We start from the raw sequence: 57,671 nt of genomic DNA on the forward strand, positions 1-57,671 counted from the left end.
CTCGTTCACCCCGGGTACCAACTTCAGCGCGGACTGGCTCAACCCGTTCTCCGTGCGCTTGGACAATTTCCAGGCCGATTTCCACCGCGACACCACGGACCCCGCGCAGTACGGAGCCCCCACGGACTTCGAGGCGGACGTGACCGTGACCGAAGAACCCGGCGCGGAGGAGAAGAGCGAGAAGCTCAAGGTCAACGAGCCCCTCAACGTGGGCGGCACCAAGCTGTACCTTGTGGGCAACGGCTACGCACCGGTGATCCGAGTGACGGACGGCCAAGGAAATCTGGCCTACGAGGGCCCCGTGGTGACCATCCCCACCGACTCCGTCTACACGTCCTCGCTCGTGCTCAAGGTGCCCGACGCCGCCCCGGACCAGCTCGGCTTCGTGGGCCTGTTGCTGCCCACCGCGGTCATGGACGAGGGCTCGATGCCCCGCTCCGTGGACCCGGGACTGAGCAATCCGGTGCTGATCATGTCTTCGTACTTCGGTGACTTGGGCCTGGACAACGGTGAATCCCAGAACGTCTACGTGCTGGACGTGGATTCGCTGACCGAGATGAATTCGATGATGTCCGACAACGGCGCCATCACCTTGGACGGCGCCAACCGCTCGGCGGAATTGCCGGACGGCAAGGGCACCATTGAGTTCGTGGACGTCAAGCGGTATGTGGGATTGGACATCCACAACGACCCCGGACGCATCCCCGCGTTCATCTCGTTCGTGGCCGCTTTCGTGGGACTGATCATGTCCCTGTTCATCGCCCGTCGCAGGGCGTGGGTGCGCGCGTATGTGGGCCAGGACCACAATGGCGTGCAGTGTACTGTTCTGGAATACGGACTGTTGGCTCGCGGTGAGGATCACCGCCTGGGCGCGGAAGCGGAAAAGCTGACAAGTTTGTGGACCTCGCTGTGGGAAGACCGCGGTGTGCGCGACTTCCCCCTCAACTCGTCAGATAAGGCGTGAGTGATTTATGGGTAGCAATATCAACGAAACGTTAGGTGTCTGGAGCGAGTGGTTCATGCTCCTGGCGGCCTTCACCTACTTGGTCGCGTTCGTGGCCTTCGTGTGGGACATGGCCTCGCACTCCAAGGCCATCGGCAAGGCTCAGCGTGAGGCCGAGCGTCACGGCGCGGGCAGTCGCGAGGACTCCCGGGAGCTCGTGGGCGCCGGTTCGCGCGGCGGTTCCGTGAGCGCCTCGGCGACCTCCTCAGGCTCCACCGCGGGTGACGACGGCGCTCGCAACAGTGCCGCTGGCCACGGCACCTCTGGTCGCGGTCCCGTGGCCGGCGAATTCCGCACCACTGCGGACGCGCGCTCCAAGGGTGCCGACGAGTTCGAGGCCCTCAATTACAAGGACTCCATCAGCCGCCCTGCCGCCCGTGCCGCCGTGGTGGTCATGGCCATCGCGTTCCTGCTGCACACCTTTGCCGTGGTCGCTCGTGGCATTGCCGCGGACCGTGTGCCCTGGGCCAACATGTACGAGTTCTGCTCCACGGGTGCACTCGTGGTGGCCGGTGTCTACCTGATCACGCTGATCTTCAAGGATCTGCGTTTCGTGGGTCCCATGGTCACCGGCTTGGTGCTGCTCATGCTGTGCGCGGCCACCATCGCGTTCCCCACCCCGGTGTCGCCGCTGCCCCCGGCGCTGCAGTCCTACTGGCTGATCATCCACGTCTCCATCGCCGTGGCGGCCTCCGGCCTGTTCACCATCACGTTCGCCATGGCCGTGCTGCAGTTGCTGCAGTCCCGCCGGGAGAAGAACCTGGCCGCGGGCGAGGAGACCAAGCTGGGCTTCCTGCGCGTTGTACCCAATTCGACCACCCTGGAGAACTTCGCGTTCCGCCTCAATTCCGTGGGCTTCGTGTTCTGGACTTTCACCCTGGCCGCCGGTGCCATCTGGGCCGACCAGGCCTGGGGCCGCTTCTGGGGCTGGGACACCAAGGAGGTCTGGACCTTCGTGATCTGGACCGTCTACGCCGCTTACATGCACGCCCGCGTAACCCGCGGCTGGAACGGCAACCGTTCCGCGTGGCTGTCGATCGTCGGCTACCTCTGCGTGGTCTTCAACTTCACCGTGGTCAACGTGTACTTCCCGGGTTTGCACTCGTACTCGGGTCTGTAAGCGCGTGATTTAGGGTTCCCTAGTACCGATTCCGTGGTGAAAATCGGGCATAGCTAACCACAAATCGAAGGAAGCCCCGTACCTCTCGAGAGGTACGGGGCTTCCTTATGAGTTCTGGGCCACCGCGGGTTTGCTTGCCTCTGCAGGGGGCTAGGCGCGGGGGCCGGGTGCGGCGTCCGGTTCCGGACCGTTGTCCGGATCTTGCGGATCGTCAGTGCCAGTGCCAGTGCCGGCTGCGGTGCTGCCGCCGTCCTTGGGGGAGTCGGTGCCGGGGTTTTTCTGGCCCGGGGCGTCAGGCTCGGGGGCGCCGTCGGCGTCTTTCAGGACTTCTTCGCTCAGACGGGGATCGTCCGGGTCCAGCGGCTGGGGTTTCTCTCCCGGGGGACGTCCCGTGCGTTTGAGCTCGTTCTCCCATTCCTGGAGCCTGCGCTCGTGCTCTTGTTGACGACGCCGCTCTTCCAAGTTCCGCAGGAACTGCGGGTCATCGTCGGGGCCGCGACCGCGCTGCGGTTGAGTGGTCGGGTCCGCTTTTTTGGGGCGGCCGAAGAATAACCACAGGACCGCGCCAATGATGGGCAGCAACAGGATCAACAGGATCCACGCACCCTTGGGGATGGACCTGACCTTGTACTTCTCTGTTTGGGCGCATTCGATGAGTGAATAAATGATCACACCCACGGCGAGGGCGCCTGCTCCGATAATGAGTATCGCTCTGCCCATGGCCACAATCCTAGGGGAGCATGCTGATCACTTGCGCATCGGTGTCTGAGCGTTAAGTCATGGGCGTATCTGACGGTGACAAGTTGCGATGACGATCGGGTGCCGGAGCGAAGCATGGCCCCACATGCGGTGTGGGACGGGTCAACGGGCCGGATGAATCACGTGAACGGCATGGGGCGGGCATCCAGGGCATGCCAGTAGACTGGGCCGCGTGAATTTCCTCAAGTACTCCCTGCTGCGGTTGGGCATCCTGATCGTAGTGTTCGTGATCTCCATGTACGTGGGTGCGGGACTGATCCTGTCCGGCATCGCGGCCGTGGTGGCTGCGTTCGCGATCTGCTACATCTTCTTCCCCAAGCTGCACTTGGCAGCCAGCCAGGACTTCCACCGCTGGATCGACCGCTCTCCCAGGCCCAAGAACCGGGTGGCCATGGAGGACCAGGAGGTCGAGGATTCCTACACGGATCAGCAGGCCCGCAAGGACATCTGAGTCTCTGAGTCCTAGGCGAGGTCGTAAGCCAGCCCTGAACATACTTGTCGGGCCGTGCTCGTTGGACCTAGCTCGCAGACCCTAGACGTACTGGTAGACCAACACGGCCAGTGCGTACAGCACCGTGAATCCGAGGTTGACCAGCCCACACTGTTTGAGCACCGGGATCAACGCCCGGCGTTCCTTGCTCTTGAGGACCGTGATACTCGCGGCCAATGCCAACGGGGTCATCGCGTAGACGAGCAGCACCCACGGGTTGTAGGGCACCAACAGCAGCGGCAGCAACATACCCACGGCCATCTCCGCGGCGAACGTCAAACGCGCCGTGGAATCACCCAGGCGCACTGCCAGGGTCTTCTTGCCTACCTCCCGGTCACCCGGGATATCGCGCACATTGTTGGCCATCAACAGGGCACACGCGAACAAGCCCGTGGAGATTGCCATGATCCAGGCATCGAGGTTCAACCGACCGGCCTGCGTGAGCGTGGTGCCCAGCGTGGCCACGGGGCCGAAGAAGATGAACACGAAGATGTCACCCAGGCCCAGGTAGCCGTAGGGTTTCTTGCCGCCGGTGTAACCCCACGCGGCGAAGACGGCGGCGACACCCACGATCGCGAACCACCACTGCTGGGAGACCACGACGAGTGCCGCACCAGCCAGCGCCGCGAGCCCGAAGCACAAGAACGCCGCGCGCTTCACATGCGAGGGCTTCGCCGCTCCGGAGCCGGTGAGTCGCAGGGGACCCACTCGCTCGTCGTCGGTGCCGCGCACGCCGTCCGAATAGTCGTTGGCGTAGTTCACGCCGATCTGGAGGAACAGCGCCACGAGCAGCGCCAGCCCGGCGTGACCCAGGTGCACCGCGTGCATCTGCTGGGCAGCGGCGGTACCGGCGATCACGGGAGCAGCGGCCATGGGCAGGGTTCTGAGACGTGCGCCCTCTACCCACTGTGCTGGCGTGGCCACGGACATACCTCCGAAAACTGGTGAATTGAACCGCGTTATTGTCTCATGCGTTGGAAAGTTTATTGAAAGCCCAGCTAGCGGAAGATCCGGGTTGCGGCCTGTCGATCCGGTTTGCCCGTGGCGAGCATGGGGATTTCACTGACTTCGCGCCAGTGCTTGGGAACTGCGGCGGAACCGTGCTGTACACGGATCAGATCACGAAGTTCTGCACGTAGCTCGTCAGAGAGTGCACCCTCGCGGGGTACCACCAGCGCTGCGACGGCCTGGCCCCACTCGGCGTCCGGAACCGGCACCACGAGCGCCTGCCGCACTCCCGGGTGCGAGGCCAGGGTGGCGGTCACGACTCCTGCGGAGACTTTGATGCCGCCCGTGTTGATCACGTCGTCCGTGCGACCCAGCACGCTCAACGATCCGTCCTCGTTGGTTCGCCCCAGGTCATCCGTGCGGTACCAGCGCCGTCCGTCGATCACGCGGAAGTGCTCGCCGGTCTGCCGGGGGTCCTCCAGATAGCCTCCGGCAACGACGTCGCCGCCCAGCCAGATGCGCCCTTCTTTCGGCCCGTGGCTAGGCGGGGAAGTGAAGTGCGAGAGGTCGAGAGCGGCGTCGTCGGGGACGGTGCGAATCTCGACGGCATCCAGGGGCCGGCCGTTGTAGACGCAACCGCCACACGTTTCGGACATGCCGTACGTGCTGACCAAGGCGAGGCCTGCGCTGTCGGCTAGCTGGGCGAGGGTGGGCGAGAGTGCGGAGCCTCCCACGAGAATCGCGTCGAATCGTGCGAGGGCGGCCACGGCTTCCGGGTGGGGAGCGGCGTCGGCGGGATCTAGGATGCGTTGCAGCTGGGTGGGGACCACGGACACGTAGCGCGTCTCATGACTCATGCCCGCCGCGGCCCGCGCGAAACCGTCCGGTGTGAACGGCCCGGGACCCATGACAACGGGCGTGGTGCCCGCGAGTACGGACCGGGCGAGCACCTGAACGCCCGCGACGTAGTGGGAAGGGAGACACAGGAGCCACTGACCGGGGCCGGACGTGGCGCGTTCGGTGGCGCGGCCCGATGCCGTGAGCGCCTCGGTGGTCAAGACCGTTTTCTTGGGGCGGCCCGTGGAGCCGGAGGTGGAAACGACCACCGCCGGTCCGGGGCGGGACAGCGCCTGCTTCAGCGGCCCGAGGAGACCCAGTGGATCGCCCGCCACCGGACCGTCGAAGATGACCGTGTCCGTCGGCAGGTCCGCCGTACTGGGTACGGGCAGTGGCTCTCCGGGAAGCTCAAGCATCAAAAGTAGTAGGGGAACGCGGACCAGTCCGGGTCGCGCTTCTGCAGGAACGCGTCGCGGCCTTCGACGGCCTCGTCGGTCATGTAACCCATGCGCGTGGCTTCGCCGGCGAAGACCTGCTGGCCCACCATGCCGTCGTCCGGGAGGTTGAACGCGTACTTGAGCATGCGCACGGCCTGCGGGGACTGGGCGGTGATCTTGCGAGCCCATTCCAGCGCGGAGGTTTCGAGATCGGAGTGGGGGACCACCTTGTTGACGGCGCCCATGCGGAACATGTCTTCGGCGGAATATTCATCGGCCAGGAAGAAGATCTCGCGAGCGAACTTCTGGCCCACCTGGCGCGAGAGCAGCGCGGAACCGTAACCGGCATCGAAGGAACCGACGGTGGCGTCGGTCTGTTTGAACTTGCCTTGCTCGGCCGAAGCAATGGTCAAGTCGCACACCACGTGCAGCGAGTGACCGCCACCGGCCGCCCAGCCGGACACTGCCGCGATCACCACTTTGGGCATGGTGCGGATCAGGCGCTGCACTTCCAGGATGTGCAGTCGGCCGGCGCGAGCGGGGTCGATGGAGTCCGCGGTCTCACCCTCTGCGTAGTGGTATCCGTCGCGGCCGCGGATGCGCTGATCGCCGCCGGAGCAGAAGGCCCAGCCGCCGTCCTTGGCGGAGGGGCCGTTGCCCGTCAGGATGACCGCGCCTACGTCCGAGGACATACGGGCGTGATCGAGGGTGCGGTAGAGCTCGTCCACGGTGCCCGGGCGGAAGGCATTGCGGACCTCGGGACGATCGAACGCGATACGCACCCACGGCAGATCCTTGACCACTTCACCGTTGTCGTCTCGTTCGACGCCGCGGTGGTACGTGATGTCCTGCAGGTCCTCGAAGCCCTGCACCTGACGCCACTGCTGGGGGTCGAAGATCTCGGATACCTGCTCGGGAAGCTGCGCGTTGGTCATGGGTACCACTTTAGGCGGGAGGGCGAGCTGCCGTGGCACCCGGTGGGTCGTAGCGGACTCCCCGAGGGTTGGACGCGGTCAGCGCATAGATAAGAACGATGACCAGGCCCGCGATCGGGATGATCAGGGTGAAGAGCAAAACGGCGCTGGAATCAGTGTCGTGGAACCTGCGAGCGAGCAACGTGATGCTTGGAATGAGGTTCACCAATTGCCATGCGAACGGGAACATTCCGACGAACATCATCGTTTGCGTGAGAAGTTCCGGGGTGTCATTGGTAACGAAATGCGGCCCACCGATTGACAGCAGACGGCCAGCCAAAGTCCAGGCACCAGCAACGAGTGCCTGAAACAGAACCAGCCACCAAAACTCAGCCCGAGTGGCTCGCCCCCTGGTCCGAAAATAGTTCCGATAAAACAGCCGAACGGCCGTGGTGAACTGCCGCCACGGGGAGAGATCCATCCCACCCGACGGTAGATCATGGAACGACCGCGAATCTCGGTCCACGGAGGCATTTCTAACGGAGCTCGCCATCAGAACTCCTGGACGTCGCGGCCTCCTGGGCGCCTCGTCGATTGGCCATGACAACCGCGCATGCGCCGGTAACCATGGTCGTGAGGCTTAAGAATCCAGTCGCTAGGTTTCCTGCCCCGGTCAGCAGCATCATCAGGATGATTCCGGCCCCAACAATGATCGCCGCAACGCCCAATACACGGCCGAGTCTTGCGGTGGAATCCATCCGTTCCTCCTTTTCGGGGTTTCCACCGTAACAACCGTGTCCGAGGTCTCGGCAATACTTGAAACCATGAGTGCCGCCCCCTTTGACCTGGAACGGATTGGTCACGGCCTACCTTTCGCGGAGTCCGTGTCCGATCTGGAGAGTGCGCTCCAGCAGCGTGTCGCGGTGGTTCAGGCACCTCCGGGGACGGGTAAGACCACCTTGGTTCCGCCGGTGATCGCCAACGCTCTTGCCGACGACGCTCCCGCCTCCCAGCCCATTGGTCGCGTTGTGGTGGTGCAGCCGCGCAGGGTAGCCGCCCGAGCGGCGGCCCGCCGATTGGCTGCGCTGACGAGAACGCAACCGGGCGACGTCGTCGGCTGGAGTGTTCGTGGTGAAAGCACCACGAAACCGAGCACGCGCATCGAGTTCGTGACCCCCGGGATCATGCTGCGGCGCCTGCTGAGAGATCCGGACCTGCCGGGTACAGCGGCGGTGGTTCTGGACGAAGTGCACGAGCGAGGTGTGGAATCCGATCTATTGGTGGGCATGCTCGCGGAACTGCGAGAACTGCGCGATGACCTGACCGTGGTGGCGATGTCCGCGACCGTGGATGCCGCCCGTTTTGCCGAATTACTGGGCGCAGATGAACCCGCGCCGGTCGTCGATTGCCCGTCCGCGTTGTATCCGCTGAACCTTGAATGGGCCCCGGGGCCGCAACGCCTGGACGATCGCGGGGTGACTCCCGCGTTCCTGTCGCACGTGGCTCGCAAGGCTGCGGAGGCCCATTCGAAGGCTCTCAAAGTCCATGACGGCTCGGACGCCCTCGTGTTCGTGCCTGGCGCGCGCGAAGTCTCGCGCGTGGCATCCGAACTCCACAGGCTGTCCGACGCCGAAATTTTGGAACTGCACGGTCAGCTCTCGCCCCGGGAGCAGGACCGAGCGGTCGCTGGGCGCCAACCGGGGGATCCGCCGCGAATCGTGGTCACCACATCGCTTGCGGAATCGTCGCTGACGGTCAACGGGGTACGGCTGGTGGTCGACTCAGGCCTGGCGCGCCAGCCGCGGCGCGACGCGGGGCGCGGGATCTCGGGGTTGGTGACGGTCTCGGCATCGAAGGCCTCGGCCGAGCAGCGGGCCGGTCGTGCCGCTCGCCAGGGGCCCGGCACCGTGGTCCGCTGCTACGACGACGCCACCTGGGGCGCTATGCCGGCGCACACCGTTCCCGAGGTGCGCACCGCCGACCTCACGTTTGCTTGCCTGGCGCTCGCGGTGTGGGGCGCACCGGGCGGTGATGGACTGCGATTGCCGGATCCGTTGCCACCACGTGCTCGCGCGGACGCCGAAGCCGAGCTCATCCGGCTGGGTGCCATCGATGAGCACGGCCGCACTACTGACCTCGGTCGCGTCTTGGTGGACATGCCTGTGGAGCCCCGATGGGGGCGGGCCTTGCTGGACGGTTCGGCTCTGGTCGGGCGGCGTGCCGCTGCGGAGGTTATCGCCGCAATCGCCGACGGCGCTCGCATTCCGGGGGCAGACATTCCCGCGTTCGTGAGGCGGTTGCGTTCCGGCGGGGGAGCGGAGTCCGCACGGTGGAAGCGGGAAGTGTCCCGGTTGGAACGGATCTCTGGGGACCACAGTTCCGTGGCTGAAGCGGGCGCTGTACGCGCTAGTGCTGTGAGTAGTGCTCCTGTGGAGGGCAGCTCGCACGGCGAGGTGGCTCGCGATGTGCGGGAGGGCGCCGTCGTCGGCCTGGGGAAACCCGAGTGGATCGCCAAGCGGATGGACAAGGCAGGAGAGCAGTGGCTGCTGGCATCGGGAACTCGCGCGGGGCTCGAGCCGGGGAGCCCGCTGCGACAGCACGAGTGGCTCGCTGTCGCGGAGCTCAGCCGCGCCGCAGGGAAAGTAGCGGCGGGCACCGGAGCGGTGATTCGTGCGGCCGCGCCACTGGATGAGCCCACGGCGTTGCTCATTGCGGGGTTGTTGGCCACCGAGGAGACCCGCGGAACTTTCGAGAACGGCAAAGTTCGAGCGCGCCGAGTGCGAGCCATCGGAGCAATCGAGCTTTCGTCCACGCCGGTCGCTGCCGATCCCACAACCGCACTGCCCGCCGTGCGGAGCGCACTGCACAGTCAGGGCCTGGAACTACTGCCCTGGGACGACGCCCCTCGCTCACTCCGCGCGCGCCTCGCCTTGTTGCACCGGCAACTGGGTGATCCGTGGCCGGCCATGGATGATTCGGCACTGCTCGACCGGCTCGACGAATGGCTGAGCGTGGAATTACAAGAAATCGCTCGAGGAGCGTCGCTGCGGTCGATCAAAGTGGCTGATGCGCTCCGCAGGCTCTTGCCGTGGCCGGAAGCCAGCCGGCTGGAGGAGTTAGTGCCGCAACGGTTGGCGGTGCCGAGTGGGAACACGGCGCGGATCGACTATCCGAAGGTCTATTCGCTGGACGAACCCGAGCAGCCTCCCGTGGTGGCCGTGAAATTACAAGAATGCTTCGGTTGGGCAGACACGCCGCGATTGGTGGACGGTCGGGTGCCCGTGCAGTTCCATCTGTTGTCTCCAGCGCGGCGGCCGTTGGCGATCACCGACGATTTGAAGTCGTTCTGGTCCGGCCCGTACCAGCAGGTTCGCTCCGAAATGCGCGGCCGCTACCCGAAGCATCCCTGGCCCGAAGACCCCTGGAACGCGGTGGCCACGGCTCGAACCAAGAAGCGAAGTGGTGGGTGAAGGTCGGCCGACAAGGACATGAATTCGCTAGCGGTCGCCCAACGCGAGGATTGCTTGGGAAGAGGCCCGAACGGCGTCGTCCATCCAATCCGGAATGGTTTGGCTGGAAGCGATGTATGGGCGGACCAAACCGTAGGGGCTCTCTTCGCAGGCCGTGAGCATCAGAGTTTGATGGAACTCATCTGACGTGCCATATCTGCGAACGGCGAGCTCTTTCAGGGCAGCTATAACCGGGTGGTTGATCCGAGACACGTCATCTCGGAGTTCCTCGGGTCCGTGGGTGACCAGTTCGTGCTGTCGATAGAGAGTCATGGCAGCTGCGTCATGCGGGTGCTGTCGGCAGAACACAGGAATATGCACGGCACAGTCGATCGCGGCCTGGGCGGGATCCTCGCCGGCTGCTGCTGCCAGGAACCCCTGATGGAAGCGGCGGATGGATCGGATCCACAGATTCACCAGCAGAACGTCACGGGACGGGAAGCGGTGATACAGCGAACCGGTAGGTCCGCCCAGCTCGCTGGCAATCTGCACGAGGGCGACATCCCGGCCACGGTGGGCCACCGCGCGCGCGGCAGCGTCAAGAATGTCCTCCGTTGTGAACTTGGAAGGTCTTGCCACGCGTGCACCTCAGGTCTAGTTTTAAAATATGAATTCTAAAATGGGGATCGAGCCCAGCTCTCCACTCAGTCGAACCCTATCCAATGCCGCATTTCGCGAGTATCACTGCGCGGTCATCGATTCGTCGGTTGACAATGTGTGGGTCGAGCTACATGACCTTCGGTGGCTGGACCTCACTGCCGCCAGGCCACTCCTGTTGGCTCGCGGATTTGGGATTGCCGGACTTATGCACGCCGGCTGCCTGGAGATGTTCATGCTCAACGGCGCGAGTGAGGAATCAGCACCACGCCGGTTCACTGTGGTGATGGTGGGTAAGCCGTGGAGCCCTGTACCTGCATCAGTCCCCGTCTCATCATTGGCCGAGTGCCGACAGTTTTCGGCCCCCGGATGGCTCAAGTACGGGATGGACTGGACACTGACCGAGCTGGGGGATGATCGGACGTTGCTTGAAACCACCACACAGTGTGAACCCACGGACCGCAGTGCCCGATTGAAGTTCTCGCTGTACTGGGCTCTCATCCGAGGATTCAGCGGCCTGGTCCGGCGGGACATGCTGGGCTCCATCGGCAGGCTCGCACGAGGGAAAAGCCGCGTACCTGCCGTCTGATCGACCGTACGACCCGCAACGTCGAGGATTCTGGCTTTACTGTCGATCAGTTTGCAGCGGCCCTGGGGGTGGGTTTTTACGTCGATCAGCGTGCAATGGTCCCGCGAAACCGCCCAAGTTGAGTCTTGATGTGATCTTGGTTACGGTAGCCCTACCGCTTTTGCCCGGCGTGCCATCTCTCACGCGTAGGTCATCAAAGCACTGAACTGGTGCCGCTTGTCCTGGGGCTCTCTACTGGCAGCTGACCCGCTCCGACCGCTTCATCTCTCAGGTTGGTTCAGGCGCTCGGCTGACCCGCGCTTTCACCGCACAGCAGCTGCGGAAGCGTGTCCGTTCTTAGACACAGATCGAGAAGTGAATCATGTCCACCACCCTGTCAGAAACCATCGAAATGACCATTACGACCACTGAGAATCCCAAGGTTGGTCCGGAGCTGGCCCGTTCGTGGCTGCTCGTCAACGGTGCGCAGCCCGCGCGCTTCGACGTGGCGGCGAACAGCGCAGCGGATGTCGTGGTCCTCGATGTCGAGGACTCGGTGGCACCGGCGGACAAAGCCGCAGCCCGTCAGAACGTGATCGAGTGGCTGTCCTCGCGCAACGAACGCCACGAACTCAACCACGGGTGGGTCCGCATCAACGGTTTCGGCACCGCATGGTGGGAGGAAGACCTCCGCGCCCTGCGCGAAGCTCCCGGGCTGGAAGGCGTCATGTTGGCCATGACCGAATCCCCCGAACACGTGACTCGCACCGCGGAGATGCTGCGGGGAACCCGCATCGTTGCACTCGTGGAAACAGCCCGTGGCGTGCAGAACCTGCAGGACATTGCCACGGCGCGCTCCACCTACCGCCTGGCGTTCGGCATCGGCGACTACCGCCGTGACACCGGTTTTGGCGAGAGTCCCATGGTGTTGGCCTATACCCGTTCGCAGTTCACCATTGCCTCGCGTGCGGCCAATCTGCCCGGCCCGATCGACGGACCGGCCGTGGGCGCACTCGGTGCCAAGCTCGCGGAGGCCACCGGTGTGACCTCCGAATTCGGCATGACCGGCAAGCTGTGCCTCATGCCGGAGCAGACCGCCACGGTCAACGAAGGCCTGTCCCCGAGCCTGAACGAGCTGTCCTGGGCCACCGACTTCCTACAGGAGTTCGAGGCCGACGGCGGTCAGATCCGCAACGGCTCCGACCTACCCCGTCTGGCTCGTGCCCGTAAGGTGTTGGGCTTGGCCACCTCGTTCGGCATGAGCATCCCGGAGGGCTATGACGTGCACTTCGAGGCTCCCACCGATACCTATCACTGCTAGTCACCGAGCGCTCGGCCAATAACGCGCCGAGAAACACGAGGTGGTTGACCTCGTCACACGAACTATCCCCGGTGCGGCGGATACGTCACAATGGACTGTGGCAAGACCACATGACCCACTGCAGCTCAGACACCACGTGAGCCTGCGGGACGTATCTGCCGTAACCGGGGAGTTTCCATGACCACCAGCACCGAAGCCACCGTCCGTAGAACCAAGATCGGCATTGTGGGAGCGGGGTCGGTGGGAACCTCGCTGGCGTACGCGGCCATGATCCGCGGCACCGCGACCGATATTGCCCTGTACGACCTCAACACCGCCAAGGTTGAAGCCGAGGCCCTGGACCTCTCCCACGGCCAGATGTTCGCTTCCGACACCCGCGTGGAGGGCTCGGATGACGTGGCCGTGCTCAAGGACTCGGACGTCATCCTGATCACCGCCGGCGCCAAGCAGAAGCCCGGCCAGACTCGCCTGGACCTGGCCGGTGCCAATACCGAGATCCTCAAGACGCTCATGCCGCAGCTCCTGGAGCACGCGCCCAACGCGATCTGCGTGCTCGTGACCAACCCGTGCGACGTGCTCACCGTGGTCGCTCAGAAGATCACGGGGCTGCCGTACCGCCAGGTCCTGAGCTCCGGCACCGTGCTGGACACCTCCCGCCTGCGTTGGATGATCGCCAACGAGGCCCGCGTGAACACCACCAGCGTGCACGCATACATCATCGGAGAGCACGGCGATTCCGAGTTCCCGGTGTGGTCCTCCGCTTCGATCGGTCAGGTGCCGCTGCGGGATTGGGAGATCGACGGCCGCAAACCCTTCACCGAGCAGCGCCTGGCGGAGATGACCGATCAGGTGGTCAACGCGGCCTACAAGGTGATCGAGGGCAAGGGCGCCACCAACTACGCGATTGGTCTGTCCGGCATCCGCATTGCCGAGGCCATCTTGCGTGATCTGCGCTCAGTACTGCCTGTCTCCTCGATCCTGGACGACTTCCACGGCATCAGCGGGCTTGCGCTGTCCGTCCCGTCCATCGTGGGCCGCCGCGGTGTGGAGCAACCGCTCGCGATCCCCATGGGTGAGCACGAGGAACAGCAGCTGCGCGATTCGGCCCAGGCCATGCGCAAGGCCCTCGCCTCGCTCGGCTTCTGAGCCTACTTAGCGGACCACGCCTCGGTGTGTTCCCCGGCCACCCGACCAAGGCGCGTGATGGACGACGACGCCGCGAGCGCCGTCGTTCTCGAAAGGTCACGGGATAGAAGGGGCACGGAAGGACCCGCTCACCCGTCGGTGGGTGGGTCCGTATCGTCACGGGGCACGGTCACGCGTTTCATGAGATCGGCAAGGTATCGCGCATCCGGGTGCCGCATGAGGGACAGGTGCTGCGCGGTGATCGGAACCTCGTCCGCGGGCCGGTTCTGGCCGATCTTCGACTTGAACTCCACGGACCGGGGACGCAGCCGGAAACCCGCGATGACTCTGAGAAGCCGATGCATTGAATCCTCCGCGCTGTCGTTCATCCGCCACGGCCCGGAGGAACTGCCGGGCGCCGCGGTATCGGGCCCCTCCTGGCGCGGGCGCACTCGGTTCTCATGATGGTCGATGAGCCGCCGCAGATGATCCTCCAGCGCGGGCTGGTCCATCATGGTGGCTTGGCCGCGAATATGGACGGGCTCGAAATCGTAGGTGGGTAATCCGGCGTGGGTATACCAGTCCGGGCTGATGTATGCGGAGGGCCCGGGGAAGATCAACAACACCTCCCGGCCCGCGGCCAGAACCGTGTGCAACGGATCTGCCAAGGGGATGTGGCTTTCGACGACCACGGAACCATCGGGCTCCCGAACCGCCAGCATCGGCATATGTGTGGCCACCAGCTCGGAACCCACAATGATCCCCAGAGGGTAGTCGGCAATGAGATCGGCGAAGTCATGACCGGCCACGGGTTGGTAGAGCGGATTGATCAGCATGACTGCATTAACTCTGTGATCGGGGCATAAAGCAAGGGGCCCGCTCACCGTGTGGTGAGCGGACCCCTTGCTTCATCGGCGGGGAAGGAGCCCCGACAACGGGTGGAACTTAGCGGCGACCGGTGGCGACGTCGGACTCGACGCGGGTGGACGTAGCGGCTTCCGTGGGTGCCTGGTGAGGGGAGTTGGCCAGGCGCACGGCCTCGTCGAACTCGGCCTCGATCTCAGGATCACGCTTGTACGTGGCCAAGGAACCGACGATCGCGGCGAACATGCCCAGGAAGAAACCGGGGATGATCTCGTAGAGTTCGCTCCACGGGGTGTACTGCCACACGAACACGGTCACGGCGCCCACGATCATCGCGGTGATCGCGCCGGTGTTGGTGAGCTTGCGCCAGAAGAGGCTCAAGACGACCACGGGGCCGAACGCGGAACCGAAGCCGGCCCACGCGAAGCTCACGAGCTCCAGGATGGTGGCGTTCTGTTCCCACGCGAGAGCGGCAGCGACGATGGCCACCAACAGCACGCCGGCGCGGCCCATCCACACCTGTGCCTTGGGAGAAGGGGTCTTCTTGGAGGCCAGGTTGTACAGGTCCTCGACCAACGCGGAGGAGGAAACAATCAGCTGCGAAGACACGGTGGACATGATGGCGGCCAGCACGGCGGCCAGCACCAGGCCGGCCAGGGCGGGGTGGAACAGGATCTGGGACAGATCCAGGAACACGGCCTCGGGGTCGGTGGGCTCCTGATCCGGGCGGTTACCGAAGTAGGCGATACCCACCAGGGCGGTGGAGATTGCGCCGATCACGGTGAGGATCATCCAGCCCACACCGATGCGGCGGCCGGACTTGGCGTCGGCCGGGCTGCGCAGGGCCATGAAACGCACAATGATGTGCGGCTGACCGAAGTAACCCAGGCCCCAAGCCAGTGCGGAGATGATGCCCACGGCGGTGCCGCCGGCCAGCAGGGACAGGGCATCCGGCTGGGCGCTCTGGATACGGTCCACCATTTCGGCGGGACCGCCCACCATGAACAGGCCCACAATCGGAACCATGAGCAGGGCCAACAGCATGAGCAGACCCTGGAAGAGGTCTGTGTAAGAAGCGCCCAGGAAGCCACCGAAGAAGGTGTAGAGCACGGTCACGCCCGCGATCAGCAGCATGCCGACCAGGTAGGAAGAACCGAACGAGGACATGAAGAACACGCCGCCAGCGACCATGCCGGAGGAGACGTAGAACGTGAAGAAGACCAGGATGATCACACCGGACACCACGCGCAGCACGCGGGTGTTGCCCTTGAGTCGGTTGTCCAGGAAGGACGGGATGGTGATCGAGTTGTTGGAGACCTCGGTGTACCCGCGCAAACGCGGCGCCACGAACTTCCAGTTCAGCCAGGCACCAATGGTCAAACCAATGGCGATCCAGGCTTCAACCATGCCCGCCAGGTACACAGCACCGGGCAGACCCATGAGCAACCAGCCGGACATATCCGAAGCGCCCGCAGACAGTGCGGCCACGCCGGGCTTGAGGTTTCTACCGCCCAACATGTAATCGTCGAGGTTCTTTGTCTTACTGTTGGCCCACAGGCCAATCGCGATCATGCCTAAGAAATAGATCACAATCGCGATGAGTTGATACGCCTGGTCGGACATAGGTGTACCTTCCGGTGCGAGAAATTTGGACGGCGTCCACTGTATGGGACGTTATTTAGCTACCCAAAGCTGTTAAGTGTCATCGCTCACCCTTAGGGGTGGTTTCAGGCCTGTTTCTGAGGCCATTCGGTGAAGGTGGCGGGGTTCGTGTTCCAGACCCCGGGGTTCCAGTCCTTCAGCAAGTCAGCCGTGGTATTGAGGGGGTCGTTGACCCCCAGCGAAGCACCGAGCCACAGCAACACGTCGCGCGCGCTGTAACCCAGTGCGTGTAATTCCTCAAGTGTTACAGCTCCGTCCCGTTTAGCCAACCGCGCACCCGTTGGCCCCAGCACGAGGGGCACGTGAACGTACTCGGGCGCGGGGTATCCCAACAGCCCTGCCAGGTACGCCTGCCGCGGCGCGGAGGACAAGAGGTCGTCGCCGCGCACCACCTGATCGATGCCCTGGTGGGCGTCGTCCACGACCACCGCCAGGTTGTAGGCGGGGGTGCCGTCGTTGCGCACCAACACCATGTCGTCCACCGCGCCCGTGTACGCACCCGCAAAGTAGTCGTGCACGGTGAATTCGCTCACGTCCGCGCGCAGTCGGATGGCCGGCGGGCGCTCTTGCCGACGCCGCTCGCGAGCCTCCTCGTTCAGCTCCCGGCACGTACCGGGATAGGCCCCGGGGATCCCGTGCGGTGCCGACGCCGCGGCGTGAATCTCCTTGCGCGTGCAAAAGCATTCGTAGGTCAGTCCGGCAGCCGTGAGACGTTGCACCTCTCGCGAGAACTGCGGAATACGGGGGGCCTGGTAATCAACGGGCCCATCCCAATCCAGACCGATGGCCGCCAGATCCGCGATATTGCGCTCCGCGGCGCCCTTCTTCACACGGTCCAAGTCTTCAACCCGCAGGATGAACTTTCGCCCCGTGGCGCGAGCGAATCCCCACGCGGCCAACGCGGTGCGCAGATTGCCCAGGTGAAGGTCTCCCGACGGTGACGGCGCGAACCGGCCGGCGGGCGGCAGAGCGGCGTCGTTGGGAGAGGGTTTCGGGGAGGGCGAGGCAGGGTGGGAGGCGAACACGCGGGTCAGGCTAGCATTGCGTAACCTCAATCGTTGGGTGGATGTGGAGGGGTTCGGGTCCGGTTAGGCTGTTCGGCATGGCACGCATCCACGAGCTGCGCGACGGCGTTCACGTGATTGGCACGGAGAACTGGAGGTTGAACTCCGGACTCATCGTGGGATCTCAGCGTGCCCTGGTGATCGACACGGGTGCGGGACCGCGCCAGGGTCGCGAGATCCTCGCGGCCGTTCGTGAGGTGACCAACCTTCCCCTCACCGTGGTCAACACCCACGCGCATTACGACCACTACATGGGTAATGCCGTGTTCCAGCGTGCCGGTGTCGAGGAATTCTGGGCGCACAAGGCATGTGCGGTGGCCATGCGGGAGCACGGCGACTACCAGCGCAGTTTTGTGGGGACTCAAGAACCCGAAATGGGAGATGCCGAGGGTCTGGATACCCAGCTCGTGTTGCCGACCAACACCTTGCCCGGCAACGGTCGCCGCCCCTCGCTCACGCGTATCGAATTGGGCGACAAGCCCGTGACGCTGTTCTTCTTGGGCCTCGGTCACACCGACAACGACGTGTGCGTGGGCGTGGAGGACATTGTCTTCTGCGGTGACCTGGTCGAAGAAGGTGCGGATCCCAGCTTCGAGGATTCCTACCCGCAACGCTGGGTGGAAACGTTGCGCTCACTGGCGACGCTCGAGCGCTACAAGGTTTTCGTGCCCGGCCACGGCAGCCCGGTGTCCAACACGTTCGTGCTGCAACAGGCGGACACCATGGCGCTCGCGGTCAAGCGCGCGGAACAGGCCGATCCCACCTCGGCGGGCACTGTGACCGCTTCCATGTTCCGGCTCCCGTATCAGGCGGGGGTGGCCCGGGTCTTCCTGGACCGGTTGGCCACCGTCAGGATAGAGACCGCAGCCAGCGCGCCACAGATCGCCAGCTCAGAGCAGCCGCAGCCGCAATCCCAAGGTATCCCGCAATAACGGTCGCCCGCCCCGCCCACGTGCCTGCCACTGCGGGCGATGGCATCAGCGCCACGGTCACGGCCAGACCGATTGCCAGCACCAGCAGCGTGATCACCGTGCCCCGGCGGGGATGCACCGGCGCACGATGGCCATGACCCGGTCCGTTGTACTGCGCGTACGGGTTCTGTTGGAATCCCGCGGGCGGGTATGGCTGCTGGGCCTGCGGGTACGGGGCGTTCACATATGGTGCGTTTGAGTACGACGCCGCCGCGGGGCCTTGGGTGCCGAAGCGCGGGTTTCCGTCTCCCCGGGGTCCTGGTTGTCCGATGCCTGGTTGGTGGGGGTTGTGCTGTTGCTGGTGAGATCCGGCGGGCGGGATGAATGCGCTGTCGCCGCGGTCCTCCCGTTGCTGAAGGTTCTCGCGACGGGCGTCCATCTTCTGTCTGACCCGGCGGTATACGTCGCTGGGGTGAGCTCCGGGACGGGACAGGGCGGCGTCGGCGAACCTGATGGCAAGGACCGCGAGCACACCCCAGGCGCCCACGATGAGAAGGGCGGCGGCGGCGTCGGACGGGCGGTGCCAGCCGTTCAGGACGGTGAGCATGCCGGTGATCGCGGCCAGGAACCATCCCCACGTGGCGGTCTTGGCGCGCAGATGCGGGGGCGCTACCAGCAGGAGCGCCACGAGGATCGTGGCCGTGGCCGTCGTATGCCCGGACGGAAATGAATTGTGGACGATCTGCTGAATGCCGTAATCGGGCTTTTCCAGGAGCACACGCTTGAGGAACTGTGTGGTGAAATTGGCGCCCAGGATCATGCCCAGTCCCGCGAGGGCGGGGATCCAACGACGCGTCCGGAAGGTCCACACGAGAGCCAGAACGGCGGCGGCGATCGATACCAATTCCGGTAGATGCTGGGCCGCGGCCAGGAAGATCCACGGGAAGAAGTCGTTGCGATCGGCCTTGGCCTGCGCGAGAGCCTCGTCATCCAGGGACTGACCCGTCATGGTCATGAGGCTGATGTAGGACGCGATGCCAACGCACACGCCCAACATGGCCACGGTCATGAGCGGACGGATCACGGAGCGGCGGGGCATGGAACGCGCGGGCGCGGGAAGGAATGACAACGGGCAGCCTTATCGGGGGAAATCGACGAGCGCGGCCGGATCCGGATGATCGGCCATCGCAATATCTTGCCACGGGAGGCTTTGGTGGGGCTGAGAGAGGGCGCTCCGGCATGAAGGGGCCCCGGCACGGGGTGCGTGCCGGGGCTCAAGCGGTCGTGTCTATCGGTTACTTGCGCTTGCGAGTGAATGCCGAGATACCGGTGATCTCGCGACCCACGATGAGTGCCTGCATCGAGTCGGTGCCCTCGTAGGTGGAGACGACTTCCATGTCGGTGAGGTGGCGGCCGATGTGGTTTTCCAGGAGGATGCCGTTGCCTGCGAGCATGTCGCGGGCGGTGCGGCACATGTCCAGGGCCTTGCGGGACGTGAACATCTTGACCATGGAGGCCATGGCGTCCGTGAGCTGGTCGTTCTCCGCCAGGTGGGCCATGCGGGTGCACATGAGCTGCATCGCAGTGAGGTCCGCGAGCATGGTGGCGAGTTTCTCCTGGACGAGCTGATAGTTGGCGATGGGTGCGCCGAACTGTTCGCGGTCCAAAGCATATTGCGCAGCGATTTCGAAGGCGGCCATGCCGTGGCCCAGGGCTTCCCATGAGGCGCCGCCTCGAGTGGCCTTGAGGACGCGGTTGACGTCTTTGAAGCTGTTGCAGTTCGGCAGGCGGTTCTCGTCCGGAACCTTGAGGTTCTCGATCACGATGTCCGCTTGGTTGATGGCGCGCTTGGCGATCTTGCCCTTGATGACTTCGGGACGGTAACCCTCGGGGTACTCGCCGTTGTCCTGCTTCTCGACCACGAAGGCCTTGACCTGCCCATCGGCCTCGTCACGTGCGTAGAGAACGATGACGTCGGCCGCGTGGCCGTTACCGATCCAGCGCTTGTGGCCGTTGATGACCCACTGGTTACCTTCCTTGCGGGCGGAGGTCTCCAGCGAGACGGAGTCGGAACCGTGGTCCGGTTCAGTCAGAGCGAAGGCGCCCGTCTTCTCTAGTGTGGCCATCACCGGAAGCCAGCGGTTGCGCTGCTCCTCGTTGCCGAGCATGTAGATGCTGCCCATGCACAGGTTGGAGTGCACGCCCAGGAACGTATTGAACGAGCCGTCAATGCGACCGAACTCGCGAGCCACGATGCCCGCGGTCTGACGCGAGAATCCGGGGCAGCCGTAGCCGGGAATGAAGGAGCCGATGATGCCCAGCTCGGGCAGCTTGGCGAACACCGGTTCCGGGTGTTCGGCGCGCTCCCAATACTCGTTGATGGTGGGCAGGATTTCTTTCTGACCGAAGGCCCTCACCTTGTCCCGCAGCTCAATGTCCTCAGGGGAGAGGTCCTGATCCAGGAGGAAGAAGTCGGGGTGATCGATGATGGCGGTCATGGTGGGCCTTTCGTTAGCAAGAGATGGATGAGGGTGACCGCTCCGTCGCGGTCTCGAATGTCAGGGTTGTTCAGTGATCAGCGCGGCAGCCAGGGCGTGACGCATGTGGTCGTCCAAGGGTTCGGGCTTCTGGGTGTCCGGATTGAGCTGGACGATCGCGGTTTCAGCCACCACGCAAGGTTTGCCGTTCTGGTGGAGTTCGTGGTGCACGGTGTAGGACGTGGACCCGATTCGCGAAATCCACACGTGCGCCCACAGTTCAGGCCCGTAATTGATGGGGCGAAAGAAGTCCACGTTGAGGGAGCGAACCACGCGAGGCCGCTCACCGTTGGGGAAAGTTCCCGTCCAATGCAGCGCGGCGCGCACACGGGCTTCTTCGACCAGGGTGATCGCGCGGGCATTGTTGACGTGCCCGTTGGCGTCCTGGTCTGACCAGCGCAGGTCGATCTCACGCAAAAACTTGGTGCCTTGCGCCTGGTTGATTTCAGCCATGACGACGGCGCTCCTCGAGCCAAGCGAGTACGCTCGCCTGATCCGCGCCCAAGGCCGGGGGTGCTTTGTCATACCCCACTGGTGTGCGGCTGAAGGACATGGGGTTCTTGATGGTCGGCACAGCCTCTTCGCCGGAGCCGGTCTCTACCACTGGGTTCAGCCCCAGGCGCTCCGCGTACTGCACGCCTTCATCGATATTGAGGATGGGCGCGCACGGAATGCCCTGGGCCTGCAATTTCGTGAACCATTCGTCCGCCGTCCCGGTGGACAGAGCTTCCACCAGCATGGGCCGAAGAATGTCACGGTGGTTGTTCCGGCCCTTCATGGTGGCAAAGCGTTCGTCCTCGGCCAGGTGGGCCACACCCAAGGTCTTCACCAAACGTGCGAACTGGTTGTCATTGCCCACGGTGATGATCAAGTCCTTGTCACTCGTGGGGAACGGACCGTAGGGGTAGAGGCTGGGGTGGTCATTGCCCAAGCGCTGGGGCACGTTGCCGCAGGCCGCATAGCCGGTGGTCTGGTTGACCAACCCGGACAAGGCGGAGGACAGAAGGTCCAGCTGCAGGTGCTGGCCCTGGCCGGACTGTGCACGTTCATGTAATGCGCCCAGGATTCCGATGGCGGTGTGCAAACCAGTGATCACATCGAACATGGCTACGCCTGCACGTTGAGGCGGCCCGTCCGGGTTACCGGTGACAGACATGAATCCTGACATGCCCTGCACCAAAAGGTCGTAGCCCGGCATGGTGCGACCGCCCTCGGTCCCGAACCCTGTGATGCTCGCGTGGATCACGTGCGGCCAGCGCTCCGCGACTGAAGCGGCGTCGAGCCCGAAGCGTTCCAGACCGCCCGGTTTGAAGTTCTCAACGAAAACGTCCGCGGAATCCACGATCTGATGAGCGGTCTCCAGGTCTGCCGGGTCCTTGAGATCCAGCACCACCGAGTGTTTGTTCCGGTTCACGGACAGGAAATAGGTGCTGACACCGTCACGGTGCGGCGGGATCCACTGGCGGGAATCGTCGCCACCGGGACCTTCGACCTTGATGACTGTGGCGCCCATATCGGCCAGGAGCATGGTGCAGTACGGTCCCGCGAGAATGCGGGTGAAATCAGCAATGACTACTCCGCTGAGAGGGCCCCGGGGAGCCTCGGTGGTTGGCAGCGTCATGAAGGTGACCTCTAAGGGTGGAATCGAATGTGTCTTGAACCACATAACCACCGCTATTAGGCTCTGTCTAATATAAATTACGTCCCCCGGTGATGCTCGAAACGCAATAAAGGCGGCAATTGATGGAAGTGCACCAGGCCAAGGCGTTCCTCGCGGTTGCCGAAGAGCTACATTTCGGACGAGCGGCTACCCGATTGCGGGTCGCCCAGCCCCCTCTGAGCAGACTCATCAAACAGGTCGAGAAAAGCTTGGGTGCGGAACTCTTCGAGCGCAGTACTCGTCACGTGGCACTCACCCCCGCGGGAAAAGCACTGGTCGAACCGGCCACGAGGCTGATGGCAACTTCTGAAGAAGCTAGGCAGGCCGTGAGAGACGCTGTGAGCGGCGAGACCGGGCGCGTGCGCTTGGGCTTTGCTGGGGCGTCTATCAATCACAAGGTCGGTGAGCTTGCTCGGCAGGTGAAGGCCAAACGGCCCGGCCTCATGCTGGATCTGCACAGTTCGCAGTTCTCGCACCTGGGCCTGGAACGGCTTCTGGACGATTCGCTCGATTTGGTCATCGGGCGCTGGGATTTCATCCCCGCCGAACTCAACTCCTGCATTCTCGCGTTAGAAGAGGTCATGGTGGTGCTGCCCAAGAATCACCGGTTGGCTCATCAGCCGCGCGTGAGTATGGCCAGCCTGTCCGAGGAATCGTGGGTCACCCTGCCGGGCGGAGCGGTATCGGCGCTCTCGAACCGTTTGAACTCATTGGCAATGAGCGCGGGATTCGTGCCACGTGTGGTGCAGACCGCCCCGGATTCCTGGACCCTGGTCGTGCTGGTGGGCGCGGAAATCGGGTGTGCAGTGAGTCTGGATTCTGTGCGCGACAACGTGTCATCTGACGGCGTGGTGTTCCTGCCGCTCGCTGAGGAGCAGCGCCCGCTGGAAGTCAGATTGGTGTGGCGGGCCTCGGACCGCAACCCTGCATTGCGATCAGTGATCCAGATCGCGCGCACGATGTTCGCCGAGGCCCGCCACACCGGTGAGCAGAACGCTCAGTCGTAGCTGTACCAGCCCTGCCCGGACTTTCGTCCGAAGCGGCCGGCCTCATAGAGCTCCTTGATGGCGGGCCGCGGGAGGCTCTCCGGATTTCCGGTTTGCTCGTACTCGGCCATACGGATCAAGTAAACGACGTCCACACCCACCAGGTCCATCAATTCAAACGGGCCCATGGGATGGCGCAGCGCGGTCTTCGCGGCGACATCGATGTCCTCGAAGTCGGCAATGCCCTCTTCGTAAAGCTTGAGCGCCTCGGTGCGGAGCGCACCCAGCAGACGGTTGGCCACGAAACCGGGGGTCTCCTGCTTGAGCTTCACGGGCTTCTTGCCGAAAGACTTGGCCAAGGCCACCGCCGTTTCGACCGTCTCAGCGGAGGTGTGCTCATTGGGAACCACTTCCACGCACTCCATGACCAGGGCAGGGTTGAAGAAGTGAAAATTGCAGACCTTGTCCGGGCGTTCGGTCGCATCGGCCACGCGGGAGGACACGATATTGGACGAGTTCGTGGCCAGGATCGCGTGCGGTGGGCAGATCTGGTCCAGCTCCGTGAACAGTTCACGTTTGATACCCAGATCCTCCACTGCCGCCTCGATGACGAAGTCCGTCTGGGCGGCGCTCCCATCGCGGTCGGTGGTGAATGTGAGCCGATCGAACGCGGCTGCCACGTCCTCCTGAGAACGGCGGCCCTTTTCGACATCGCGATTCATGCGGGATTCAAGTTGAGATTTGGCGCGCTCCACGTACTCCTCGGCGATGTCCACGAGGGCGGTGGTGTATCCGGCCAGCGCGGACACCATGGCGATCTGGGAGCCCATGGCACCGGCACCGATCACGGTGACGTGCTTGACGCCCTCCAGGGGATTGCTGTTGTCGCTCACGCTTCATCGTCCTTTCGCTGGGCAGCTCGGTAGTCGGGCGTGCGCTTTTCCAGGAACGCGTTGGTTCCCTCGACCTTCTCGGCGCTGCTGTACAGCACCGACTGCGCCAGGCGTTCCAAGAGGATTCCCGTGCTGTGATCGGCGTCGAATCCGTGGCGCACCACGGTCTTGGCCAGCTGAGTGGCCAACGGTCCCTTGGAGAGGATCGTCTGCGCGGTTTCCTTGGCCTTTGACATGAGTTCTTCGGGTTCGACGACGTCCGTCACCAGTCCCATGGTCAGGGCCTCTTGGGCTTTGACGCGCCTACTGGTCAGAATCATCTCGGTGGCTCTACCCACTCCCACCAATCGCGCCAGGCGCTGAGTGCCCCCTGCGGCCGGCATGATGCCCAGGCTGGTCTCTGGTAGGGCGAACTGGGCGTTGGTGGACGCGATCCTGATGTCACACGACAAGGCCAGCTCGTGGCCCCCGCCGAAGGCATAACCGTTGACCGCGGCGATGGTCGGCTTGTGGAACTGTTCGACCTTTTCGTAGACACCCTGCATTGCGGCGCGCAGGCCGTCCTTCGGCTTGCGGACGGCCAGCTCATTGATGTCAGCACCGGCCACAAAGGCCTTTTCGCCGGCGCCCGTGAAGATCACGATCTGAGCGTCGTCGTTGGCGGCCAGCTCATCCAAGGCCTGGGAAATTTGGCCGAGAACGGTCGCGTTGATGGCGTTGCGTACCTCGGGGCGGTCGATGGTGATCACGGCGATGCCATCCTGGATGTCCACCGTCACGGTGTTGTCAGCAGAAGTCACTGAGCGGGCTCCTTTTCTTCGGCTTGGGGAATGCGGGCTATTTGGCCGGTGTCCGGGTCAATCACCGGTGCAGGTTTCATGATGCGAACCACCACCGCAGAGACGACCACGATGGCCAGACCGATTAAGGTCACTACGAGACCGGGCAGGAACATCATGAATCCGCCCACTGCCAGTAGGACACGGAAGGGAATCGGGACCTGGCGGTCCACGAAGGACATCCAGCCGCCGATGGCCGCTGCCAGTGCATAGACGGCGATCAAGCTGAACACGAAGGCCAGGGCAACTTCTCCCGGGGGCGCCTGGGCAACCAGGGCGGGGTTGAGGGCGAAGCCGAACGGCACCACGTATTTGACCGCTCCGAGTTTCATGGCAGAGAAACAGGTAGCCATTGGCGAGGCCTTGGAGATACCGGCGGCAGCAAAGGCTGCCAATCCCACGGGCGGGGTGATGTAGGAGACCGAGGCCCAGTAGATGACGAACAGGTGTGCGGCGATCGGATCGACGCCCAGGGCGGTCACCGCTGGGACCATCACGATGGCCAGGAACACGTACGCGGCGGAGATGGTCAACCCCATACCGAGCACGAAACACACTGCTGCGCCGGCCACGAGGAGCAGTATGACGTTGTCGCCCACCAAGGCCACCAGGTCACGCGACAGTGACAGGGCCACACCGGTGGCGCTCAAGCCACCCAGGATCAGACCCACACCGGCAATGATGGCCACGATCTGACCGAGGGTCTTGCCCACGTCCACGCCCAGGTCGATCCACTGCGAGGGACCGAACTTCAGGCCGGGCTTGATCAATGCGATGACCAGCAGCAGACCGACTACCCAGAAGGGGACCTGGGATTCGGAATCTCCCACGAAGAGCATGACGGTCAGTAGACCGAGTGCGGCCAGGTACGGCCAGCCGGCGATCAGCGAGGCACCCGCACGGGGCAATAGGTGCTTGGCGGTGCCGCGCAGACCGCGCTGCGCGGCATAGCCGTCGATCTGGAAGAAGATGCCCAGGTAGTAGAGCAGGGCTGGGATCGCCGCGGCGATGAGGATGTTGGTGTAAGGCACACCCACGAAGGACACCATCAGGAATGCCGCGGTGCCCATGATGGGCGGGGTGATGGAACCACCGGAGGAGGCTGTTGCCTCCACCGCGCCGGCCACCTTGGAGCTAAACCCGGACTTCTTCATGGCTGGGATGGTCATGGGGCCGGTGGTCAGAACGTTGGAGACGGCCGAACCGCTCATCATGCCCATGGCTGCGGAGCTTGCCACGGAGACCTTGGCGGAACCACCGCGGTAGCGGCCGAAGATTGCCATGGACAGGTTGTGGAAGAAGTCCGCGCCGCCGGTGTGCTGGAGCACGGTACCGAACAGCAAGAAACCCACCAGGATGGTGCCAGCGGTCTGAAGCGGCAGCCCCAGGACACTGTCCGCGCCCATGGTGTGAACCTGGGCCAGTGTGGGCAGGTCGTAAGAGATGCCCTGCAGGAAGGAGAGCGGAATGGCACCGGCGAATAATGGGTACACCGAGAACGCGAAAGCAATCACGGTCACGATCCAGCCGGACCCGCGACGCAGAGCCTCCAGCACGATGATCCAGAACACGAAACTGAGCACGGTGGCCAGAGTGGGCGCAATGAACTGCCAGCCGTATTCCTGGATCTTCACACCGTTCACAGCGAAGTACCCGCACGTGCCAATGGTGACCAGAATCAGAAGGATGTCGTACCACGGAACTCCGCGAGCGGCGTCGGCGGTCTTGCCAGGGCGCGCTGCCGAGGAACCATCGCCGTCAGATCGTTCAGTAGTCTCTGCGCCCTTGGCCGGCTCCTTCTTCTTGACCAGCGGGGTGGCGATGAAAACGATCGGCACGAAGCACGCGATGAGCAGGTACAGGAACGTATTCGTCAGGACTGCCAGACCACCGATGTTCCAGAAGAACACCTGGTTCATGGTCAGGAGGATGCCGGCGACGGACAGCGCGATAATGACCCCGCGCCAGAAGGGGGTCAGGCGAGGGTTGTGGTCATGGAGCACGGCGTCGCCGGCGTGCGCGTGGGTATCGGCGAACGGATCCACATCCTGCGCCACGGACTGAGCGGATGGCTGACCGGCGGATTTGGCGGGTTGCTGGACGGTGCTCATGCCGCACCTCCGTTATCTGAAGAGTTGGGAAGGTCATCGATGGTGGGGAGCTTGGGTAGGTTCTCGCGCTTCCAATCGACCCACTTGGCGGGCACCTCGGGGTCGTTCTTATGCTGCTCCCAGAAGTCCGGCCAGGCCTCCGCCATCCGTTGTTCCCTGTCCAGCAGGGCGTCGTTGCGGGTTTGAAGGTCTTTGGTCCAGCGACCTTTCTCCTTGAGGAAATCGACCATGGCCTCGTGGAACGGGACCACCATCGGGTCCAGCAGGATTTGGTCGAAGGCGAAGTTCTTGGCGTCCGGGGTGGAGTTCTTGTAGTCCTCGAAGTACTTGTCCATCGCTGTGACCAAGCGAGTGACCTCGTCGTGGGGGCGCTCCGCCAGCGTGGTCAAGGGAATGGAGTACTGCATGTTGACGGCGGACTCGCCGTCGGCCATGCCCGCGCCGTCCGTGAAGCGACCGGGGATGACCATGGGGGCGAGCTCTTCCCAGGTTTCGTAGCGGGACTGGTCGTTGCCGCCCAGGTCCAGCCAGCGGATCGGGTACTGAGAAGCGAGTTCCTCCACGTTGGCGCCCACCACGTTTTGATACATGGCGTCCAGCTGTCCGGTCTTGACCGCCTCGATCTGGCCGCCGTAGGAGATGTCCACCATTTCGACGTCCGACCCGGTGAGACCGCCGTAATTGAGGATGGCCTCCAACTTGCGGTTCATGGACGTGCTGGCGACCAGGCGAGGGTACTTTTTGCCCTTGAGGTCGGCCACAGTCTCGATGCCGCTGTCCTTGCGAACCAGCACGCCGTAGTTGCCCGGGGGTGTCCACACCTGGCGCAGGGGTTGGGGTCCCCACTGTTCGGAGGCGAACTCGTCGTTACCTTCAAAGGCGTAGTAGTACTCGTCGCCTGCTCGGGAGTACTGAGCGGTGCCGTTGATCAGTGGAGCTAAGCGGCCAATGCCGGTGTCAGAGGTCATGAGTCGGATCTGGCGACCCGTTTTACCGGTCAGCGTATTGGCTACGGCGGCGAGGTCGTTGTAGGTGCCCGTGCCCACGTTGTAGGTGGACCACACGAGCTGTTCGGAGCGATCGGTGGCGCGGGGCCCCGAGGCGCAGCCGGAAAGTACGGCCAGTGCGGACAGTGACGTCATGCCCGTGAGCAATGAGCGTCGACTGATGGAACTAGGCATATTGCCTCCGTAGATCACTGTTGGAGAAGAACCGCTCGGCATGGGCGCGAGGATCAAAAGGCGCCGCGCGGTCGCGAAAACCGGCGTTGTCCATTCTTACCGTCATTGTGTGATGCGCAACACTACAGAGGGTGATTCATGTCTAACCGGTCATAATCTGATTCATGTGAGGCAATGGGCTTCGAATTGACCACGTTCGCTACGCCGGCGGAAACACCAACGTCCCACCCAGCGACACTGCCATGATCACCAACGTGGAGAGCAGCCCCAGGATCACCGGGCGTCCACCCACCTTCAGTAGAGATTTGAAATGCACGCCCAGCCCCAACGCGAACATGGCGGCAGCCAGTAGAAGGGTCTGCACAACTTGTAAGACCTCGAGAACTCCTTTTGGGAGAACCCCGGCTGAGCGGACCAGCATGGCGATCACGAAACCCACCACGAACAGCGGGACCAAGGGTGGGCGCTTGCCGGTGCGCTGCTCGCCTCTCCTGTTCATGTACACGGTGATGCCAGCGATGACCGGGGCCAGCATGAGCACACGGGCCAACTTCACAGTCACGGCAACAGCCAACGCACCTCCGCCGACGGCGCCACCCGCCGCCACGACCTGGGCCACCTCGTGCGTGGAGCCGCCGATCCACATGCCCAAGGACTCATCCGGCAAGCCCAGCAGATGCCCCATGAAAGGAACCAGCGGGATCATCAAGGTTCCGAAGAAGACCACCAAGGCCAGTGCTGTGGCCGTTTCCTCTTTACTAGCGCGGGCAGCGTCCTCCGTGGCCGCCACGGCAGCTGCACCGCAGATCGAGAATCCGGACGCGATCAGCAACCGCTGAGCCAAGCCGATGCCCATCAAGTGGCCGATCCACAGGGTTGCCCCGAAGGTCACGGCCACGGACATCAGCACTACGAGCAGCACGCCCGGCCCCAGATCGAGAATGGTCGACAGTGACAATTGGAAGCCCAGAAGGATGATCCCCGTGCGCAGCAGCTTCACGGAGGAGAAGTCCACGCCGGAGTTCAAGGTCTCCGGGAGCGGCAGCAGATTGCGCCACAGGGCACCTAACAAAATGGCGATCAAGAGGGCACTGAGTCCTGGAATGGCTCCCGAAACGAGCCAAGAAACGCCGGCAACCAGAAGGCAGACAGCTACCCCCGGAATGAGATGTGTTGTCTCCCTGACACTGCCGACCATGCCTCCGAACCTACCGCCAATAGCGCGGCGGCCTCCGGAGCTGGAGGCGTGGTTACTCGGCGGTCGCTTACGATGCACTGAACGCGCATGTCAGACCCTAATCGGTGAATGACCGGACTTTCTCACTCAGCCCCAGCCGCACGGTGGGCCACTCGCGGTCGATGATCGAAAAGACGACGACGTCGCCCACGTTTCCCTCCCGCCGTACACCGTGATTGCGCAGTACCCCGTCCTGCTTGGCGCCGGGTGAACCCGACCTTGTAGAGATCGTCTTCCGCAATGGCCTCCGCCAGCTCGAGAGCGTGCTCAATTGTCAACGGTCCGAGATTGACCAAATCTCCGCTGAGGTGCGCCCTCGTGACCGGCTGCGAACGAAGGTGCTTTCTGAGCTAGTTCATTGGCGAACAGTGGCAGTCCCGCCTGGGATAGTCCGTGAAGATATTCACCCCAAGTTATCTTCGGATTACGCATATCTGTGACCACTTCATGAGCGATCGCGCACACCGTTGGAGTGTCTAAGTCCAATTGATCGAGGAGGAAGTCATCGGGAGATCTAACCCCAATGTCGTAAGGCCTGAGCGAGGTGGCGGGGAAGTCTTTCCCATTGAAAGTAACAATGAGCTCAGCACCTGCTCGCACCGCAGCTGCCAGCACGTGCCGGTCCTTGAGATCGTTGGTCATGCCTGGCACTAAGCTCTCGTAGTTCTCTACAAGAGCGTCGGGGAAGAAGTTCCGCATGGCGTCTACTCGCCTGCGGGCGCTTGATGGCTCCTTGCTGAGCTTCCCTACCAAGTTACGCTCTACCTCGTCCAAAATTTCATCCGACCAAAGCGGCCTGAACTGTTTGGCTGTTGCTAAGCGAAGGAGTAGATCTGTGATTGGCATCGGGATCAGCACACAGGCATCGAGTACCACTGGAAACGACATAATCGGTCACCGAGTGGACGAGTCTGTTGGAGTGTCGAAGTAGGTGCCGTCGTTCGCTGCTTCTTGGGTCGCCAGTCGGAGACCTTCGCGACGTCGTTCCTCTAGATCTTTTTCGTAACCAACGAGGTCAGTCAGAAGCACTCTGCGATGCCTGCCAACTTTCGTGAAAGGGATGTCACCTTGCTCCAACAGCTTTACCAACGTTGGGCGGGAGATCCCAAGGTGATCGGCGGCTTGTTGGGTGGTCAGCCTTGTGTTGGTAGGCACCACAGACACGCCTCGATCGTTGGCGAGCGCGTCCACCACGTGAGTAAGCAAGAAGTAGACCTCTGCGGGGATCTCCTGCTTGTCGCCAGCGGGGGACACAAGGTAGGGGATCTGCCTGTCTTTCGCGGCGGGAGTGCCATCGAGGAATCGAGAAAGAGCCTTGAGCTCTTCCTTATGCGCAGGGCTGGGCGCCACGGTTGATCGTTCCTGGGCGTTGGTTGTCATGACTCCAGTGTAGTAAATAATCGAAATATTCGAAACGGTACCCGTGGCCCTAACTAGCCTCCCCACGCAACCGCTCATACAACCCGTTAGCCAGCAGCAGCGACACCAACTCCCGCTGTCCCAGCTCCTGCAACCGCTTAGAGAACTCGGCCGACCCCATCTGCTGGGACCACACGCCGTCCCCGGACCGCTCCACCAGGTGCGGTGAGAACGCGAAGTCCGCCTTGGTGTTGTTCCGCGCCTGCATCTTGAGCTTCTCGTCTTCGGCCACGATGGATGTGTACTGCTCCATACCAGCCACCAGGAACTGTTCCCCGAGTTCCAAATCCCCGAACAGTTCATTGACCCTCTCGATCAACTCCGCCTTGGCAGCCCGCTTCCGCTCCTGCTCGCGCTTCATCCCGGCTTCGGTCATGCCCTGCAGTCCAGAGGCCTCGCCCTCTTGGAGCTTCAAGTCAGCCTCGCGCTGCTTCTCCAGCCGGTAATGGGTGAGCACCACATCGTCGGCGTCCACGATTTCCCGCGCGCCCGAATCCAGCTCCGAATTGAGTCGACGCGCTAGCAGATCCGCGAATACCGACAACTTCAAGTAGTACTCGTCGCCGAAATTCAGGATCTGCGAGAAGAACGCGTAGGCCTTCACATAGTTGCTCAGCAGCGAACGGAACTCCTCGAGCTGCTGGCGAGCCTCGGCGTCGTCCTCATAAATCGCGCGCTCCCACTTGTGCATGAATCGCTCGACCGCGGGGTCCATGCCCGCCGAGAGGCCACTGTGCTTACCCCGCACCTTGGTCCACGCGCTCCACACTTGGTTGACCTCGCCACGCGTGTAAATGCCCGAAGCATCCAGCTTGGTCATCTGCTTGGCCACCAGGTCCGGATCGGACGCGGTCTCGATCTCGGCTTTCTCGTAGTACTCCTGGAACGCCTCGAGAATCTTCTCCGGGTCGTTGGCGAAGTCCAGCACGTACGTGTTGTCCTTGCCGTCCGCCCGGCGATTCAGACGGGAGAGCGTCTGCACCGCAGCGATTCCGGACAGCTGCTTGTCCACATACATGGCAACCAGCAGCGGTTGATCGAATCCGGTCTGGTACTTGTTGGCGACCACCAGGATGTTCTGGTCGTCCTGCTTGAACAGCTCGGCCAGGTCCCGCCCGTGGCGCTCGGGGTTCATGGACGATTCCGTCACCTCGGGCACCTCCACACCCGGGAGAGCGGAGACATCTGGGTCCGGCAGTGACCCCGAGAACGCGACCAGGGTTTTCAGCGGCAGGTTTTCCTGCTCAATGTGCTTCTGGAACGCACGCTGATACCGCACCGCCGCCGCGCGGGAGCTAGTGACCACCATGGCCTTGGCACGCCCGCCCAGTTCATGACGCACCGTGTTCTGGTAGTGGTCGATGATCACCCGCACCTTGGAATCCACGTTGGTGGGGTGCAGCTCCACGAACCCGATGTACGCGCGCGTTCCCTTGCGCACGTCCACTTCGGTTTCTGTTGACGACGCCGCTGCCTCCCGCTTTCTACCCTCCGGCACGTTTTCAAGGTCGGCGCCTCGCAGGGCGATGCGAGCGGCCAATTCGTACGAGGTGTAGTTCTTGAGCACATCCAGGATGAAGCCCTCCTGGATGGCCTGCTTCATCGAGTACAGGTCGAACGGTTGGGGTTTGCCGTCCCCATCCTTGATGCCAAAGAGATCCAAGGTCTTGGCTTTGGGCGTGGCGGTGAAGGCGAAGTAGCTGATGCGCTTGCCGTCATCGGCCTGGGCGGCCATCTGTACTAGCGCATCCTGGTCAGCGCCGGGTTCCAGCTCGGTGTCCTCGCTCACCTGCGCTGCCGAGGGGTCGTTCAGATACAACAGGTCCTTCACCGACGACGCCGCCGCGCCCGTTTGCGACGAATGCGCCTCATCCGCGATCACAGCAAAGCGTTTACCCGCGAAGGTGCCGCCTTCTTCGCGGATCTTGGACAACGCGTAGGGGAAGGTCTGCAGGGTCACGCCGATGATCGGCACGCTGGCCGTCAGTGCTTCAAGGAGCTTCTTGGTTTTGGAGCCCTCGTTGCCCGACGTAATCGGTTGGAACTGGCCTGTTGTGTTCACAAGCTGGTCAACCGCGTCCTGCAGCTGCCGATCCAGGACCTGACGATCCGCAATCACGAAGACTGTGTCGAAGACCTTCTCGCCCTCCGCCGTATGGAGGCTGGCCATGCGGTGAGCAGTCCACGCAATAGAGTCGGTCTTGCCTGAGCCGGCTGAGTGCTGAATCAGATACTTGTTGCCAGGTCCGTCCTCGCGAGCTGCCTGGGTCAAACGCGTGACCGCACGCCACTGGTGGTAACGAGGGAAGCGGATCTGGGCCTGAGCGGTTTCCCGCCCCGTCTTGGGGTCTTTCTTCTTCTCGTGGTTCGCATAAACGAACTTGGTCAGGATGTTGATCCAGGTGTCCCTGTCCAAGACCTCTCGCCAGAAGTAGGAGGACTTTGCGCTGTCAGGACATGGAGGGTTTCCTGCTCCGTTGTTGTGCCCCTTATTGAAGGGGAGGAAGAACGTCTCCCCACCCTTGAGATCAGTGGTCATGTAGACGTCGTTGTCGGTCAGCGCGAAATGAACCAAAGCGCCGCGGAACGAAGTGAGCAGCGGCTCGCCTGCCGGGACGCGATCAACCTTGTACTGCTGGATAGCGTCCTGAAGCGACTGCGTGTAGTTGGTCTTGATCTCGATGGTTGCCATGGGCAGACCATTCAGAAACAGCACTAGGTCGATGCGGTCTGCTTTCTTCATGGAATAGCGGACTTCTTGAACTATGCGTAGGCGGTTCTTGGCGTACTTGTCCACGATGTTGGGATTGCGATCATCTGCCGGAGGCATCTGGAGCATTTTGAACTGGCGGGCACCGGGAACCGAGAATCCCTTGCGGAGGACATTGAGGACGCCGCCGCCGTCCTTCTCTGGCTGCTCTAGTTGACTTGCAATGCGGTCCAGGATGCGGCGTTCCCCTTTGGCCCGGATCGAATCGTTGTCGGTATTCGGAACGATGCGGGCGAAGTTGTCCGGATCGGTGTCCTTTAGCCAGTCCAGGACATCCTCGGGGAACAGCGCCCGCTCCCTGTCATAGCCCGAGGAATTGGGGGAGTGAAGCCACCCATGATCTTCGAGGTACTCAGCGATCTCCCGCTGCAGCTCTATCTCCTGGTGCAGTGCGTTCACTAGGACTCCTTGTATAGACCCTGAGCGATGTCGTCTTCGAGCTGTTCTGCTGCAGGTTTGTTCTTTGCTGTGACGTCGATCTGACCCGTGACCGCAGCTGTGATGAGTGCGGCGCGGCGTTCGCGGGCGAGGGCGATCGCCTGCGCAGCTTCGGATGACAGGACTTCATGTGACTGCCAAAGATCGTCAAGAGAGTCGGCGGTGCCTCGTTGTTCGTCCAAGGTTGCTATGGGTATGGGGGTGCGGGCGACCTTTTCTGCGGTGAAATGAGGCATGGAGGCCACCGACGATACTGTCGTTATATATCCACGGTGACGCAATAAAATCAACGCGTAGGTGAGATAACGCCCGTCATTATCGAGTGTTGGGCGTACTCGAATGATGGAGTTCTGAAAGCCAGTTTCAGGTAGGTCTTTGGGGACGAACGCCGCGCGCCCATATCCACCGACACCGCCCTCAACGACAACGACATCTCCCTCTCTGAGGTCCAATGCGCGCTTTTCGTTCGTAGTAAAACGCATCTTCTTCATGTCGTCCAATTTGAGCCATCCCATTGGTTGGACATTGGCTGCTCTCAGGTAGTCCAGATGTAAATCATCGCCTGACGCAGCCTTTGTGTCGAGCATCTTTCCTAGAGATACGTGTCCAAACCGCTTAAGTGGGGCCAATTCATGTTTCAAGAGCGAGCTATCATGAAATATGCTTGGGTATCGAATTTTAGTTCCCACGCTAGCCATTCGGTGCTCAACGAGCAGTTCAATAAACTTTTGTTGGTCATTGATGAAGGCATCGATTTCGGCGGTCTCCTGGTCGAGGTAGTCCGCGATCCTGCGCTGGACTGAAGGGGCTGGTAGAGGGATATTGATAGATGAAAGATCGGCTTGGTTCAATTTATCCCGAGTCGACCCTTTGATATAGAGACGATAGTCTACTGCATTAAGTGCGAAGCTGATAAACCGGTGATCATTGCCGCCTGTCGCACGTAAAACGTGTACATGGTTATTGGGCCAGATGGGTTCATTTAATGAAAAAGCGACGGGTCGGTCTTTGTCTAAGAATGGGGCCCCATCTTCCCCGATAAGAATTATTTTTCCGTCCACAATCGGCGTATCTACATGATCTACGACGCTATTAGCGCCCCAGTAAGGAATCGAACCCGGGCGCTCGGCTCGTTCTAACGCATTCAAGGGAACCCGCAGATGATCCAGATTGGAGGTAACTCGCCGAATAGGTGCCAACGGAAATTTAGGCGTGGTTGGGCTGTTCATCGCTTCACCTCTTCCAGCCGCGCACGGATACGTCCAAGAACCTCATCGAGATCACGGTCAATCTCTTCCAGCGGTCGCGGGGGTACGTACTCGTAGAAGTGCCGAGTGAACGGAATTTCTGCACCTTCTCGAGTTTTGGATTCGTCGATCCATACATCAGGAACGAAAGGCTTTACCTCACGTTCCAGGTACTCGTGGATGTCCTGATCCCAGGGAACGTTCTCGGTATCCCGCAGTGTGGAGTCCGGCTCTGGCTTGCGAACCCGGTTGAGCACGACCTCGCCATCCCCATCCCGTTCGCTGAGCTCGTTGACGACTACTTTGAGAACCGCTGGTTTCAGGGCGAGGCCCGCTTCATTCAGCACATCCGTCAGGTGCTTGCTGAAGCTATCTCGGTTGGTGAAGGCCTCACCGGACGAACGCTGGGACTGGAGGTCGAGGGCGGAACGGAGCGAAGCGGCGTCGTCGGCGGGGAGCTTCGCGATCTGTTTGGCGGCCATAACGCGCTCGATGCGGTCGGCGGTGTAGGCGAAGTTCAACTTGAGGGGACGCTCGACCGTGATGGTGCGGTAGAAGAAGTCCTCGGTGCGGAAGATCTTGGATCGTTTGGATTCGGCGAACGCGTCGTAAAGGGTGGCGATGTCCTCAATGTTTTGTGGCGATAGTTCCTTGCGCTTGGAACCAACGGATTTGCGCATCTTAACGAACACGTCGGTGGCGTCGATGAGCTGGACCTTGCCGCGGCGTTCCGGGGCCTTGTCTTTGGACAGCACCCAGATGTAGGTGGAGATGCCGGTGTTGTAGAACATGTCCGTGGGGAGGCCGATGATGGCTTCCAAATAGTCGTTGTCGAGGACCCATTTGCGGATGTTCGACTCGCCTGAGCCTGCGCCGCCGGTGAATAGTGGGGAGCCGTTGAGGACAATGGCCGCGCGGCCAGCAGCAGTTTCCGGTTGGCTGGCGTTGGGCTCGCGCATCTTGGAGATCAGGTGCATAAGGAAAAGGAGCGAGCCGTCCGAGACGCGGGGGAGGCCCGGGCCGAAGCGGCCGCTGAACCCGGCGAGTGTGTGTTCGGACTCGACTTCTTTGCGGTTCTGCTTCCAGTCCACGCCGAATGGCGGATTGGAGAGGCAGTAGTGGAAGGTGCGGTTCTCGAACGCAGGGTTGGTGAGGGTGTTGCCCAGGACGATGTTGTCGATGGGTTGGCCCTTGACCACCATGTCCGCCTTGCAGATGGCGTAGGACGCGGGGTTGATCTCCTGGCCGAGGAGGTTGACCTGAGCCTGGCTGTTGAGTTTCTTGATCTTGTCGTCGGCGACGGAGAGCATGCCGCCGGTGCCGGCGGTGGGGTCGTAGACCTCACGGATCACTCCGGGCGTTGAGAGGTCTTCCTCGCCGTTGAGGAGGAGCGTGACCATGAGGTCGATGACTTCGCGCGGGGTGAAGTGCTCACCGGCGGTTTCGTTGGAGGCCTCGGCGAATTTGCGTATCAGTTCTTCGAAGATGTGGCCCATCTTCTCGTTGCTGACCGCATCCGGGTGGAGGTTGGCCTTGGAGAAGTGCTGGAGGATCTGCAGAAGGAGGTCGTGGGAGGCGAGGTCCACGATGGTGTCCTCGAACTTGTACCGCAGGAAGATGTCCCGCACGTTGCTCGAGAAGGCGTTGACGTAGTCGCGGAGGTTCTCTTCAAGGTTGTCTGGATCGCCTTGCAATGACTTGAGGTCATGCTGGGATCGGTTGAAGAAGCTGTAGGGGTGCTGTGCTCGGTTGCGGAGCATGGCGATGGGCGGCTCGGTGTCCACATAGGTGGGGCCGATGGCCTCAAGGACAGCTTCCTTGGTGGGCGCCAATACGGCATCCAATCGGAACAGGACCGTGAACGGCAGGATGATGTCGCCGTACTCGTGCTGCTTGTAGGTGCCGCGGAGGATATCTGCGGCACCCCAGATGAAGGATGCGTGGTTGAACACTGTGGATCGCTGCCTTACTTGGTGGTTCGGGGGTCAGAAGGCAGTCTATGAGCCTTTTGCTGCAGGGTTCAGGCACACGCTTACGTGTCAGGTTCGCTCGCCTTGGAATGGCGGCTTAGCCAAGGCCGTAGTTTCCTTTCGCTGTAGGCAGATTCAAGCGGCTTTGCAAGAAGGGCGGAACGCAAAATGCACCTGGTCAGATATTCGGGTTCTCCAGGGTCGACCGGACAATTTTCGCAATGTCATCGGCGCTGTAATCGGGTCCGAGTTCGATCTTTATGTCACGCCGAGTTGGGTCGTTCGGACCGCCTAAGGTGATGGCTATGTGATTCCTCGCGTCAGGGGCCAGGGATTCGCCGGATTTGAACCAGTGCGTCATCCGACTCACGATGTAGTGCACAGAGTGAACTGCTTCGGAGGCTATAGCACCAGCAAGGCCTGGGGACATAGCTTCGAGGTAAAACCAGGCGGATACGATCTCCTGCAACGGCTCCGTGCCGCTAGTTGCGCTGCCGACCCCAGTCGTGGGTGGTCTGAGGCCGTCATCCTCGAACTCTTCTCGAAATTTTTGTGTGACTGGGCCTGTGCCCATGATAAAAAACTGTCCTTGAAGTTCCATTCAGATTCTCCCTTCAGGTCAATTTAGCCCTTGCAGTTATAAGAGCAATGGAGTTTTTGCCTAGATATTCATTATTATTCTAGCCCCTTGAAGTGACACAGAGTTGCAACTGGAACTCCATTTACTGATCAGAAATTGATTCGGTGGTACGGGGGGTGCTTATGCAGTTGGTGTTGCGGCACTGGGCGTGACTCGCAATGTGGCGGTATCAGACTCCGCAGGGCCGTTGGAGGACATGAGCGACAACCCGTCGCTCTCAATTACTTACCAGTCTGACGATGAAGTACTGATCGTTCCTCAGCTTGCAGAAGTATCGATGGGAGCCGTGAACTATGCGCACCACCTCGTGGATGCGATCAAAGTGGCTCGCAGAAGCTGGTATCAGCGCCTTAGTAGACGGTGGAGTTCAAACGCGTGGAAACTTCTCGATATTCTAGCTCGCCGACTGGGACTCAACAGTGCCATCGCAGCAGAAGAGCTTGGGGTGAAACGGCCGCATGTTTACCCGCCACTGAACGCGCTTGTAAAGACAGTCTTCGCGAATTCAGAGGTAGTGCACGCTTTGTGGACGCCTCGAGGACGTCATCTGCGCCGTCGCTGGTCCCTCGTCGGACGAGACCGGCCCCGTGGACAACGGTTGGGAGGATGACGGCGCCCTGGTGCGCGAGTCGCAAGCCCTCCGCGCGGACGACGATGACTTTGTGCAGGCAGGCATTCTGGTCCGCGAGGTCTTCTCGGATGCTGAGCGCGACGGGTTCGTCGAGACCGTTGCCGGCGCCCTGGATGGAATACAGGAGCCCGTGCCGTCCACCAAAACTCGGGCGGCGTCGTACCAGGGCGGCCCTACTGAAGGTCAGTGACCGGCACGAACTCGTACCCCAGCCCCCGGATGCCCTCCACCGTCTCCTTGAGGTAGTTGATGTCCAGGTAGGGGTGGAAGAAGAAGCTCGCCGTGGATTCTCGAACGGCCAGGTGCGCTTCGGCCCGGGAGATCAGGAACTTCGGGTCGCGGGTGGCGTGGTTGTTCTGTTCGGCCTCGGTGATGTTGCCCAGGTTCTCCGGGTACACCTTGCTGCCGTAAATGTCATGCACCGCGTACGGGAAGTGCTGGCTGTAGGCGCGCCCGGCCTCACTGGGTTCCCCGGAAAGAATGCCCGCGAAGTAGTCGCTCTGCTCGTACCGGGCGTTGTAGACCTCGGTCATTGCGGCGTAGGCGTTCGGTGAGGCGGCGTAGTGCGGGGTTTCGAAAATCTCCGGCTCACCCAGCCCCGCATCGATCATGACCTGACGGCCTTTCTCGATGCGTGCCTTGTGCTGCTCCACGGCATCCTCGGACACTCTGCCGATCTGGCGAATGTACGAGGTGTTCTCACACTCCCCGAACTCGAACGGCTGCTGCGCCGTCGCGCTGCACCCGAAGCGGTAGAACTCGTAATCCTCGCCCGTGCGGCCGCTGTACGGATTGTCACCCGTGCCGAACTGATGTGTAGTGCCGTGCTGAATCAGCGTGCCGCCGCGATCCTGCATGTACTTGAGCGCGTCCACGATCTCGGGACGGTCCAGCAGACTCAGCCCGTACCAGTCGTTTTCGTCGGGCGTCTTAGCAATGTGAATGGGCATCACGGCCACCTGGAACGGAACACCGGCACCCTGAAGATAATCGGCCATGGCACGCAGGTCGGCCGGATCGGACTCGGGTCCCACATCTTCCAGACGCACCGCGGCCTGCTTGACCGGGGCGGTATCGGGGGCCAGAAGACCATAGAACAAGTCCGAATAGATCAGGTAGACATCATTCTCGTCGATGTAATCCAGTGGAATTTCGCTCACGAACGTCAGATTCTTGGAACGCACCGCCCACGGGACGTCCTGAGCGCCGTCGGCGTCGTCAGCCACGCACGAAACCGGGGCGTCGTCCTTCCGGCACTGCGCGCTGGCCAGCACTTCCACGGAATCGCCGGATCCCACGACGGGCGATTCCACGGTCTCCACGGAATCGGTGTATCGCGCCACGTCCCGGTCGTTGTAGCGCACCGAATACAGCAGGTCGCTGCTCACGGTCTGGGTCTCGCCCGAGTCCCAGCCAAATTTTTCACGGAACGACGCCGCTCGGTCGCCTTGGCCGCCCGACATGGCGTTGAGATTCTCGCCCACCCACATCACCGGAGTGTCCAAGGTCAGAACATCATCCAGGAAACCCTCCGGGGGAGTGACCGCTGAATCCGTCCCGATGTACACCACCGCGTCGTAAGCGCTCATGGCATTGTCCGCGTAATCAGCCACCGGTTTGATCTCCGCGGTGCCGAAATGCGTCACCAGGTTCCCCGTCGCTACGGCGTAGAGCTCGCCGTCCGAGGCGGACTTGCCCGTTTTGTCATAGAGCACCAGCGTGGACGCCTTGCCCTCCTGACCGAACTTCTCGGCATAAGCCGCTTCCGAGCCGCCCGGATCCCCGTCGGAGACGGTGGTGTACTCCCTGGCCAGAGGTGAACCCTGACCCTCCCGCAACGAGTCGTTGGTCAGCCCGAAAACTACGGCGGCGGACACGAGTACCAGCACCAGCAGCCCCGCCACCCAGGCCGCACGTTGGCCCCGCGTCAATTCAAAAGTTTTGCTCATGGCTCCCCCGCCTGAACGTGATGTGGATCGAGAAATGGGTGTCCGTCCAAGCCCGAACACCTTGCGAAAGGCTTAGCCGACAGCGGTGCGCACCAACGACGGTTCGCCAAAGCTGAACTCTTCAACGGCATCCCCCATGCCGAAGTGCCGGGCGAGCGCGTGCACCGTGCGTTCGGCGGCGCGGCCGTCGCCGTACGGATTGAGCGCGCGTGACATCCGCTCGTACGCGAGGGGATTGCTGATGAGTGTGGACACCTCACGGGCAATGGTGTTCTTGTCGGTCCCCACCAACTTCACCGTTCCCGCGTCAACGGCTTCCGGGCGCTCCGTGGTCTCGCGCATCACCAGAACGGGCTTGCCCAATGAAGGGCCTTCTTCCTGGACGCCCCCGCTGTCCGTGAGAATGATCTTCGACCGTTCCATCAGCGCGCAGAACTGCGCATAGGGCAGCGGTTCGATCATCATCACGTTCTCGCACCCCTCAATGGCGGGCCCGATGGACTCTCGCACCAGAGGATTGCGGTGCGCCGGGAAAATGAAATCGTGGTCGGGATGCCTCCGTGCCAAGGCTGCGATGGCGCGGCCCACTGACTTCAGCGGTTCGCCCCACGATTCCCTGCGGTGCGCCGTGACCAGGACGACCGGGTGACCCCGGTCGAGCCGCTGGACCAGAGCGGCGTCGTCAATCCGAGGCTGTGCCGCCACGGTGACCAACAGGGCATCGATCACAGAATTTCCCGTGACCACGATGTCCGCGGCCGCCACGTTTTCCCGGAGCAAATTCTCGCGACTCTCGGCGGTCGGGGCCAGATGCAAACTCGCGATCTGGCCCGTGAGTCGGCGGTTGATCTCCTCCGGAAACGGCGATGACTTGTTCCCCGTGCGTAGCCCGGCCTCGGTGTGAACCACCGGGATTTCGGAGTAGAAGGCGGCCAGAGCGCCAATGAACGACGTGGTCGTGTCGCCCTGCACCAGCACGGCATCTGGACGTTCCGTCTGGAGGATCCGCGTCAGCCCCTCGAGCGTGCGGGCGCTGATCTGCGTGAGGGTTTGACCGGGGGAGTGGATGTTCAGGTCGTGATCCGGCACGATGCCGAAATTCTGGTTGACCTGGTCCAGCATCTCCCGGTGCTGGCCCGTCACGACCACCCGCACTCGGAAACGTGGATCGTTCTGCAGCGCCAACACGATGGGCGCCATCTTGATGCCCTCGGGGCGCGTGCCGTAGACGGCCATGACGGTGATGGGTTGAAGGGGGGTTACTCGTACCATGATCTCTCTCCTGAGGGGCGCCGGCCCAGGGCGCCCCGATAGCCAGCGTCAGTCGCCTGGTGCGGCGGCCACGCTGAGGTCCATGAAGCGGACCCGGGCGTCTTCCGTGTACAAACCGATGGAGCCGCCGCGATACGGCCGCTCCCTGTCAACGACCTTGGCCAGTACATGGCCATTGACGCTGACGGTCATTTGCGGCCAGTCCTGCTTGACCTCAACTCGATATTCCTCACCGATGGGAAACGTCATGTCATCACCTGTGGCCAAGAATCGCTGACTTCCCGGGTACTTGGGATCCTGCTTGGAAATCTCCCAGCCGTTGGGCTTGAGAGCCACGGCGTAGAAATGATCGTTGTCCCGGAAATTCCACAGCACCCAGCCCACCTCCCACACGTTGGGAGAACCTTCGCGCACCTGTTCCTCGGTTTTCACCGTGATCTGAAAATCGGCGTCCTGGTAGGTCTCGCTCGTGTGCACGAGCGATCCGTGGGTGACATCCGCGGACGTCGCCGCCTTGGGTTCCAGCACAACTTGCTGGTCCGTGCCCACGGTGCGGCCGTAGCCGTTGTACAGCGCCGTCCACCGGCCATGGGTTTCCCCGTCCGCCCAGGGCTGGAATCGCCACATGTTATTGACTCCCGCCGTGACCAACAGTGCCAGCAGCACGACTCCCAACAGCACTGCCAGGAACTTCCTCAGGTAAGGCCTCACCGGTCAGCTCCTCCGCGGACGCATCCACTTGGTTCGTGCTTTCGACATTGCGTTCCGTCTTGGACCACGAGTTCTGACCGACGACGGCGCGGTAGGCGGCCTTCCAGCCCGCCACGTACCAGAGCAGGGCATAGAGAACGTACCCGTGGATCAGTGCAATGGCCGCCAGCGGATTCAATCCGTGATGTTTCTCCTGCGACCAGTAGACGAGACCGAACAGAACAGCCGGGCCGAATGCCACCAGGTAGGCCGAAAGCCACCATGGCGAGACCACCGCTTCACCCAGGACGATCCCGATCAGGATGTCGAGGACCCAGAACGCGAAGGCCGCACTCAGGAACGACGTGACCAAGAGAAGGAAGGGGCTGGTCAAGTGGTACAGAATGTCCGCCCGGCGCGTTCCCGCGAGATCACGCAGGACCCAGGGCACGAGGTTCCAGGACTGAAGGTGGCCCTGGAACCAGCGGGTGCGCTGCTTGATCCACCGCTTGACGTCCACCAGACCCTGCTGGTGGACGGAGGACGTGGAGCAAAACTCGATGTCCCACTCGTCGATGTGCAAGCGCACACCCAGATCCAGATCCTCGGTGAGACTGCGTGACCAAGGGGACGGACCCAATCCCGTGAGCGCGGACAGTCGCACGAACTGACCGTTGCCGCCCAGCCCCACGCTGCCCAGGTGTCGGCGCCCACGCTGGAAAACATGGGTGAACAGCACGAACTCGATATCCTGCATCCGTGCCAGCAAGTTCTGCTGCCGGTTGTTGATGCGAACCCCGATCTGCACGGCACCCAGTTGCTCGTCGGAGAACAGGGGCATGACATCGCCCAGAGTGTGGGGGTCCAATCGGCCGTCCGCGTCCATGACGCATACGATCACTTCGGATTGCGGCAACCCGGCGATCAACTCACCCGCCACGAGGTGACGGATGGCCGCGTTCAAAGCCTCACCCTTGCCTTGACGAGCTTCCGGTAGGACACGTTGGAACAGGTGAACGCGTGGGTCCGGATGTGAACGAACGATGTCCGCGGTGCCGTCATCGGACCCGTCATCAATCACGAGAATATGGGTCCGCGGGTAAGTGAGACTGGTTAGACGGTCCAAGCTGGCTTCCAGGACGCGATCCTCGTTCAAACACGGAACTACGAAGACCACGGTCTTTCCTGAATCGGAATTTATAGCGTGACCTGGGCGAACTCTGTGTTCACGAGGTTCAAAACGAGAAAGCACCAACAACGTCAATCCGTACAGGACGCTAACCAGTACCAGGGCAATTGCGAGCCATAGGACCAAATCGATCCTGTTCCCAAAAAATATGATCATGACGGATTCTTTACCGTTGACGTGCAGCTTTATTCACGGTGGTGGCCGTGTGTCTGCCCCGAACATGACGACCCGCGTGCAATGCATGTGACCCGCCGGCGATCGCCGTCGCAACGCCGCCCCTGGAGTGCTGCCGCAGCGTCTGCCAGGTGGTGAACGCGCTGGAGATGGTCACGGCGCACAGCATGAAAAGCATGTAGGCGAGGAAGAGCACCATGGCGATCATCAGTAGTAGTCGGCCGCCACTTTGTAGGATCGATTGCGCGGATTCCGAGATGCTGGCCACGCTATTTAAAGGCGTGCTTAAAGCTATGAACATGTGTTTCCCCCAATGGATCAGTCCCGTTCCCCAACAGGACCCACGGCGCCATTCATCGTTGATGTGCCGATTGACCTCAGTGTGGCACCAGAGTCTAGTTACCGCAAGGTTTTTCAACGAGTTCGAATTCGTTGCCCGCACAATAGGGGACTAATCCGAAAGTCCCGGTCACCGGTGATTCCAGGGTGAAATCCCTTTTCACTTCGGGAAACGCGGCTCCCGCGATGGACGCCCGCTCTGCGGCCGTCGCTCACCCGGCGGGTCGGAAAGTGGGATGTCACCGAGGCCCTGTCCTCACCGCCCGGCAGGCGGGCGGTAGTTCTGCCGGCAAGAACAGCCACGCTTCGTTAACCCCCGCGAAACCTTTTGATGAGTAACTCAAAATATGACATATTGAACCTATGACCTCGACCACACTTTCCTCGCAGCCGCAGGACCAGGAGAACGGCGGCCACGGCGCCGTCGAACCCCTGTCGTGGGCTGCGCGGATCCGTGAGGCCGGACTGCGGGTCACCAAGCCCCGGTTGGCGGTGTTGGACGCATTGGAGCGATCCCCACACGCGACCGCGGACGAGGTGCTTGCGGCCGTCCGCACGGTGATGCCCAGCATTACCGTGCAGTCCATCTACGTGGTGTTGCACTCGCTCACCAAGGCCGGATTGCTGCGCCAGCTTGACCTGGCAAACTCTCCTGCCCGGTACGAGACTCGGGTGGCCGACAATCATCACCATGCGGTGTGCACGGTGTGTGGGCGCATCGAGGACGTCGCCTGCGCTGTTGGGCACGCTCCTTGTCTGGTCCCCACCGAAACCCATGGGATGAACATCCACGTGGCTGACGTGGTCTACCAAGGCGTGTGTTCAGATTGCTCGGCTCACCAGGTCGACAAGACGATGACCCTGACGTAGACCCTCCCAACTCCGGAAAACCCACCTGGGTCGACCGGTTCTCTCACCCGTCCCCAACCCAACCTAGGAGTAAGTGATGACGGATTCCATGCCGCACGGCACTGGTTCAACCACTCAGGCGGGCATCCCCGCAGTCAGCGACCGCAACTCGCTGACCACCGGTCCCGATGGAGCGATCGTTCTGCACGACCACCACCTGGTGGAGACCCTGCAGCACTTCAACCGCATGAACGTTCCCGAGCGTCGTCCGCACGCCAAGGGCTCCGGCGCTTTCGGTACTTTCGAGGTCACCGAGGACGTCTCCAAGTGGACCAAGGCAGACTTCCTGCAGCCCGGTAAGAAGACCGACATGCTGGCTCGATTCTCCACCGTGGCCGGCGAGCTGGGCTCCCCGGACACCTGGCGCGACGTCCGCGGTTTCGCGCTGAAGTTCTACACCGAAGAGGGCAACTTCGACCTGGTCGGTAACAACACCCCCATCTTCTTCGTGCGCGACCCAATGAAGTTCCCGCACTTCATCCGCTCGCAGAAGCGCCTGCCGGACTCCGGCCTGCGTGACGGCACCATGCAGTGGGACTTCTGGACCCAGAACCCCGAGTCCGCTCACCAGGTGACCTACCTGATGGGCCCGCGTGGCCTGCCCAAGACCTGGCGCAACATGAACGGCTACGGCTCCCACACCTTCATGTGGGTCAACGAAGCCGGCGAGAAGTTCTGGGTCAAGTGGCACTTCATCAGCAACCAGGGCGTGGAGTTCCTCTCCAACGAAGAGGCCGAAGCACTGGCCGGCTCTGACGCTGAGGCTCACCGCCGCGACCTGTTCGACGCCATCGAGCGCGGCGAGCACCCCTCGTGGGATCTGTACGTGCAGGTCATCCCCTACGAAGAGGGCAAGACCTACCGCTTCAACCCCTTCGACGTCACCAAGACGATCTCCAAGAAGGACTACCCGCGTCACAAGGTCGGCACCATGACCTTGAACCGCAACCCGAAGAACTTCTTCGCGGAGATCGAGCAGGCCGGCTTCTCCCCGGCCAACGTGGTTCCCGGTATCGGCATGAGCCCGGACCGCATGCTGCTGGGCCGTAACTTCGCCTACGCGGATGCTCAGCGCTACCGCATCGGCACCAACTTCCAGCAGCTGCCGGTCAACCGCCCGAAGAACGAGGTGCACACCTACAACTTCGAGGGCAACATGTGGTACCACGACAGCGGTGACCGCCGCACGTACGTACCCAACTCCTTCGGTGACTCCTGGTCGGACGAGACCGGCCCCGTGGACAACGGTTGGGAGGACGACGGCGCCCTGGTGCGCGAGTCGCAAGCCCTCCGCGCGGACGACGGTGACTTTGTGCAGGCAGGCATTCTGGTCCGCGAGGTCTTCTCGGATGCCGAGCGCGACGGGTTCGTCGAGACCGTTGCCGGCGCCCTGGACGGCGTGCAGGAGCCGGTGCTGTCCAACGCCTTCCAATACTGGAAGAACGTGGACGCCACCATTGGTGAGCGCATCGAAAAGGCCGTCAAGGACGCAGCCCAGGACAACTCCGTCCCGGGCATGGGCGTTGACGAGGACAAGTAGGGTCTAAATTCCTCATCCCCCGCCGCCGCGCGGTGGGATTGACGGACCCGCGTGAACGGCCCGGCTGGATGTTCCAGTCGGGCCGTTCGCATGTCCCGGGTGCTTCGCGACCCGTTCACGAGCGTTCCCATTGGGCGGACCTACCCTTGAAGCATGACCTCCCCACACACCCTGGATCTCCCGCCCGTTGATGCTCTCCTCGATACCGTTCGCGTGGTCGCACTCCCGATGCGCGTGAAGTTCCGTGGGGTCACGGTCCGCGAGACCGCGATCTTCCGGGGTCCCGCAGGGTGGGGCGAGTTCGGTCCGTTCCCCGAATACCAGGACGCCGAAGCATCGCAGTGGCTCCGCGCTGGCATCGAAGCCGCCTGGCAGGGGTTCCCCGCTCCCGTTCGCGAGAGCATCCCGGTCAACGCAACCGTCCCCGCCGTCCCCGCGGATCGGGTGGGTGACGTACTCGCCGGGTACGGCGGCGCGGTCCCCGCCGTGAAGATCAAGGTCGCCGAGCGCGGCCAGTCCTTGGCTGACGACGTCGCTCGTGTGGCCGCCGTCCGCGACCTCCTTCCTGACGCGGAGCTTCGCGTGGACGCGAACATGGGCTGGGACCAGGATCAGGCCGTCGTGGCGCTGACCGAGTTGGCGGTGTACGACCTTGAATACGCCGAACAGCCCGTGGCCACCATCGAAGGCCTGGCTGCCGTGCGGCAACGGCTGCGGGACAAGAGCATCGATCTGAAGATTGCCGCGGACGAGTCCGTGCGCAAAGTCGAAGATCCCCTCGCCGTGGCCCGAGCGTGGGCCGCGGATCTCATCATCGTGAAGGTGGCCCCGCTCGGGGGAGTGCGTCGAGCACTTGAGATCGTGCAGGACGCGGGGCTGCCCGCCGTCGTCAGCTCTGCGATCGACAGCTCGGTGGGAATCCGCGCGGGCGTTGCCTTGGCCGCAGCGTTACCTGAGCTGCCGTACGCGTGCGGGCTGGGAACTTTGTCGCTCATGGAAGGGGACGTCACCCGCGAACCGCTCAAACCGCAGGACGGCTTCATCGCCGTGCGAGACGTTGCCGTGGACGAAGGCCTGCTGGATGAATTCGCGGTCACGGGGGAGCGACGGGACTGGTGGCTCGACCGGATCCGCCGGGCCCACGCACACCTGGTGAGTTAGCGCACCGCGCTCGCCTCGGCGGCGTGCGACTCAGCCCCGGGCTCGATAGGCACCTCGTACAGCCGCAGCTTGAGCAGCGCGAGCGCGGCGAGCACCACGATCACGGACACACCGATGTAGAGCTGCGTGGGGGTCCACCCGGCGTCCAGCAGCACGCCCACCAGAACGGGCGCCAGGATCGCGCCGATGCGTCCCACGCCAATGCCCCAGCCAACGCCGGTGGTTCGCACGGCGGGAGCATAGGTCTGCGGTGCCACGGTGTAGAGGCCGGCCACGCAACCGTTGATGAGCATGCCCACGATCACGCCGCTGAAGAACGCGAGGGTCGGCATGGACGTGGTCGTAATGAATACCACCAGCGTCACGGCGGAGAGTAGCGAGAACACGAGCAGGGTGAGGCGGGCATCGCGGCGGGTGGTGATCGCGCCGTAGAGCAGCGCACCGAACGTTCCGCCCATCGTCAGCATGATGCCGCCCACGATGCCTTGTTGCTCTGTCATACCGGACTCGACCAGCAGTTTGGGGGTCCACGAATTGGCGAAGTAGAAGCCGAACATGATCACGATGAACGCGATCCACAGCATCAGGGTGGGCACGCGGTAGCGGCCGTTCAGGAGTTGTGTCACGCTGCCCTGGTTGCTGGCTGCGGCGTCGGGCGGGCCCAGAACCACGTCACTCGGCAGGCCAATGCGGCGAGCAATGCGAGCGATCTTTTCGGCGGCGTCCCGGGGACGGCGGGCGCGGTAGTAGTCCACGGATTCCGGCAGGATCAGGGCGGTGAGCACGATTCCGATCACGGTCAGGATCGCGCCGGTGAGGAACACCGAACGCCAGCCGAAGCCGGGGATCAACTGGGTTGCGCCCATGCCGCCGAGCGTGGCACCCACTCCGTAACCGGCCGCGTAAATGCTCACGGCCATGCCACGGTTGCGATTGTTGGAGTACTCGCTGGTGAGAACCGTGATGGTTGCCAGGATGCCGCCCACGCCAACCCCGGTGAGCACGCGCCACAGCCCCAGCTCGACGGCGCTCCCGGCCGTTGCGGACAAGAACAAGCCCAGGCCGTTCAGCACCAAGGCGACCAGCAGAATGTTGCGCCTTCCATATCGGTCCGCGAAGGGACCCAGGAGCAGCGCGCCCGCGCCCATGCCGATCAGGCCAGCGCTCAAGAGCCAGCCCAGCTGGGAACCGGACAGCCCGAACTCCGCAGTCACGGAGGTTGCGGTGAACGCCATCGCCAGGACGTCGTAGCCGTCCAGGGCATTCAAGAAGGTGGCCATGGCCACGATGACCCACTGGTAAACGGACATTCTGGACTGATCAATGGCGCGACGAATGTCCAAAGAGATGCCTTTCGAGGATTGTCACCGGTGTTGGGTGACGGCTGGCGCGAATCGGGAAGTCTCCGCATGAGCAGCCTAGTCAGGACCGAAGGATTCGATGAGACTGATGACACACGAGGTCACGTGGACCGGGTCGAGACGGCATCGGCACATCCGCCGATGGGTAGCCAAGCAATTAACCTCCCGTTTCATCTGCGGTCGCACCCGGATCACCCACGGGTGATGAGCTATGCATCGAAAGAACTCGCTGACATGCCTATCCGCATGTCGTCACCCAGGGGGACTCCATGACCCAAACGCCCGAACGCCGCAAGCTCCTGCCCATGCTGGGCCACGTCAACGGCAAGCGCAGCCCGCTGACGTGTGAGCTCAAGTGCGGCAGCCAGTGCACCAACCCGGACTGCAACCAGTCCAACAACGAGTACGCGCACGACATCATTTCTGCGGCGGTCAGCCGCCGTTCCGCTCTGGGCCTCGGCCTGGCAGGTGCCGTCACGGTGGGGGTCGTGGCCGGTACCTCTGAGCCCGCCAATGCAACCTACGCGTACTGGGGTAAGGGCCGCGGTCGTTTGGACTTCAACCCGATCAAGCCCGTGGACATGACCGTGGACGATTTCAACGTCCCGGAGGGCTACGACTGGTCCCCGATCATCCGCTGGGGTGACCCCTTGTTCTACGATGCTCCGGACTTCGATCCGGAGAACCAGACCCCGGAGGCCCAGTCCAAGCAGTTCGGCTTCAACGCCGATTACCTGGACATCCTGCCGGATCCGAACGGTCTGACCGGCGTGCTCGTGAACAACCACGAGTACACCAACGAGAACACGATGTTCCCCACCGGGGAGCAGGAGAAGAACCTGGCCAACGTGGTGCGCACCGCCATGGCTGCGCACGGCATGTCGGTCGTGGAGATCACCCGCACCAAGGTCGGCGAGCCGTGGTCCTACGTGCGCGGTGGCGCTCGTAACCGCCGCATCACCCTGAGCACCCCGTTCGTGGTGGACGGTCCCGCCGCAGGTTCGGACCTGCTCAAGACGCAGGACGATCCCACGGGTAAGCGCGTGGCTGGCACTCAGAACAACTGCGCCGGTGGCGTGACCCCGTGGGGCACCATCCTCTCCGGTGAGGAGAACGTGCACCAGTACTTCATCACCTCCGGCACCGCTGAGGAGAAGCGCTACGGCTTCCCCACGGCCATGCCGTCCCGCCGCTGGCCCGAGGTCGAGAAGCGTTTCGACGCTCGCATCGAGGGCTACAAGAACGAGCCCAACCGCTTCGGCTGGATCGTGGAGATCGACCCGCAGAACCCGAACTCCGCGCCGGTCAAGCACACCGCGCTGGGCCGGTTCAAGCACGAGGGTGCCAACGTCCACGTGGGCGACGACGGCACGGTGGTTGCCTACTCCGGTGACGACGAGAAGTTCGAGTACATCTACAAGTTCGTCTCCTCCCGTAAGTACAAGGAGGGCGACAAGCGCCACAACATGAAGCTGCTCTCCGAGGGCGACCTCTACGTGGCCAAGCTCAAGGGCAACTCCAACCCGGCAGAGATCACCGGTAACGGCACCCTGCCCGCAGACGGCGAGTTCGACGGTTCCGGCGAATGGCTGCCCCTGATCAAGGGCGGCAAGTCCATGATCAAGGACATGGCCGTGGACGAGGTTCTCGTGTACACCCGACTGGCCGCGGACAAGGTGGGTGCCACCAAGATGGACCGCCCGGAGGACGTGGAGCCCAACCCGCACACCGGCAAGGTGTACGTGGCTCTGACCAACAACTCCGACCGCGGCAAGCCCGGCTTCGCGCAGGTGGACGAGGCCAATCCGCGTACCGGCAACCGCGACGGCTACGTTCTGGAATTCACCGAGCGCCACGGTCGCGTGAACTCCACCCGCTTCAACTGGAACTTGTTGCTGGTCTGCGGTGACCCCACCAAGGACTCGGGCACGTACTTCGGCGGTTACCCCAAGGACAAAGTCTCGCCGATCTCCTGCCCGGACAACGTGGCCTTCGACCGCGCCGGCAACCTGTGGGTCTCCACGGACGGCGCGCCGTCCAAGATCGGCTACAACGACGCCCTGTTCAAGGTGGGCCTGATCGGCTCCGAGCGCGGCCGCGTGCAGCAGTTCCTCTCGGTCCCGCAGGACGCCGAAACCTGCGGTCCGGTCATCCACGACAACGAGGACATGGTCTACGTGGCCGTGCAGCACCCGGGTGAGGACGGCTCGTACGAAGAGCCCCGCTCCTACTTCCCGGACTATGCACTGCCCACCCGCCTCGAGGAGGGCGAGTTCTCCATGCCTCGCCCCGCCGTGGTGCAGGTCTTCAAGCTCGAGCGCGACAAGGATCCGGAGTTCCCCGGTGGCGTGAGCGACAAGCCGGGCAAGGGACACGGCCGCGGCAAGCGCCGCAAGAACGGCCCCAAGGGTCCCAAGTACCGCGGCTACCGGGGCAAGTCCAACGCGGATACCCGCAACCGCGCTCGCCGGGCCCGCCGTTCCTACGAGGACTGGAGCTTCCAGGACAGCGGCGGCGAGGGCAACATCACCCGCCCGCTGCCCAAGCGCTGAGCCAGCACCAGCCACGCTTGAGTGCGTGATCAGACCCGTGCGGGGTCGCGATTATCCGCGGCCCCGCACGGGTCTTTAGCGCGTCCAAGTCGACGACGCCGCTCGCGCACCCGTGTGCCCTACCTCGCCCGACATTCCGGCACGGTTTTGCTCGGGACACGCGGTGCCCGCTGCGAAGTCGAGCCTGAAATGTCACCGGGCCGAGCGGCGTCGTCCTGGGGTACCCGCGACCTATGTGACGCGGTGTGACGTGATGTGACTCCCCGTGACAACGGGCTGTGAGGCCCGCCCCGACGTCGGTAGCTTTTATGCAACGGGTCACGCAGAACTGCGCCGCTCGGGGACTTCACCCGTTCCTCGAAAACTCGTGGCGCACCTCCGATCACTAATTTCCGTTCAAGGAGCTGCCATGGCCGCGCACACCACGTCGACCGAAACGCCTTCCAAGTCAGCCGCACCGCGTGTGCGCGGACCCCGCCCGGGTACCAACTTGGGCCAGTGGAAGATCAGCGGCAAGGAACCCCTCAACCACAACGAGGAGTTCAAGTCGGAAGGCAACCCGCTGGACGTCCGCGAACGCATCATCGACACGTACTCCAAGCAGGGCTTCGACTCCATCCCCACGGATGACGTGCACGGTCGCTTCCGCTGGATGGGCCTGTACACCCAGCGCAAGCAGGGCGTGGACGGCGCGTCGACCTCCAAATTGGATGCGGAGTCGCTCTCGGACAAGTACTTCATGATGCGCATCCGCACGGACGGTGGCCGCCTCAACGTGGCCCAGGCTCGCGTGATCGGTGAGATCTCCCGTGACTTCGCCCGGGATACCGCCGATGTCAGCGACCGTCAGAACATCCAGCTGCACTGGGTGCGTATCGAGGACGTGCCCGAGATCTGGGAGCGCCTGGACTCCGTGGGGCTGTTGAGCGTCGAGGCCTGCGGTGACACCCCGCGCGTGTTCCTGGGCAGCCCGGTCGCAGGCGTGGACGCCCACGAAATCATCGACTGCACCCCGCAGCTGGACGCCCTGAGCGAAGCCTTCGTGGGCAATCCTGACTTCGTGAACCTGCCCCGCAAATTCAAGACCGCGATCACCGGCAGCAAGAGCCTGGACGTGGTGCACGAGATCAACGACGTCAGCTTCGTGGGTGTCGAGCACCCCGAACTCGGCGTCGGCTACGACCTGTGGGTGGGCGGCGCGCTGTCCATCACCCCGCGTCTGGCCGAACGGCTGGGCGTGTTCGTGGCGCCGGAAGACGTGGTGCCGGTGTGGGCCGCCGTGGCCGGGATCTTCCGCGATTACGGGTACCGCAAGCAGCGCACCAAGGCTCGCCTGAAGTTCCTGCTGGCCGAGTGGGGCACCGAGAAGTTCCGCCAGGTGCTCGAGGACGAATACCTGGGCCGAAAGCTCCCGGACGGCCCCGCACCCGCCCGCGCGGTGGGCCGCCCCGATCACGTGGGCGTTCACGACCAGCACGACGGCAACAAGTACGTGGGATTCGCCCTCACCGTGGGTCGCCTCAACTCGGATGCGTTGCTGGCACTCGCGGACGCCGCTGAGGCCGCCGGTTCTGATCGCATCCGCCTGACGCCCTACCAGAAGGTTCTGGTGCTGGACGTTCCCGAGGATCGCGTGGCCGAGCTGACCACCGCGCTCAAGCCCCACGGCATGGACGCGCACCCCAGCCCGTTCCGCCGCGCGACTATTGCATGCACTGGCATCGAGTTCTGCAAGCTCGCGTTCGTGGAGACCAAGGGCCTGGCCGCCCAGGTCATCGACCAGCTCGAAGAGCGACTCACGGACCTTGAGATCACCAATCCCATTTCCCTGCACATCAACGGCTGCCCCAACTCGTGTGCCCGCATCCAGACCGCGAACATCGGGCTCAAGGGCCAGTTCATCGGCGAGGAGTTCGTGTTCCAGGTCCACCTGGGCGGCGGCCTGGCCTCCGCCGACCGCGAGGAGGGCGGCCTGGGTCGCACCGTGCGCGGCCTGAAGGTCACCTCCGACGACCTCACCGACTACGTGGAGCGCGTGACCCGCCGCTACATGGCAGAAACCAACGGCGACCTCACCTTCGCCGAGTGGGCACAGAACGCCGAGGAGGATTCTCTGCGATGACCACACCTACTACTTCATCCACTTCGTCACCCACGACGACGCCGCCAGCGGCACCTACCGTGGCCACGTCACCCAACGCGAGCACCTCGCAGGCCGCAACCGGCGAGACCAAGGCGCCCGGAGCGGCGTCGTCGCCCCAGCGAACCCGTTCCGAGGCCGAGCTCAAGGCTCTGGTCGAGGAAGCCAATGAGCTGTTCGGCGGGCGTGACGCGGACACCCAGGAACTACTGGCGTGGGCCGGGAAGACCTTCGGTAAGTCGCTCGCGGTGGCCTGCTCGATGGCCTCGGACACCGTGGTGCCCGCCCTGGTCAGCCAGCACATCAAGGACGTGGACGTGCTGTTCCTGGACACCGGCTACCACTTCCAGGAGACCATCGAGACCCGGGACGCGTTCGCCTCGGACTGGCCCGTGAACGTGCGCACCCTGCTGCCGCGGCTGACCGTGCCGGAGCAGGACGCCGAGTTCGGTCCGAAACTTCACGACCGCGAGCCGGCCACGTGCTGCGGGATCCGCAAGGTCGAGCCGCTCGACAACGCTCTGGAGGGCTACGAAGCCTGGGTGACCGGGCTGCGTCGCGAGGAAACGCCCCACCGCGCGAACGCCGCGCCGGTCGAATGGGACGAACGCCATCACATGGTCAAGATCAACGCCATCGTGGACTGGACCTTTGACGACGTCGTGAGCTGGGCCGAAACCAACCTGGTGGTGGTCAACCCACTGCTGACGCAGGGATACCCGTCCATCGGTTGCGCTCCGTGCACACGAAAAGTTGCCCCCGGTGAGGATCCGCGCGCTGGTCGCTGGTCCGGGCTGGGCAAGACAGAATGCGGGATTCACGTATGACCACCACAACCACTTCTACTGTTGCTTCGACCGCGAACTCGAGCGCACTGACCCAGCTGCAGCGGCTGGAAGCCGAGTCGATGCACATCTTCCGCGAAACCGCCTCCGAGGGCGAGCGCCCCGTGCTGTTGTTCAGCGGCGGTAAGGACTCCGTGGTCATGCTGCACCTGGCCGCCAAAGCCTTCTGGCCGTGCCCCATTCCGTTCCCCGTGCTGCACGTGGACACCGGGCACAACTTCCCGGAAGTCCTGGAGTTCCGTGACCGCACCGCCGAGCGACTCAAGGTGCGCCTGGAAGTTGCCAGCGTGCAGGACTACATCGACGACGGTCGGCTCAGCGAACGCTCGGACGGCACCCGCAACCCGTTGCAGACGGTGCCCCTGCTGGACGCAATTACGGACGGCCGCCACGACGTCGTCTACGGTGGCGCTCGCCGTGACGAGGAGAAGGCGCGCGCCAAGGAACGCATTATCAGCCTGCGCGACGAGTTCGGCCAGTGGAATCCGCGCGATCAGCGACCCGAGCTGTGGAGCCTGTACAACACGCGCCACCGCCCGGGAGAGCATGTGCGCGTGTTCCCGCTGTCCAACTGGACCGAGCTGGACATCTGGCGCTACATCGCGGCAGAAAACATCGAACTGCCGCGGCTGTACTACGCGCACGAGCGGGACGTGATCCTGCGCGACGGCATGCTGCTGGCCGTGGGGGAGTACGTGACCCCGCGCGACGGCGAGGACATCGAACGCCGCACCGTCCGCTACCGGACCGTGGGAGATATGAGCTGCACCGGTGCCGTGGAATCACCGGCCGCCAACGCCCAGGACGTCCTGGCCGAGGTTGCCACCAGCACACTCACCGAACGCGGAGCCACGCGAGCGGATGACCGTATGTCGGAAGCCGCCATGGAAGACCGCAAGCGAGAGGGCTATTTCTAAAATGAGCGTTGACACCCAAGGAAGCCTGCTGCGCATTGCCACGGCGGGCAGCGTGGACGACGGCAAGTCCACCCTGGTGGGGCGCTTGCTCCACGACACCAAGAACATCCTGGTCGACCAGCTCGAAGCCATCGAGCGGGTCAGCCAGGCGCGCGGTCTGGACTCCGCGGACCTGGCGTTGCTGACCGACGGCCTGCGCGCCGAACGCGAGCAGGGCATCACGATCGACGTGGCCTACCGCTACTTCGCCACGCCCGCCCGGAATTTCATCCTGGCCGACTGCCCGGGACACGTGCAGTACACCCGCAACACCGTGACGGGTGCCTCTACCGCGGATGCACTGATCATCCTGGTGGACGTGGAACACGGAATTGTGGAGCAGACCCGCCGTCACCTGGCAGTGGCCGCGCTCTTGGGCGTGCCGCACCTGATCGTGGCGCTCAACAAGATCGACCTGGTCCCGGACGCCGAGCAACGCTTCGCGCAGTTGAATTCGGACCTGCACGAACTGGCCGATCAATTCGGCGTGCTCGCATTGCAGACCATTCCGATCTCCGCGCTGCGCGGGGACAACGTGGCGGAGAAGTCGCCGAACACCCCGTGGTACGAGGGTCCCAGCCTGCTGGAATGGCTCGAGACCCTGCCGGATTCCGCGGAACTGACGCAGTCGGAGCGGTTCGCGTTCCCCGTGCAGACGGTGCTGCGCCCGCAGTCCGCTGCGGTGGATCCGGAACTGGTGGATTACCGCGGCTACGCGGGACAGATTGCCGCCGGAACCGTGCGCGTGGGTGGCACGGTCACGGTGCAACCGGCCGGTCGCCAGACCACGGTCGAGGGCATCGACCTGGCCGGTCAGCCCTTGGAGGTAGCGGTGGCCGGGCAGTCCGTGACCCTGCGACTGAGCGATCAGATCGACATCACCCGTGGTGATCTCATCTCGGGCGTGGACACGGGTGCCGAGCCCAGCCAGTCCGTGGAGGCCGTGGTCTGCTGGCTCGACGAGAAACCGTTGCACGAGGGCCAGCGCGTGCTGCTCAAGCACACCACGCGGGTGGTGCGGGGGATCGTGGGTTCGATCGACGGTCGGCTTAACCTGGACTCCCTCAGTGCGGAATCCGTGGATTCCTTCGGGCTCAACGACATCGGACGGATCACGGTGCGTGTGGCCGAACCGATCTTCGGCACCGGGTACACGCAGTCCCACGCGTTGGGATCGTTCCTGCTGATCGACCCGCAGACCGGGCGCACGCAGGCCGCGGGCATGATCCAGGACGACAGCGTCGAGACTCCCGGGGTGCTGGGAAGTCTCAAGGCCGAGCACGGGGACTGGCGCATCTGAGGTGCGGCGGCGGCGTCGTTGATCGGACGACGCCGCCCCACGGCACTTTGGCGCGTGACCTCGCCATAAGGCGCTGCATTACGTGGTCGACTGTGAGTGTCCACGCCGATTACTAGAGTGGGCTCCATGATCACTCCAAGCCTGCTGACCGCTACCATCGCACTGAGTGCCCTCGCACGGGCGGGTATGGAGCAGATGGTCGTCGCACCGGGTTCACGGTCCGCACCCGTTGCGTACGCCGCAGCGGCTGCCGAGGCCAGCGGGGCATTGCGAGTGCACGTGCGGATCGACGAGCGCTCGGCGGCCTTCACGGCCCTGGGAATTTCCCGCTCCACCGGGCGTCCCACGGCAATTCTCACCACCAGCGGCACCGCGGTGGGCAATCTATTGCCCGCGGTCATGGAGGCCTCCCACTCGGGAATCCCGCTCGTAGCGTTGACCGCTGACCGGCCCCCGGAGCTGCGCGGAACCGGAGCCAACCAGACCACGTACCAGCCGGGAGTCTTTGAGTCTTTCGTGCGTGCCCAGGTGGATCTGGTGCCGGACGATCAGAAGGCCGCTGAGGAGACGCTTGACCGCGCGCTCGCCGCGGCCGGGGGGGATGAC

At 63.0% G+C, this 57,671-nt stretch carries 49 protein-coding genes and 1 pseudogene (2 of these 50 cut by a window edge); 19 read left to right on the top strand and 31 right to left on the bottom strand.

All coding sequences use genetic code 11. The features are described 5' to 3' along the window. Both RF638_RS07025 and ccsB read left to right on the top strand, forming a co-directional pair. Nucleotides 1–964, top strand: the 3' portion of a protein-coding gene (locus RF638_RS07025; protein ID WP_095796471.1) for a cytochrome c biogenesis protein ResB. The gene continues 719 nt to the left of window position 1, outside the view; only the last 964 of its 1,683 coding nucleotides appear in the window; the start codon falls outside the window, past its left edge; its stop codon occupies nucleotides 962–964. Between the two features lie 7 nt (nucleotides 965–971). Beyond that, nucleotides 972–2,123 (top strand): c-type cytochrome biogenesis protein CcsB, encoded by a 1,152-nt coding sequence (gene ccsB / locus RF638_RS07030; RefSeq protein WP_173674263.1) that lies wholly within the window; start codon nucleotides 972–974, stop codon nucleotides 2,121–2,123. A gap of 150 nt (nucleotides 2,124–2,273) precedes the next feature. Here the strand turns inward: ccsB and RF638_RS07035 are convergent, their stop codons facing one another. Continuing rightward, entirely contained in the window at nucleotides 2,274–2,843 is a 570-nt protein-coding gene (locus tag RF638_RS07035) for a PLDc N-terminal domain-containing protein (RefSeq protein WP_368629461.1), read from the bottom strand. A gap of 211 nt (nucleotides 2,844–3,054) precedes the next feature. Between RF638_RS07035 and RF638_RS07040 the strand changes: the two genes are divergently transcribed. Next, nucleotides 3,055–3,333, top strand: coding sequence for a DUF4229 domain-containing protein (locus tag RF638_RS07040; protein WP_368629460.1), 279 nt, complete (start codon nucleotides 3,055–3,057; stop codon nucleotides 3,331–3,333). An 81-nt stretch (nucleotides 3,334–3,414) separates the two neighbouring features. On the opposite strand, the gene RF638_RS07045 is transcribed toward RF638_RS07040, so the two are convergent. The 5 genes from RF638_RS07045 to RF638_RS07065 all read right to left on the bottom strand — a co-directional run bounded on the left by RF638_RS07045 (nucleotide 3,415) and on the right by RF638_RS07065 (nucleotide 7,266). Next, on the bottom strand, nucleotides 3,415–4,296 hold the full coding sequence (locus RF638_RS07045) for a 1,4-dihydroxy-2-naphthoate polyprenyltransferase (RefSeq protein WP_095796650.1): 882 nt from the start codon (nucleotides 4,294–4,296) through the stop codon (nucleotides 3,415–3,417). Between the two features lie 74 nt (nucleotides 4,297–4,370). After that, entirely contained in the window at nucleotides 4,371–5,573 is a 1,203-nt protein-coding gene (locus RF638_RS07050; RefSeq protein WP_368841649.1) for an AMP-binding protein, read from the bottom strand. After that, a complete protein-coding gene (locus RF638_RS07055) occupies nucleotides 5,573–6,529 on the bottom strand; it encodes a 1,4-dihydroxy-2-naphthoyl-CoA synthase (RefSeq protein ID WP_095796475.1) in 957 nt (318 codons plus the stop codon). The genes RF638_RS07050 and RF638_RS07055 overlap by 1 nt, the downstream gene beginning before the upstream one ends. A gap of 10 nt (nucleotides 6,530–6,539) precedes the next feature. After that, nucleotides 6,540–7,061 carry a DUF805 domain-containing protein gene (locus RF638_RS07060; protein WP_368841651.1) on the bottom strand — a complete coding sequence of 174 codons (522 nt, stop codon included), beginning with the start codon at nucleotides 7,059–7,061 and terminating at the stop codon, nucleotides 6,540–6,542. Then, the gene (locus RF638_RS07065; protein WP_095796477.1) at nucleotides 7,045–7,266 is read right to left on the bottom strand and encodes a hypothetical protein; all 222 of its coding nucleotides are present in this window, start codon (nucleotides 7,264–7,266) and stop codon (nucleotides 7,045–7,047) included. Before RF638_RS07065 ends, RF638_RS07060 begins: the two co-directional genes overlap by 17 nt. Before the next feature lie 66 nt (nucleotides 7,267–7,332). Between RF638_RS07065 and hrpB the strand changes: the two genes are divergently transcribed. After that, nucleotides 7,333–9,978, top strand: coding sequence for an ATP-dependent helicase HrpB (hrpB, locus tag RF638_RS07070; protein ID WP_368841652.1), 2,646 nt, complete (start codon nucleotides 7,333–7,335; stop codon nucleotides 9,976–9,978). A gap of 27 nt (nucleotides 9,979–10,005) precedes the next feature. Here the strand turns inward: hrpB and RF638_RS07075 are convergent, their stop codons facing one another. Next, nucleotides 10,006–10,596 (bottom strand): TetR/AcrR family transcriptional regulator, encoded by a 591-nt coding sequence (locus RF638_RS07075; protein ID WP_368841653.1) that lies wholly within the window; start codon nucleotides 10,594–10,596, stop codon nucleotides 10,006–10,008. Between the two features lie 28 nt (nucleotides 10,597–10,624). Here RF638_RS07075 and RF638_RS07080 point away from each other — a divergent pair, with 28 nt between their 5' ends. The 3 genes from RF638_RS07080 to RF638_RS07090 all read left to right on the top strand — a co-directional run bounded on the left by RF638_RS07080 (nucleotide 10,625) and on the right by RF638_RS07090 (nucleotide 13,649). Beyond that, a complete protein-coding gene (locus RF638_RS07080) occupies nucleotides 10,625–11,203 on the top strand; it encodes a hypothetical protein (protein ID WP_368841654.1) in 579 nt (192 codons plus the stop codon). Nucleotides 11,204–11,594: 391 nt separating this feature from the next. Next, nucleotides 11,595–12,503 carry a CoA ester lyase gene (locus RF638_RS07085; protein ID WP_254049244.1) on the top strand — a complete coding sequence of 303 codons (909 nt, stop codon included), beginning with the start codon at nucleotides 11,595–11,597 and terminating at the stop codon, nucleotides 12,501–12,503. Nucleotides 12,504–12,680: 177 nt separating this feature from the next. Continuing rightward, nucleotides 12,681–13,649 (top strand): L-lactate dehydrogenase, encoded by a 969-nt coding sequence (locus RF638_RS07090; RefSeq protein ID WP_095796482.1) that lies wholly within the window; start codon nucleotides 12,681–12,683, stop codon nucleotides 13,647–13,649. A gap of 128 nt (nucleotides 13,650–13,777) precedes the next feature. On the opposite strand, the gene RF638_RS07095 is transcribed toward RF638_RS07090, so the two are convergent. The 3 genes from RF638_RS07095 to gluQRS form a co-directional block, all read right to left on the bottom strand. Then, nucleotides 13,778–14,464, bottom strand: coding sequence for an FMN-binding negative transcriptional regulator (locus tag RF638_RS07095; protein ID WP_259913939.1), 687 nt, complete (start codon nucleotides 14,462–14,464; stop codon nucleotides 13,778–13,780). 109 nt (nucleotides 14,465–14,573) lie between these two features. Continuing rightward, the gene (gene putP, locus RF638_RS07100) at nucleotides 14,574–16,115 is read right to left on the bottom strand and encodes a sodium/proline symporter PutP (protein ID WP_368841655.1); all 1,542 of its coding nucleotides are present in this window, start codon (nucleotides 16,113–16,115) and stop codon (nucleotides 14,574–14,576) included. Between the two features lie 104 nt (nucleotides 16,116–16,219). After that, nucleotides 16,220–17,122, bottom strand: coding sequence for a tRNA glutamyl-Q(34) synthetase GluQRS (gluQRS, locus tag RF638_RS07105; protein WP_095796651.1), 903 nt, complete (start codon nucleotides 17,120–17,122; stop codon nucleotides 16,220–16,222). Between the two features lie 134 nt (nucleotides 17,123–17,256). On the opposite strand from gluQRS, the gene RF638_RS07110 reads away from it, so the two are divergent. Further along, complete coding sequence (locus RF638_RS07110) at nucleotides 17,257–18,150, top strand: MBL fold metallo-hydrolase (RefSeq protein ID WP_095796485.1); 894 nt, start codon at nucleotides 17,257–17,259, stop codon at nucleotides 18,148–18,150. Here RF638_RS07110 and RF638_RS07115 read toward each other — a convergent pair. The 4 genes from RF638_RS07115 to RF638_RS07130 all read right to left on the bottom strand — a co-directional run bounded on the left by RF638_RS07115 (nucleotide 18,068) and on the right by RF638_RS07130 (nucleotide 22,287). Continuing rightward, nucleotides 18,068–19,258, bottom strand: coding sequence for a phosphatase PAP2 family protein (locus RF638_RS07115; RefSeq protein ID WP_368629456.1), 1,191 nt, complete (start codon nucleotides 19,256–19,258; stop codon nucleotides 18,068–18,070). The genes RF638_RS07110 and RF638_RS07115 overlap by 83 nt on opposite strands. A 166-nt stretch (nucleotides 19,259–19,424) precedes the next feature. Continuing rightward, nucleotides 19,425–20,627, bottom strand: coding sequence for an acyl-CoA dehydrogenase family protein (locus tag RF638_RS07120; RefSeq protein WP_368841657.1), 1,203 nt, complete (start codon nucleotides 20,625–20,627; stop codon nucleotides 19,425–19,427). A 60-nt stretch (nucleotides 20,628–20,687) separates the two neighbouring features. Beyond that, the gene (locus RF638_RS07125) at nucleotides 20,688–21,119 is read right to left on the bottom strand and encodes a thioesterase family protein (protein ID WP_368629455.1); all 432 of its coding nucleotides are present in this window, start codon (nucleotides 21,117–21,119) and stop codon (nucleotides 20,688–20,690) included. Next, nucleotides 21,112–22,287 (bottom strand): CaiB/BaiF CoA transferase family protein, encoded by a 1,176-nt coding sequence (locus RF638_RS07130; RefSeq protein WP_368841658.1) that lies wholly within the window; start codon nucleotides 22,285–22,287, stop codon nucleotides 21,112–21,114. Before RF638_RS07130 ends, RF638_RS07125 begins: the two co-directional genes overlap by 8 nt. Nucleotides 22,288–22,409: 122 nt before the next feature. Here RF638_RS07130 and RF638_RS07135 point away from each other — a divergent pair, with 122 nt between their 5' ends. Beyond that, nucleotides 22,410–23,333, top strand: coding sequence for a LysR substrate-binding domain-containing protein (locus tag RF638_RS07135; RefSeq protein ID WP_368841659.1), 924 nt, complete (start codon nucleotides 22,410–22,412; stop codon nucleotides 23,331–23,333). Here the strand turns inward: RF638_RS07135 and RF638_RS07140 are convergent. The 11 genes from RF638_RS07140 to RF638_RS07190 form a co-directional block, all read right to left on the bottom strand. After that, the gene (locus RF638_RS07140; RefSeq protein WP_256382220.1) at nucleotides 23,324–24,205 is read right to left on the bottom strand and encodes a 3-hydroxyacyl-CoA dehydrogenase family protein; all 882 of its coding nucleotides are present in this window, start codon (nucleotides 24,203–24,205) and stop codon (nucleotides 23,324–23,326) included. The genes RF638_RS07135 and RF638_RS07140 overlap by 10 nt on opposite strands. After that, nucleotides 24,202–25,005, bottom strand: a complete 804-nt coding sequence (locus tag RF638_RS07145) for an enoyl-CoA hydratase/isomerase family protein (protein ID WP_095796490.1) — start codon at nucleotides 25,003–25,005, stop codon at nucleotides 24,202–24,204. Before RF638_RS07145 ends, RF638_RS07140 begins: the two co-directional genes overlap by 4 nt. After that, on the bottom strand, nucleotides 25,002–27,155 hold the full coding sequence (locus RF638_RS07150; RefSeq protein ID WP_095796491.1) for a TRAP transporter permease: 2,154 nt from the start codon (nucleotides 27,153–27,155) through the stop codon (nucleotides 25,002–25,004). Before RF638_RS07150 ends, RF638_RS07145 begins: the two co-directional genes overlap by 4 nt. After that, nucleotides 27,152–28,336, bottom strand: coding sequence for a TAXI family TRAP transporter solute-binding subunit (locus RF638_RS07155; RefSeq protein WP_368841660.1), 1,185 nt, complete (start codon nucleotides 28,334–28,336; stop codon nucleotides 27,152–27,154). The genes RF638_RS07150 and RF638_RS07155 overlap by 4 nt, the downstream gene beginning before the upstream one ends. Before the next feature lie 199 nt (nucleotides 28,337–28,535). After that, nucleotides 28,536–29,534: a YeiH family protein gene (locus tag RF638_RS07160; protein ID WP_368841662.1), complete on the bottom strand. Its 999-nt coding sequence runs from the start codon at nucleotides 29,532–29,534 to the stop codon at nucleotides 28,536–28,538. 306 nt (nucleotides 29,535–29,840) lie between these two features. Continuing rightward, entirely contained in the window at nucleotides 29,841–30,461 is a 621-nt protein-coding gene (locus RF638_RS07165) for a PIN domain-containing protein (protein WP_368841663.1), read from the bottom strand. Between the two features lie 6 nt (nucleotides 30,462–30,467). Beyond that, nucleotides 30,468–30,953, bottom strand: coding sequence for a helix-turn-helix domain-containing protein (locus RF638_RS07170; RefSeq protein ID WP_031272988.1), 486 nt, complete (start codon nucleotides 30,951–30,953; stop codon nucleotides 30,468–30,470). Between the two features lie 49 nt (nucleotides 30,954–31,002). Further along, nucleotides 31,003–34,161 carry a type I restriction endonuclease subunit R gene (locus tag RF638_RS07175; RefSeq protein ID WP_368841664.1) on the bottom strand — a complete coding sequence of 1,053 codons (3,159 nt, stop codon included), beginning with the start codon at nucleotides 34,159–34,161 and terminating at the stop codon, nucleotides 31,003–31,005. Continuing rightward, on the bottom strand, nucleotides 34,161–35,429 hold the full coding sequence (locus tag RF638_RS07180; RefSeq protein ID WP_368841666.1) for a restriction endonuclease subunit S: 1,269 nt from the start codon (nucleotides 35,427–35,429) through the stop codon (nucleotides 34,161–34,163). Before RF638_RS07180 ends, RF638_RS07175 begins: the two co-directional genes overlap by 1 nt. Continuing rightward, on the bottom strand, nucleotides 35,426–37,399 hold the full coding sequence (locus tag RF638_RS07185) for an N-6 DNA methylase (RefSeq protein ID WP_368841668.1): 1,974 nt from the start codon (nucleotides 37,397–37,399) through the stop codon (nucleotides 35,426–35,428). Before RF638_RS07185 ends, RF638_RS07180 begins: the two co-directional genes overlap by 4 nt. Before the next feature lie 196 nt (nucleotides 37,400–37,595). Continuing rightward, nucleotides 37,596–38,018 carry a hypothetical protein gene (locus RF638_RS07190; RefSeq protein WP_368841669.1) on the bottom strand — a complete coding sequence of 141 codons (423 nt, stop codon included), beginning with the start codon at nucleotides 38,016–38,018 and terminating at the stop codon, nucleotides 37,596–37,598. A gap of 599 nt (nucleotides 38,019–38,617) precedes the next feature. On the opposite strand from RF638_RS07190, the pseudogene RF638_RS07195 reads away from it, so the two are divergent. Further along, a pseudogene (locus tag RF638_RS07195) lies at nucleotides 38,618–38,821 on the top strand (catalase-related domain-containing protein); the annotation flags it as partial. A 40-nt stretch (nucleotides 38,822–38,861) separates the two neighbouring features. Here RF638_RS07195 and RF638_RS07200 read toward each other — a convergent pair. From RF638_RS07200 to RF638_RS07220, 5 genes are all read right to left on the bottom strand, one after another. Further along, nucleotides 38,862–40,637: a DUF2334 domain-containing protein gene (locus RF638_RS07200; RefSeq protein ID WP_368841670.1), complete on the bottom strand. Its 1,776-nt coding sequence runs from the start codon at nucleotides 40,635–40,637 to the stop codon at nucleotides 38,862–38,864. Between the two features lie 72 nt (nucleotides 40,638–40,709). Next, complete coding sequence (gene wecB / locus RF638_RS07205) at nucleotides 40,710–41,909, bottom strand: non-hydrolyzing UDP-N-acetylglucosamine 2-epimerase (protein WP_368841671.1); 1,200 nt, start codon at nucleotides 41,907–41,909, stop codon at nucleotides 40,710–40,712. 48 nt (nucleotides 41,910–41,957) lie between these two features. After that, on the bottom strand, nucleotides 41,958–42,590 hold the full coding sequence (locus RF638_RS07210) for a family 16 glycoside hydrolase (RefSeq protein WP_095796496.1): 633 nt from the start codon (nucleotides 42,588–42,590) through the stop codon (nucleotides 41,958–41,960). Beyond that, entirely contained in the window at nucleotides 42,538–43,944 is a 1,407-nt protein-coding gene (locus RF638_RS07215) for a glycosyltransferase family 2 protein (RefSeq protein WP_368629449.1), read from the bottom strand. The genes RF638_RS07210 and RF638_RS07215 overlap by 53 nt, the downstream gene beginning before the upstream one ends. Nucleotides 43,945–43,954: 10 nt before the next feature. Then, the gene (locus RF638_RS07220; protein ID WP_143469922.1) at nucleotides 43,955–44,170 is read right to left on the bottom strand and encodes a hypothetical protein; all 216 of its coding nucleotides are present in this window, start codon (nucleotides 44,168–44,170) and stop codon (nucleotides 43,955–43,957) included. 494 nt (nucleotides 44,171–44,664) lie between these two features. On the opposite strand from RF638_RS07220, the gene RF638_RS07225 reads away from it, so the two are divergent. From RF638_RS07225 to RF638_RS07235, 3 genes are all read left to right on the top strand, one after another. Further along, the gene (locus tag RF638_RS07225; RefSeq protein ID WP_095796499.1) at nucleotides 44,665–45,171 is read left to right on the top strand and encodes a Fur family transcriptional regulator; all 507 of its coding nucleotides are present in this window, start codon (nucleotides 44,665–44,667) and stop codon (nucleotides 45,169–45,171) included. 76 nt (nucleotides 45,172–45,247) lie between these two features. Next, a complete protein-coding gene (locus RF638_RS07230; protein ID WP_368629448.1) occupies nucleotides 45,248–46,750 on the top strand; it encodes a catalase in 1,503 nt (500 codons plus the stop codon). A 153-nt stretch (nucleotides 46,751–46,903) separates the two neighbouring features. Beyond that, nucleotides 46,904–47,911: an o-succinylbenzoate synthase gene (locus RF638_RS07235; protein WP_095796501.1), complete on the top strand. Its 1,008-nt coding sequence runs from the start codon at nucleotides 46,904–46,906 to the stop codon at nucleotides 47,909–47,911. Here the strand turns inward: RF638_RS07235 and RF638_RS07240 are convergent. Beyond that, nucleotides 47,908–49,221 (bottom strand): MFS transporter, encoded by a 1,314-nt coding sequence (locus RF638_RS07240; RefSeq protein ID WP_254049229.1) that lies wholly within the window; start codon nucleotides 49,219–49,221, stop codon nucleotides 47,908–47,910. The genes RF638_RS07235 and RF638_RS07240 overlap by 4 nt on opposite strands. 320 nt (nucleotides 49,222–49,541) lie before the next feature. Between RF638_RS07240 and RF638_RS07245 the strand changes: the two genes are divergently transcribed. The 6 genes from RF638_RS07245 to menD form a co-directional block, all read left to right on the top strand. Next, nucleotides 49,542–51,824 carry a PhoX family phosphatase gene (locus tag RF638_RS07245; RefSeq protein WP_368841673.1) on the top strand — a complete coding sequence of 761 codons (2,283 nt, stop codon included), beginning with the start codon at nucleotides 49,542–49,544 and terminating at the stop codon, nucleotides 51,822–51,824. Nucleotides 51,825–52,233: 409 nt separating this feature from the next. Continuing rightward, nucleotides 52,234–53,946 (top strand): nitrite/sulfite reductase, encoded by a 1,713-nt coding sequence (locus RF638_RS07250; protein ID WP_368841674.1) that lies wholly within the window; start codon nucleotides 52,234–52,236, stop codon nucleotides 53,944–53,946. Beyond that, nucleotides 53,943–54,791: a phosphoadenylyl-sulfate reductase gene (locus tag RF638_RS07255; protein WP_344223393.1), complete on the top strand. Its 849-nt coding sequence runs from the start codon at nucleotides 53,943–53,945 to the stop codon at nucleotides 54,789–54,791. The genes RF638_RS07250 and RF638_RS07255 overlap by 4 nt, the downstream gene beginning before the upstream one ends. Further along, on the top strand, nucleotides 54,788–55,726 hold the full coding sequence (gene cysD / locus RF638_RS07260) for a sulfate adenylyltransferase subunit CysD (RefSeq protein ID WP_368841675.1): 939 nt from the start codon (nucleotides 54,788–54,790) through the stop codon (nucleotides 55,724–55,726). The genes RF638_RS07255 and cysD overlap by 4 nt, the downstream gene beginning before the upstream one ends. Nucleotide 55,727: 1 nt before the next feature. Continuing rightward, on the top strand, nucleotides 55,728–57,065 hold the full coding sequence (locus RF638_RS07265; RefSeq protein WP_368841676.1) for a sulfate adenylyltransferase subunit 1: 1,338 nt from the start codon (nucleotides 55,728–55,730) through the stop codon (nucleotides 57,063–57,065). A 126-nt stretch (nucleotides 57,066–57,191) separates the two neighbouring features. Beyond that, on the top strand, nucleotides 57,192–57,671 hold the 5' end (the start) of the coding sequence (gene menD / locus RF638_RS07270; RefSeq protein ID WP_368841677.1) for a 2-succinyl-5-enolpyruvyl-6-hydroxy-3-cyclohexene-1-carboxylate synthase. The gene runs 1,380 nt beyond the window's last position; only the first 480 of its 1,860 coding nucleotides appear in the window; it begins with the start codon at nucleotides 57,192–57,194; the stop codon falls past the right edge of the window.

The organism is Kocuria sp. CPCC 205235 (assembly GCF_040980905.1).
Taxonomy (GTDB): domain Bacteria; phylum Actinomycetota; class Actinomycetes; order Actinomycetales; family Micrococcaceae; genus Kocuria; species Kocuria carniphila.

Bases quoted from the DNA above. Each gene is read 5' to 3' on its own strand.
- RF638_RS07150 (WP_095796491.1), bottom strand. From the start codon at position 27,155: ATGAGCACCGTCCAGCAACCCGCCAAATCCGCCGGTCAGCCATCCGCT.
- RF638_RS07235 (WP_095796501.1), top strand. From the start codon at position 46,904: ATGACCTCCCCACACACCCTGGATCTCCCGCCCGTTGATGCTCTCCTC.
- ccsB (WP_173674263.1), top strand. From the start codon at position 972: ATGGGTAGCAATATCAACGAAACGTTAGGTGTCTGGAGCGAGTGGTTC.
- RF638_RS07135 (WP_368841659.1), top strand. From the start codon at position 22,410: ATGGAAGTGCACCAGGCCAAGGCGTTCCTCGCGGTTGCCGAAGAGCTA.
- RF638_RS07230 (WP_368629448.1), top strand. From the start codon at position 45,248: ATGACGGATTCCATGCCGCACGGCACTGGTTCAACCACTCAGGCGGGC.
- RF638_RS07240 (WP_254049229.1), bottom strand. From the start codon at position 49,221: ATGTCCGTTTACCAGTGGGTCATCGTGGCCATGGCCACCTTCTTGAAT.
- cysD (WP_368841675.1), top strand. From the start codon at position 54,788: ATGACCACCACAACCACTTCTACTGTTGCTTCGACCGCGAACTCGAGC.
- RF638_RS07120 (WP_368841657.1), bottom strand. From the start codon at position 20,627: ATGACCGCCATCATCGATCACCCCGACTTCTTCCTCCTGGATCAGGAC.
- RF638_RS07255 (WP_344223393.1), top strand. From the start codon at position 53,943: ATGACCACACCTACTACTTCATCCACTTCGTCACCCACGACGACGCCG.
- RF638_RS07165 (WP_368841663.1), bottom strand. From the start codon at position 30,461: ATGTCGTTTCCAGTGGTACTCGATGCCTGTGTGCTGATCCCGATGCCA.
- RF638_RS07250 (WP_368841674.1), top strand. From the start codon at position 52,234: ATGGCCGCGCACACCACGTCGACCGAAACGCCTTCCAAGTCAGCCGCA.
- putP (WP_368841655.1), bottom strand. From the start codon at position 16,115: ATGTCCGACCAGGCGTATCAACTCATCGCGATTGTGATCTATTTCTTA.
- RF638_RS07095 (WP_259913939.1), bottom strand. From the start codon at position 14,464: ATGCTGATCAATCCGCTCTACCAACCCGTGGCCGGTCATGACTTCGCC.
- RF638_RS07215 (WP_368629449.1), bottom strand. From the start codon at position 43,944: ATGATCATATTTTTTGGGAACAGGATCGATTTGGTCCTATGGCTCGCA.
- RF638_RS07090 (WP_095796482.1), top strand. From the start codon at position 12,681: ATGACCACCAGCACCGAAGCCACCGTCCGTAGAACCAAGATCGGCATT.
- RF638_RS07130 (WP_368841658.1), bottom strand. From the start codon at position 22,287: ATGACGCTGCCAACCACCGAGGCTCCCCGGGGCCCTCTCAGCGGAGTA.
- RF638_RS07180 (WP_368841666.1), bottom strand. From the start codon at position 35,429: ATGAACAGCCCAACCACGCCTAAATTTCCGTTGGCACCTATTCGGCGA.
- RF638_RS07265 (WP_368841676.1), top strand. From the start codon at position 55,728: ATGAGCGTTGACACCCAAGGAAGCCTGCTGCGCATTGCCACGGCGGGC.
- RF638_RS07190 (WP_368841669.1), bottom strand. From the start codon at position 38,018: ATGGAACTTCAAGGACAGTTTTTTATCATGGGCACAGGCCCAGTCACA.
- RF638_RS07080 (WP_368841654.1), top strand. From the start codon at position 10,625: ATGAATTCTAAAATGGGGATCGAGCCCAGCTCTCCACTCAGTCGAACC.
- RF638_RS07055 (WP_095796475.1), bottom strand. From the start codon at position 6,529: ATGACCAACGCGCAGCTTCCCGAGCAGGTATCCGAGATCTTCGACCCC.
- RF638_RS07110 (WP_095796485.1), top strand. From the start codon at position 17,257: ATGGCACGCATCCACGAGCTGCGCGACGGCGTTCACGTGATTGGCACG.
- hrpB (WP_368841652.1), top strand. From the start codon at position 7,333: ATGAGTGCCGCCCCCTTTGACCTGGAACGGATTGGTCACGGCCTACCT.
- RF638_RS07125 (WP_368629455.1), bottom strand. From the start codon at position 21,119: ATGGCTGAAATCAACCAGGCGCAAGGCACCAAGTTTTTGCGTGAGATC.
- RF638_RS07065 (WP_095796477.1), bottom strand. From the start codon at position 7,266: ATGGATTCCACCGCAAGACTCGGCCGTGTATTGGGCGTTGCGGCGATC.
- RF638_RS07200 (WP_368841670.1), bottom strand. From the start codon at position 40,637: ATGAGCAAAACTTTTGAATTGACGCGGGGCCAACGTGCGGCCTGGGTG.
- RF638_RS07060 (WP_368841651.1), bottom strand. From the start codon at position 7,061: ATGGCGAGCTCCGTTAGAAATGCCTCCGTGGACCGAGATTCGCGGTCG.
- RF638_RS07245 (WP_368841673.1), top strand. From the start codon at position 49,542: ATGACCCAAACGCCCGAACGCCGCAAGCTCCTGCCCATGCTGGGCCAC.
- RF638_RS07155 (WP_368841660.1), bottom strand. From the start codon at position 28,336: ATGCCTAGTTCCATCAGTCGACGCTCATTGCTCACGGGCATGACGTCA.
- RF638_RS07160 (WP_368841662.1), bottom strand. From the start codon at position 29,534: ATGGTCGGCAGTGTCAGGGAGACAACACATCTCATTCCGGGGGTAGCT.
- RF638_RS07170 (WP_031272988.1), bottom strand. From the start codon at position 30,953: ATGACAACCAACGCCCAGGAACGATCAACCGTGGCGCCCAGCCCTGCG.
- RF638_RS07085 (WP_254049244.1), top strand. From the start codon at position 11,595: ATGACCATTACGACCACTGAGAATCCCAAGGTTGGTCCGGAGCTGGCC.
- wecB (WP_368841671.1), bottom strand. From the start codon at position 41,909: ATGGTACGAGTAACCCCCCTTCAACCCATCACCGTCATGGCCGTCTAC.
- RF638_RS07050 (WP_368841649.1), bottom strand. From the start codon at position 5,573: ATGCTTGAGCTTCCCGGAGAGCCACTGCCCGTACCCAGTACGGCGGAC.
- RF638_RS07225 (WP_095796499.1), top strand. From the start codon at position 44,665: ATGACCTCGACCACACTTTCCTCGCAGCCGCAGGACCAGGAGAACGGC.
- RF638_RS07035 (WP_368629461.1), bottom strand. From the start codon at position 2,843: ATGGGCAGAGCGATACTCATTATCGGAGCAGGCGCCCTCGCCGTGGGT.
- RF638_RS07220 (WP_143469922.1), bottom strand. From the start codon at position 44,170: ATGATCGCCATGGTGCTCTTCCTCGCCTACATGCTTTTCATGCTGTGC.